The 57,671-nt window shown below is 34.6% G+C and carries 48 protein-coding genes, 4 tRNA genes and 2 pseudogenes (1 of these 54 only partly in view); 17 read left to right on the forward strand and 37 right to left on the reverse strand.

The window, feature by feature from the left end:
• Window positions 1-130 precede the first annotated feature (130 nt).
• The 4 genes from FOT98_RS00805 to FOT98_RS00825 form a co-directional block, all read right to left on the reverse strand.
• Entirely contained in the window at window positions 131-1,330 is a 1,200-nt protein-coding gene (locus tag FOT98_RS00805; protein ID WP_063262386.1) for an MFS transporter, read from the reverse strand.
• 291 nt (window positions 1,331-1,621) lie between these two features.
• Window positions 1,622-2,362, reverse strand: coding sequence for a WecB/TagA/CpsF family glycosyltransferase (locus FOT98_RS00815; protein WP_063262387.1), 741 nt, complete (start codon window positions 2,360-2,362; stop codon window positions 1,622-1,624).
• Between the two features lie 15 nt (window positions 2,363-2,377).
• A complete protein-coding gene (locus FOT98_RS00820) occupies window positions 2,378-3,478 on the reverse strand; it encodes a glycosyltransferase family 4 protein (protein WP_063262388.1) in 1,101 nt (366 codons plus the stop codon).
• 78 nt (window positions 3,479-3,556) lie between these two features.
• Window positions 3,557-4,957, reverse strand: coding sequence for an O-antigen ligase family protein (locus FOT98_RS00825; protein WP_063262389.1), 1,401 nt, complete (start codon window positions 4,955-4,957; stop codon window positions 3,557-3,559).
• Window positions 4,958-5,227: 270 nt separating this feature from the next.
• Here FOT98_RS00825 and FOT98_RS00830 point away from each other — a divergent pair, with 270 nt between their 5' ends.
• From FOT98_RS00830 to FOT98_RS33370, 3 genes and pseudogenes are all read left to right on the forward strand, one after another.
• Entirely contained in the window at window positions 5,228-5,860 is a 633-nt protein-coding gene (locus tag FOT98_RS00830) for a trimeric intracellular cation channel family protein (RefSeq protein WP_000924376.1), read from the forward strand.
• Between the two features lie 250 nt (window positions 5,861-6,110).
• Window positions 6,111-6,488: pseudogene (locus FOT98_RS33365) on the forward strand (protoglobin family protein); the annotation flags it as partial.
• Entirely contained in the window at window positions 6,486-7,292 is an 807-nt protein-coding gene (locus FOT98_RS33370) for a methyl-accepting chemotaxis protein (RefSeq protein WP_372466404.1), read from the forward strand. The pseudogene FOT98_RS33365 and the gene FOT98_RS33370, both read left to right, overlap by 3 nt.
• A gap of 93 nt (window positions 7,293-7,385) precedes the next feature.
• Here the strand turns inward: FOT98_RS33370 and FOT98_RS00840 are convergent, their stop codons facing one another.
• Complete coding sequence (locus tag FOT98_RS00840) at window positions 7,386-8,699, reverse strand: ArnT family glycosyltransferase (protein ID WP_063262391.1); 1,314 nt, start codon at window positions 8,697-8,699, stop codon at window positions 7,386-7,388.
• Between the two features lie 313 nt (window positions 8,700-9,012).
• On the opposite strand from FOT98_RS00840, the gene FOT98_RS00845 reads away from it, so the two are divergent.
• The 5 genes from FOT98_RS00845 (at window position 9,013) to FOT98_RS00865 (ending at window position 15,595) form a co-directional block, all read left to right on the forward strand.
• On the forward strand, window positions 9,013-9,525 hold the full coding sequence (locus FOT98_RS00845; RefSeq protein ID WP_000412134.1) for an acyl-CoA thioesterase: 513 nt from the start codon (window positions 9,013-9,015) through the stop codon (window positions 9,523-9,525).
• Window positions 9,526-9,702: 177 nt separating this feature from the next.
• Window positions 9,703-10,683, forward strand: coding sequence for a glycosyltransferase family 2 protein (locus FOT98_RS00850; RefSeq protein ID WP_063262392.1), 981 nt, complete (start codon window positions 9,703-9,705; stop codon window positions 10,681-10,683).
• A 93-nt stretch (window positions 10,684-10,776) separates the two neighbouring features.
• Window positions 10,777-12,198 carry a flippase gene (locus FOT98_RS00855; protein WP_061680092.1) on the forward strand — a complete coding sequence of 474 codons (1,422 nt, stop codon included), beginning with the start codon at window positions 10,777-10,779 and terminating at the stop codon, window positions 12,196-12,198.
• 295 nt (window positions 12,199-12,493) lie between these two features.
• A complete protein-coding gene (locus FOT98_RS00860; RefSeq protein ID WP_000055399.1) occupies window positions 12,494-14,047 on the forward strand; it encodes an ABC-F family ATP-binding cassette domain-containing protein in 1,554 nt (517 codons plus the stop codon).
• A gap of 90 nt (window positions 14,048-14,137) precedes the next feature.
• Window positions 14,138-15,595 carry an ArnT family glycosyltransferase gene (locus FOT98_RS00865; RefSeq protein ID WP_063262393.1) on the forward strand — a complete coding sequence of 486 codons (1,458 nt, stop codon included), beginning with the start codon at window positions 14,138-14,140 and terminating at the stop codon, window positions 15,593-15,595.
• Between the two features lie 46 nt (window positions 15,596-15,641).
• On the opposite strand, the gene FOT98_RS00870 is transcribed toward FOT98_RS00865, so the two are convergent.
• Window positions 15,642-17,102, reverse strand: a complete 1,461-nt coding sequence (locus FOT98_RS00870) for a glycosyltransferase family 39 protein (RefSeq protein ID WP_063262394.1) — start codon at window positions 17,100-17,102, stop codon at window positions 15,642-15,644.
• Window positions 17,103-17,466: 364 nt separating this feature from the next.
• Here FOT98_RS00870 and FOT98_RS00875 point away from each other — a divergent pair, with 364 nt between their 5' ends.
• Both FOT98_RS00875 and FOT98_RS00880 read left to right on the forward strand, forming a co-directional pair.
• On the forward strand, window positions 17,467-17,850 hold the full coding sequence (locus FOT98_RS00875) for a GtrA family protein (RefSeq protein ID WP_061680095.1): 384 nt from the start codon (window positions 17,467-17,469) through the stop codon (window positions 17,848-17,850).
• Window positions 17,851-17,886: 36 nt separating this feature from the next.
• Window positions 17,887-18,858, forward strand: a complete 972-nt coding sequence (locus FOT98_RS00880; RefSeq protein WP_063262395.1) for a glycosyltransferase family 2 protein — start codon at window positions 17,887-17,889, stop codon at window positions 18,856-18,858.
• 30 nt (window positions 18,859-18,888) lie between these two features.
• Here the strand turns inward: FOT98_RS00880 and FOT98_RS00885 are convergent, their stop codons facing one another.
• On the reverse strand, window positions 18,889-19,761 hold the full coding sequence (locus FOT98_RS00885) for a TetR/AcrR family transcriptional regulator (RefSeq protein WP_063262396.1): 873 nt from the start codon (window positions 19,759-19,761) through the stop codon (window positions 18,889-18,891).
• Window positions 19,762-19,903: 142 nt separating this feature from the next.
• Here FOT98_RS00885 and FOT98_RS00890 point away from each other — a divergent pair, with 142 nt between their 5' ends.
• Window positions 19,904-23,020: an efflux RND transporter permease subunit gene (locus tag FOT98_RS00890; RefSeq protein WP_063262397.1), complete on the forward strand. Its 3,117-nt coding sequence runs from the start codon at window positions 19,904-19,906 to the stop codon at window positions 23,018-23,020.
• A 28-nt stretch (window positions 23,021-23,048) separates the two neighbouring features.
• Here the strand turns inward: FOT98_RS00890 and msrB are convergent, their stop codons facing one another.
• The 7 genes and pseudogenes from msrB to lytS all read right to left on the reverse strand — a co-directional run bounded on the left by msrB (window position 23,049) and on the right by lytS (window position 29,257).
• Window positions 23,049-23,501: a peptide-methionine (R)-S-oxide reductase MsrB gene (gene msrB / locus FOT98_RS33375; protein ID WP_374702069.1), complete on the reverse strand. Its 453-nt coding sequence runs from the start codon at window positions 23,499-23,501 to the stop codon at window positions 23,049-23,051.
• Between the two features lie 45 nt (window positions 23,502-23,546).
• Window positions 23,547-24,014: pseudogene (msrA, locus tag FOT98_RS33380) on the reverse strand (peptide-methionine (S)-S-oxide reductase MsrA); the annotation flags it as partial.
• A 101-nt stretch (window positions 24,015-24,115) separates the two neighbouring features.
• Entirely contained in the window at window positions 24,116-25,150 is a 1,035-nt protein-coding gene (locus FOT98_RS00900; protein ID WP_063262399.1) for an AI-2E family transporter, read from the reverse strand.
• A gap of 327 nt (window positions 25,151-25,477) precedes the next feature.
• On the reverse strand, window positions 25,478-26,170 hold the full coding sequence (gene lrgB, locus FOT98_RS00905) for an antiholin-like protein LrgB (RefSeq protein WP_000168869.1): 693 nt from the start codon (window positions 26,168-26,170) through the stop codon (window positions 25,478-25,480).
• A gap of 34 nt (window positions 26,171-26,204) precedes the next feature.
• Complete coding sequence (lrgA, locus tag FOT98_RS00910) at window positions 26,205-26,636, reverse strand: antiholin-like murein hydrolase modulator LrgA (protein WP_000104908.1); 432 nt, start codon at window positions 26,634-26,636, stop codon at window positions 26,205-26,207.
• Window positions 26,637-26,769: 133 nt separating this feature from the next.
• Entirely contained in the window at window positions 26,770-27,510 is a 741-nt protein-coding gene (locus FOT98_RS00915; protein WP_063262400.1) for a LytR/AlgR family response regulator transcription factor, read from the reverse strand.
• Window positions 27,488-29,257, reverse strand: a complete 1,770-nt coding sequence (lytS, locus tag FOT98_RS00920) for a two-component system sensor histidine kinase LytS (protein WP_063262401.1) — start codon at window positions 29,255-29,257, stop codon at window positions 27,488-27,490. Before lytS ends, FOT98_RS00915 begins: the two co-directional genes overlap by 23 nt.
• Before the next feature lie 328 nt (window positions 29,258-29,585).
• Here lytS and FOT98_RS00925 point away from each other — a divergent pair, with 328 nt between their 5' ends.
• Window positions 29,586-30,884, forward strand: coding sequence for an MFS transporter (locus FOT98_RS00925; protein WP_063262402.1), 1,299 nt, complete (start codon window positions 29,586-29,588; stop codon window positions 30,882-30,884).
• 96 nt (window positions 30,885-30,980) lie between these two features.
• On the opposite strand, the gene FOT98_RS00930 is transcribed toward FOT98_RS00925, so the two are convergent.
• Together FOT98_RS00930 and FOT98_RS00935 are read right to left on the reverse strand one after the other, a co-directional pair.
• A complete protein-coding gene (locus FOT98_RS00930; protein WP_061680103.1) occupies window positions 30,981-32,549 on the reverse strand; it encodes a BCCT family transporter in 1,569 nt (522 codons plus the stop codon).
• Window positions 32,550-32,910: 361 nt separating this feature from the next.
• A complete protein-coding gene (locus tag FOT98_RS00935; protein ID WP_061680104.1) occupies window positions 32,911-33,981 on the reverse strand; it encodes a nitric oxide synthase oxygenase in 1,071 nt (356 codons plus the stop codon).
• A gap of 215 nt (window positions 33,982-34,196) precedes the next feature.
• Here FOT98_RS00935 and sodA point away from each other — a divergent pair, with 215 nt between their 5' ends.
• Window positions 34,197-34,823, forward strand: coding sequence for a superoxide dismutase [Mn] (gene sodA / locus FOT98_RS00945; RefSeq protein ID WP_063262403.1), 627 nt, complete (start codon window positions 34,197-34,199; stop codon window positions 34,821-34,823).
• Window positions 34,824-34,911: 88 nt separating this feature from the next.
• Here the strand turns inward: sodA and FOT98_RS00950 are convergent, their stop codons facing one another.
• Both FOT98_RS00950 and FOT98_RS00955 read right to left on the reverse strand, forming a co-directional pair.
• Entirely contained in the window at window positions 34,912-35,793 is an 882-nt protein-coding gene (locus tag FOT98_RS00950) for an NAD-dependent epimerase/dehydratase family protein (RefSeq protein WP_080467752.1), read from the reverse strand.
• Between the two features lie 105 nt (window positions 35,794-35,898).
• Window positions 35,899-36,489 (reverse strand): AmiS/UreI family transporter, encoded by a 591-nt coding sequence (locus FOT98_RS00955; RefSeq protein ID WP_063262405.1) that lies wholly within the window; start codon window positions 36,487-36,489, stop codon window positions 35,899-35,901.
• Window positions 36,490-36,914: 425 nt separating this feature from the next.
• On the opposite strand from FOT98_RS00955, the gene FOT98_RS00960 reads away from it, so the two are divergent.
• Entirely contained in the window at window positions 36,915-37,316 is a 402-nt protein-coding gene (locus FOT98_RS00960) for a hypothetical protein (protein ID WP_063262406.1), read from the forward strand.
• 123 nt (window positions 37,317-37,439) lie between these two features.
• On the opposite strand, the gene galE is transcribed toward FOT98_RS00960, so the two are convergent.
• Both galE and trhA read right to left on the reverse strand, forming a co-directional pair.
• Window positions 37,440-38,456 carry a UDP-glucose 4-epimerase GalE gene (galE, locus tag FOT98_RS00965; protein WP_063262407.1) on the reverse strand — a complete coding sequence of 339 codons (1,017 nt, stop codon included), beginning with the start codon at window positions 38,454-38,456 and terminating at the stop codon, window positions 37,440-37,442.
• A 221-nt stretch (window positions 38,457-38,677) separates the two neighbouring features.
• Window positions 38,678-39,325, reverse strand: a complete 648-nt coding sequence (gene trhA / locus FOT98_RS00970) for a PAQR family membrane homeostasis protein TrhA (RefSeq protein WP_063262408.1) — start codon at window positions 39,323-39,325, stop codon at window positions 38,678-38,680.
• A 164-nt stretch (window positions 39,326-39,489) separates the two neighbouring features.
• On the opposite strand from trhA, the gene FOT98_RS00975 reads away from it, so the two are divergent.
• Window positions 39,490-40,050, forward strand: coding sequence for a DUF1836 domain-containing protein (locus tag FOT98_RS00975; protein WP_061680111.1), 561 nt, complete (start codon window positions 39,490-39,492; stop codon window positions 40,048-40,050).
• A 176-nt stretch (window positions 40,051-40,226) separates the two neighbouring features.
• Here FOT98_RS00975 and FOT98_RS00980 read toward each other — a convergent pair whose 3' ends face one another.
• The 3 genes from FOT98_RS00980 to FOT98_RS00990 form a co-directional block, all read right to left on the reverse strand.
• Entirely contained in the window at window positions 40,227-41,465 is a 1,239-nt protein-coding gene (locus FOT98_RS00980; protein WP_063262409.1) for a hypothetical protein, read from the reverse strand.
• A 244-nt stretch (window positions 41,466-41,709) separates the two neighbouring features.
• A complete protein-coding gene (dbpA, locus tag FOT98_RS00985) occupies window positions 41,710-43,155 on the reverse strand; it encodes an ATP-dependent RNA helicase DbpA (RefSeq protein ID WP_063262410.1) in 1,446 nt (481 codons plus the stop codon).
• A 188-nt stretch (window positions 43,156-43,343) separates the two neighbouring features.
• Window positions 43,344-44,375 (reverse strand): acyltransferase, encoded by a 1,032-nt coding sequence (locus FOT98_RS00990; RefSeq protein ID WP_063262411.1) that lies wholly within the window; start codon window positions 44,373-44,375, stop codon window positions 43,344-43,346.
• Between the two features lie 241 nt (window positions 44,376-44,616).
• Here FOT98_RS00990 and guaC point away from each other — a divergent pair, with 241 nt between their 5' ends.
• Complete coding sequence (gene guaC / locus FOT98_RS00995; RefSeq protein WP_000432444.1) at window positions 44,617-45,600, forward strand: GMP reductase; 984 nt, start codon at window positions 44,617-44,619, stop codon at window positions 45,598-45,600.
• A 137-nt stretch (window positions 45,601-45,737) separates the two neighbouring features.
• On the forward strand, window positions 45,738-47,555 hold the full coding sequence (pepF, locus tag FOT98_RS01000) for an oligoendopeptidase F (RefSeq protein ID WP_063262412.1): 1,818 nt from the start codon (window positions 45,738-45,740) through the stop codon (window positions 47,553-47,555).
• A gap of 37 nt (window positions 47,556-47,592) precedes the next feature.
• Here pepF and FOT98_RS01005 read toward each other — a convergent pair whose 3' ends face one another.
• The 14 genes from FOT98_RS01005 to FOT98_RS01070 form a co-directional block, all read right to left on the reverse strand.
• Complete coding sequence (locus FOT98_RS01005; protein WP_000713629.1) at window positions 47,593-48,471, reverse strand: radical SAM/SPASM domain-containing protein; 879 nt, start codon at window positions 48,469-48,471, stop codon at window positions 47,593-47,595.
• A 142-nt stretch (window positions 48,472-48,613) separates the two neighbouring features.
• A complete protein-coding gene (rlmH, locus tag FOT98_RS01010; protein ID WP_001027003.1) occupies window positions 48,614-49,093 on the reverse strand; it encodes a 23S rRNA (pseudouridine(1915)-N(3))-methyltransferase RlmH in 480 nt (159 codons plus the stop codon).
• Window positions 49,094-49,152: 59 nt separating this feature from the next.
• Window positions 49,153-49,338, reverse strand: a complete 186-nt coding sequence (locus FOT98_RS01015) for a CxxH/CxxC protein (RefSeq protein WP_001052827.1) — start codon at window positions 49,336-49,338, stop codon at window positions 49,153-49,155.
• 53 nt (window positions 49,339-49,391) lie between these two features.
• A complete protein-coding gene (locus tag FOT98_RS01020; protein ID WP_063262413.1) occupies window positions 49,392-50,567 on the reverse strand; it encodes a S1C family serine protease in 1,176 nt (391 codons plus the stop codon).
• 63 nt (window positions 50,568-50,630) lie between these two features.
• A complete protein-coding gene (locus FOT98_RS01025) occupies window positions 50,631-51,425 on the reverse strand; it encodes an MBL fold metallo-hydrolase (protein WP_000522836.1) in 795 nt (264 codons plus the stop codon).
• The gene (locus FOT98_RS01030; RefSeq protein ID WP_063262414.1) at window positions 51,409-52,251 is read right to left on the reverse strand and encodes a two-component system regulatory protein YycI; all 843 of its coding nucleotides are present in this window, start codon (window positions 52,249-52,251) and stop codon (window positions 51,409-51,411) included. Before FOT98_RS01030 ends, FOT98_RS01025 begins: the two co-directional genes overlap by 17 nt.
• Complete coding sequence (locus tag FOT98_RS01035; RefSeq protein WP_061680120.1) at window positions 52,232-53,548, reverse strand: YycH family regulatory protein; 1,317 nt, start codon at window positions 53,546-53,548, stop codon at window positions 52,232-52,234. Before FOT98_RS01035 ends, FOT98_RS01030 begins: the two co-directional genes overlap by 20 nt.
• A complete protein-coding gene (gene walK, locus FOT98_RS01040) occupies window positions 53,545-55,386 on the reverse strand; it encodes a cell wall metabolism sensor histidine kinase WalK (RefSeq protein WP_061680121.1) in 1,842 nt (613 codons plus the stop codon). Before walK ends, FOT98_RS01035 begins: the two co-directional genes overlap by 4 nt.
• Before the next feature lie 3 nt (window positions 55,387-55,389).
• Window positions 55,390-56,097, reverse strand: a complete 708-nt coding sequence (walR, locus tag FOT98_RS01045; protein ID WP_000971865.1) for a cell wall metabolism DNA-binding response regulator WalR — start codon at window positions 56,095-56,097, stop codon at window positions 55,390-55,392.
• Window positions 56,098-56,531: 434 nt separating this feature from the next.
• Window positions 56,532-56,604 (reverse strand) — tRNA-Phe (locus FOT98_RS01050).
• Between the two features lie 41 nt (window positions 56,605-56,645).
• A tRNA-Asp gene (locus tag FOT98_RS01055) sits at window positions 56,646-56,721 on the reverse strand.
• 21 nt (window positions 56,722-56,742) lie between these two features.
• A tRNA-Glu gene (locus FOT98_RS01060) sits at window positions 56,743-56,814 on the reverse strand.
• A 13-nt stretch (window positions 56,815-56,827) separates the two neighbouring features.
• Window positions 56,828-56,903: transfer RNA gene (locus FOT98_RS01065), tRNA-Lys, on the reverse strand.
• A 142-nt stretch (window positions 56,904-57,045) separates the two neighbouring features.
• Window positions 57,046-57,671 carry the 3' end of an adenylosuccinate synthase gene (locus FOT98_RS01070; protein WP_000100234.1) on the reverse strand. 664 nt of this gene lie beyond the right edge of the window, so only the last 626 of its 1,290 coding nucleotides appear in the window; its start codon lies off the right edge, out of view; its stop codon occupies window positions 57,046-57,048.

Here is a 57,671-nt window from a genome sequence, read left to right on the forward strand (position 1 = left end):
ACCACGACGGTTCCCCCCTGCCCTTTTATTCCATTATTTGTAGGTAGTAAAACTCACTGAATGCGAAATTTTACTGCCTCAAAAAGACAATTGGTGCTGGCTAATAATCAGTGAGAGATAGCCCCTCATCTTATACTAATTCTCGTTGCTTCGTTTCTTGCCCAAGTACAATTACAGCAACTACACCAATTAAAATTGATCCACAGAAAATCGTAAATATTAGTGATAATGAAGCCTGTGAAGCAACTAAATATCCTACTAATAGCGGCCCAAGAATACCACCAATACGACCGAATGCTGCTGCCATCCCTGCACCTGTACCACGAATAGCTGTTGGATACTGTTCCGGTGTATAAGCATATAAGGCACCCCAAGCACCTAAATTAAAGAAGGATAGTAACATCCCTGCTACGATCAATACTGTTAATGACTCCGCCACTCCAAACAAGTAAGCACTACACGCTGTACCGATCAAATACGTAACTAAAACAAACTTACGACCAAGCCGTTCAATAAACCAAGCCGCTGTGAAATATCCCGGCAATTGAGCTAACGTCATAATAAGTACGTACTGGAAACTTTTTATTAAACTAAATCCTTTTAATACCATTACACTAGGTAACCAAAGGAACATCCCATAATAGGAAAAGACAACAGAAAACCATAGAATCCATAACATAATTGTTGCCCTACGATATTCTCCAGACCAAACTGACTTTATATTTTCAATAACGGATGGTCTTTTTTCAACCTTTTGGAATCTCGGTGAATCCGGTAAATTCCATCTTAAATATAAAGCATATAGTGCCGGAACCGCGCTCAACACCATTGCAACTTCCCAACCATATTTCGGAATTACAAAATACGAGATAAGAGCTGCAATTAGCCATCCACCCGCCCAAAAGCTTTCTAATAGCACAACTATTTTGCCACGTTCATGTGCCTCAACACTCTCTGATACTAATGTAGAAGCAACTGGAAGCTCTCCACCAAGCCCCATACCAATTAAAAATCGTAACACAAGGAACATTGCAAGTGTCGTCGTTAAAGCAGTTAAACCACTACCGATAGAAAATAGTAATAATGTAATAATAAAGACTGATTTCCGCCCTATTTTATCTGATAGTATTCCAAAAACGAGCGCTCCGACTGCCATACCAATTGAATTAATGCTGCCTATCCAGCCCATTTCTTGCGTACTTAATCTCCAATCTTTTTGCAATGCCACCATTACAAATGAAAGCATTCCAACATCCATTGCATCGAATAACCATCCAAGCCCCGCTATTCCAAGTAGCTTTCGCTTCGAAATTTCTTTCACCTTGCCCACAAGAAGTCCTCCTTACACAGCTGTCTTTACACATCATTTTACATGTGTGAATTGTATAAGTAAAATACTTTCGTTCAAAAAATTCTCCTTCATCATTCCCCAAAAGTAAAATACTTATCACACTATTTGAGGGATGTAAGACTTCCACTTCAAAATTTAGCTGAAGCAAAGAGGTTAGATGGAAAATCAACTGCCGTTAAACGCCCAATTGGTGAAGGTTAACAATCAGTGGTGGATGAGTAAAACCCCACTTTATCAAAAATGGACAAATAAAAAAGTAGCGATATTCCGCTACTTTTTCGAACGCATAACTTCTTTTAAAAATTCCGCTAATACTAACTGACGACGCCAGCGTGTTGGATTACTACACAATCTATAAAACCACTCTAAGTTAATCGCTTGAATCCATTTTGGTGCACGTTTTACCTCTCCAGCCCATACATCTAAACTTCCGCCCACTCCAACAGCCATTTTCGTTTCTAAACGATGCTTGTTAGTTTGGATAAAGTTTTCTTGTCTCGGGAAACCCAGTGCGACAAGTAATAGATCTGGTTTTGCTTCTTGAATACGAGAAACGATATTCTCTTCTTCGTCTTGTTTAAAATAACCATCTTGTGTACCCACAATAGATACAGCTGAATACGTCTTCGTTAAATGATCGGCTGCAGCTTGTACAACATGCGGTTTTGCACCAAGTAAGAAAACAGATACCGGTTTATTCTCCTCTGATAACTTTGCAAATAGATTACACATTAAATCAAAACCTGCTACACGTTCCTTTACAGGTGTACCTAACATCCCACTTGCTTTTACAACTCCAATACCATCAGGTGTAATTAAATCTGTATTTAATAATGTTTGATGGAATGCTTCATCCTTTTTTGCACACATAACAATTTCAGGATTTGCTGTTACTACCTGAAAAGTATGAGCGCGCTCCAATTCTAGTTGTCCCTTCAAATATTGGACTGTTTCATCCATTGTCATTGTAGAAAAAGGAACACCTAGAATATCAACCGTTTTTACTTCCATGATTAACTATCCTCTCTATTTCAGTAAAAGTTTTTTATATGCATTATAAGTATCTTCATACAAATTCTTTAGCGAGAAATGAGTAGATGCGTGATTATATAAACGATTTCCCATCGCTTCTAATTCACCATTCAACCATTTTTCATGAGCATCTTCTAATGCGTTTGCTAACGAGTTTGCATCACCAATTGGTACAATCCATCCATACGTATCATCAACTATTAACTTTTTCATATCACCTACATTTGTTGCAATAGATGTTAAACGTTGATTAGCCGCTTCTAGTAAAACAAGGGGGAAGCTTTCGCTATAAGAGGTTAACAAATTAATGTGTGCAGATGCATATAGTTCTTTTGAATCTGTACGGAAACCTAGAAACATCACCTTATCCTCTAAGCCCTTTTGTTTCACCATCTCTTTTAATTCTGCTTCTATAGGCCCATCACCCAGCAAGAGCACCTTAATGTTTGGAATTTTAATTTTTTGTAATGCTTCAAATAAAATATCATGACCTTTGACAGGATGAAGACGTGCTACTTGAACGGCTGTAAATACTCCTTCATCGATGCCAAATTCACTCTTATCATAAGGTTTTGCTGGAGTACTATCATACTCAATTCCATTATAAACCGTACAAATTTTCTCTTCTGGTACACCTAGTTTTATTATGTTTCTCTTAAAGTTTTCCGTAATTGCAAAGAATAAATCTACCTTCCTGAAAGAACGTAAATTTAACTTCGTAAATACCCATCCTTTTAATCCCCTCTTCATAAAATCCAAAGTTGGATCACTGTGGACAGTCATTATCCATTTCGCTTTTATACCTTTTTTCAAGAGGGAGAGATAGAAATTTGCTCGTGCGCCATGTGTATGCACAATGTCAAATTGATTTTCATTAATAAATGCCTTTATTTTTGAAAGAATTGATAGGTCGTACCGAGATGATTGGGTAAAAACATGCACTTGAATACCAAGGTTTCTCGCCTCTCTAGCAATTGCACCTTCTTCAAATACCATTAATTCCACTTCTTCCTTTGAAAATTGAGATAAAAGTGAAATAATATGTGTTTTCCCCCCACCTTCTTCTGCACCAGCATTCATATGCAACACTTTCATTTCTTACATCCCCCATTTTTTTCTTTTTATTTACTATAACAAAATAAAAGCTAACATATGCTAGCTTTTATTTTTCTATCATTCAATTTCCAAGTCAACGATTAAATATGCCATGATTAATACTAAGAAGAAACTCACTCCAGGTGACATTAAAATATGACCAGCTATAAATGAGATACCTAATCCAAGAAGTATTGCTGCAATCACCATTGCATATTTCACGGTGAATATTTGTTTAAATTTAGTAAATATACATGCAATAAATCTAATGCCAAAGTATAGGAATGGAATTACAAATAAAATGAACCCTATAATTCCGAAAGAATAGAACCAATCGTGAAAGTCACGTTCAATTAATTTCGGCTCTGCTTTATAGTTACCAGCATAACCCATACCTAATAATTTTTGAGACATTGGGGCTTCTTTATAGAAATCTTTATACATTTGTTCAAATAATTGACGCCCACTAAAAATAATAGCTTGTGTTTCTTCTTTTTTCTCTGCAACTTTTTCTTTTTCTTTTTCTTTCACTTTTTCTTTTTCTGTAACAGGAGGTTTATGCTCTTTAGCTTCCTCTTTCTTTTTCTCTTCCTTTTTCGCTGTCTGTTGGTCTTCAATTAATTGAACATGAATCCCCATATTTTTTAGAAATGGTGAAAAAGGTGTATATGCCATGATTCCTACAAAAACAGTCATTGCAATAAAACCATTTAATAAGTATATATTTTTCTTTCCTTTTTTACCTTGTATAAAAGCTTGAATAAAGCACATAACAACTGCAATAGCCATTGTTGCATAGATTGCTCCTATACCAACCTTCGTACCAACTGCAAATAATGAAAAAACAACTAAAATAGAAGGAATCCAATAGTATATTTTGCTCATACTTTTTGTTTTTTCAATTGAATATAAAATAACAATCGGACACATGATGGCTAAAATAGATCCTAACTCATTACCTGCATAAAACCAACCGCGTGATCCTAATTTTAACCATTCATAATTATTGTAATCTGTTCCAGTTGCAATCGAAGCTACCATTACTATTCCAATAATTAATGATGCATACGTAATATAGTCACGCATTTTTGAATGACCTTTTTCTTTTAAGGACTTAAATACAAATACATAACAAGTAAGCATAACAAACGGATATAAAGCTTTTGCTATAAATTTAATTTCCTCTGAAAGTACCATAGGATCTTTTGTAAGCTTATTATTTACCAATCCAATGGTGAAGACTATTCCTACTAAGATTATATACAATATATATTTTATATTTCCTTGTTTCTTCGTTTGAATTAAAATATATATCCCACTTAGGAACATAACGAATAAGCGTGTAATAACTCCAATGGTCGTATCAATTTTTAAAACCATGATACAGAATGCCGTGAGCAAGTCTAAAATTGGTTGCAACAAAATAAAGATTAATAGAAAATTTTCAAATTTATTACCTTTACTATTTTCGCTTAACATCTAGAACCTCCATAACTATTACCTAATTTCAATCTATACTGTTAATATTTTTTCTTATCTCAAATATTTATTATAACATATATTTTTTAATTAAACGTCTCACATTTCTCCCCAATCTTACCTTATAGAAAAAAGCATATTTGCATTTTCAAGCGCTTTCTTTCCTCATTTTTTCTTTTTTTCTACATGTAAAGAAAATGCATTGTTATTTACATAACTTTAGTGTATATTTTTTCTCTGGAACATCTTTAGGAGGAAGGGATTACAGCAATGTTATTAATCGATATATTTACGTTTCTTGGCATTATCGCCGCTGCTATTTCTGGTACATTAGTTGGTTTAAAAAAAGATTTAGATTTATTCGGTGTCCTTTGTTTAGCTGTAGCCACTGCGCTCGGCGGCGGTATTATTCGTGATATTATGATCGGTAACCTGCCTCCTGTCGCATTTGTTAAACCCATTTACTTTTTCGTAAGTGTATTATCAGCATTATTTACTTGTATGTTTTTTGAGCGTATCAATAAACTGCAAGTCGTTATTATGCTTTCTGATGCTGTTGGCTTAGGTGTTTTTACTGCTATTGGTGCAAATGCGGCAATGTCACATCATGTTGACGCCTCATTTTTAGTTGTTTCAATGGGAGTCATTACAGGTATTGGAGGCGGTATTTTGCGTGATATTTGCGCTCAAGATATCCCCTACGTATTCCGAAAAGAGATTTACGCAATCGCTTCTATTTTAGGAGCAATTAGTTTCCTAATCACATATGCAATGGGGGCACACGTATTAGCTTTCTATGTCTGTTTATTAGTAACATTCATTATTCGTGTTGTCACTGTAATATATAATGTACATTTCCCAGTTTTCTTTAAAACACATGCTAAAATTAATAAAGGCCATTAAGAGAATTCTGCATAGAATTCTCTTAATTTATATACTATTCTACACACTAATATAGAGTAATTGTATATAAAAATATATAATTATATTAGAACCGAAAAATGAAAACGCTTTATACACAGGGGGGAAAACGATGCTTGGGGTTTTTAAAAAACATACAAATAAAACAAACGCCAGTATACTTGAATTAAGTAAGGATCAAAAAATCACTTTTAACGTGCCTACTAATTCTGAACTGCAGATTCAAATGGATATGCTACATATTTCAAAAGAAGATTTACAAATCGTAAAGGTACTACAGCCCTTTATTTATGAAGAAATTGATTGGATTACGGAAAAATTCTATGCCAATATTACAAAACAACCTAATTTAATTACTATTATTGAACGTTATAGCTCTATTCCAAAACTAAAGCAAACTTTAAAAACGCATATAAAAGAATTATTCAGCGGAGATATGCATGAAGATTTTATTGACCAACGCGTTAGAATTGCAAAAAGGCATGTACAAATTGGGTTACATAGAAAGTGGTATACAGCTGCTTATCAAGAATTATTCCGCTCTATCATGAAGATTTTAAAAACGAAAATCACAACAATTGATGATTTTTCTTATTCTATAAACGTAATAAATAAATTATTTACTCTTGAACAAGAACTCGTTATTGCAGCTTATGAATCTGAATATGAAAGAATGCAAAAAGAACTTGAAAAAGAAAAAGAAATAACAGCTATGACCATTACACATATTGCAACAGAATTAGCATCTGTATCTGAAAAAACGAGCGCTTCTATTCAACAGTTAACCGCTAAATCTGAAACGATTGTAGAAATTGCCAAAACAGGTACATCATTAGCTACAACATCGGAAGAAAAAGCGAATAAAGGGAAAGAACAATTAAATCAGCAAAATAAACGAATGGAATACATTCAAACAAACATGGAAACGATTATTACAGATACTCATGAACTTCTCGATATTTCTAACAAAATTAACGAAATTATAGATATTGTAAAATCAATTGCAGAGCAAACAAATTTACTCGCACTAAATGCTGCGATTGAATCTGCGCGTGCTGGCGAATTTGGTAAAGGTTTTTCTGTTGTAGCTGGAGAAATTCGCAAGTTATCAGAGCAAACGAAAGAATCCATATTCAACGTTACAAAGCTCGTTGAAAAAACAAATGAACAAATTATTCGTGTCTCTTCGTCAGTGAAACAGATTAGCTCCCTCGTATCTGAAGGAACGGATAGTATGTCTGCAACAGATCAATACTTCCAAGAGATTGTAAAAGACATGTCTAACTCGAAAGAACAGAATAAAAAAATTGAAAATGAGCTAGAAACCATTTCACAAGTAATGAAAGGAATTCAAGACGATTCCTCAAAAATGGCTCTAACAGCTGATAGTTTACAACTAGAACTGAATCGATAGGGTGAAGCTTATGTCAGTAGAGGTTCTTTATCTCTGCTGACTCTTATTCCTCATCTTCCATTCATACAAAAAAGAATCCAAACTGGATTCTTTTTATTTTCTGAAGAATATTTTTTGACAATACACATAACTCATATAAACACCAAAGCTTTGTAAAATAAACAAAGCTGGCACCATAAGGTTGTAATATGCCATATCTATTTGGAAGAGCCTTAACAATACGTATCCGCTAATTAACAAAACGAACAACATATACCCTTCGTTTTGTTGTTTCTTAATAAGAAAGTGTAATAAAGCTATAGACATAAATAACGTTACCGCTATATATATAAGCTTCTCACATTTAAATAAAATAGAATGTATTCCCTCACCTGAAAATTGATTAATTACTGGCTTTAAAAGTTTAAATCTTTCTTCTTCAATCTCTTTTAGCTTTTGATCGATATGCTCTGTTACGCTTTGGTTCTTTGTTATTTTTTCCTCATTTTTACTTTTTCCAATTAAAACAGATTGTACATACGTCTCATTTGAAATTGTATATTGTGACATTCCCATCGTTTGAATTCCATAACTCACACCAAAATGAGCACTATAAAATAGAATAAGTATCCCTATCATCTTTAATAATACTTTTTGCCTCATTGCTGATTGAAAGAGTTCAATTAACAACACATATACAGCAATAAAAATAGGAAGAAATAATCCCATTGGGAAAATCATATTACTGCATGCAAATAAAATTGCTGAAAGTACCCACATATAAGGATGATCTAAACCTTTATATAAAAGTATGTAGCAAGCCAAATAAAATAAAAATATTGCGAGCGATTCTGATGTTAATAAGGAACTCATAAATATATTCGGAATATATAAAGCGTAAAATACAGAAGCAATACGGCCGCATTCTTCTCCAAAAATCATTGCTGCAATACGATAAATGAAAAATGCAGTCCCTGTGCAAAATAAAATATTGAATAACTGCAATGCAAATACTGTATCACCAAATACACGAATAATAATTGATTCATAAATAATAAAAGGTAACTGCGCTACGTTCTCTACGTTATTACCAATTGCAATCTGCTTTGCAGACTCAAACATAGCTTTCATATCACCAATTATCGGAACGTCTACAAATAGAACCATACTAAGTCTCACAATTATAGATGTACTTATAAGGAAAACAAGAAATTGTTTATCTGTAAAACGATACTGTAAAATCGATGCCACTAACAGCATGAGAATAACAAAAATAACCAATACGATTGTTACACTTGTTGTACTGTCGCCAAAAAATTGTTTACTTGTTTCAAACGCTGACCAACAACTATAAACAAAAAATGCGAGCATCGCACCAATCATTATTTTACTGAAAAAAGACGAAAAATTTGTTTGTATATGATTCATATGTCTATTGCACCTCTATTTCCATTCATAACAAAACGATTCTATCATGAATAGGTACACAGCTGATAGGGAATTTCTATGACAAATACAGGGTCCTAATTTTTTCACTTGCAATGTAAGCGAATCCTCTTTTACACTACACTTTATATAGTAATAAATTTTCTTTCAGTTACATGAATACAAATACAGAAGTTTTGCTAACCCTCTTCTGGAATTCTTTACTTCGTTAAATATCTATAGATTTTTAATACTTTTGTACTCCACTTACAATACATGTCATTCTGATTGAAAACAGAAAATAGGGGCTGACCATATGGAAAAGAAATTCATGCGAGAATCCAAAGCAATTAAAACAACACGTGTTTTTCCGAATGATTTAAATAATCATCAAACACTTTTCGGGGGGAAATTATTAGCAGAAATTGATAGTATCGCTTCAATTGCAGCTGCAAGACATAGCCGTAAACATTGTGTAACGGCATCTATCGATTCTGTTGATTTCTTAACTCCCATTCACCAAGCGGATTCTGTTTGTTACGAAGCATTCGTATGTTATACAGGAAAATCTTCAATGGAAGTGTTCGTAAAAGTAATTGCAGAGAATTTATTAGCAGGCGAGCGTAGAATAGCTGCAACATGTTTCATCACATTCGTTGCATTAAAAGATGGAAAACCTTCATCTGTTCCACAAGTACTACCGGAAACGGAAGAAGAACATTGGCTACACACAACTGGTTCTGAGCGTGCAGAAAATAGAAAAAAAGGACGCTTAAAGAGCAAAGAAATGGCTGAAGTATTAACATTGAGTAAACCTTGGAATATGTAATAATTGATTTACCTTCCTTTTTACAAATCAAAAAGGAAGGTTTTTTTATATAAAATACATAGTGTTGATTTACAAAGTTTATATGCGGTAAACTTATACAGATGTTCTTGTAATCTTCTTCCTTGCAAAAGGCCTATATAATCTACAACATAAAAAATTTGAGGAGATAATAATTATATGATGGAACAAACTCAACTCGTTTCCGTTATTGTCCCGCTGTATAATGCGGAAAAATACATTGAAGAGACGATGGAATCAATACTGAATCAAACATATAAAAATATTGAAATTGTAATTGTTGATGATGGAAGTAAAGATCAATCATCTTCTATCGTTAAAAATTTCAAGAAAAAATACCCTGAACAAATACAATATATTTTACAAGAAAATCAAGGCGTTTCCGTTGCTCGTAATACAGGAATTGAAAATGCAAATGGAGAATATATTTCTTTTCTTGATAGTGATGATTTATGGCATTCAACAAAAATTGAAAAGCAAATCGAAAGCATGCACAAAAACAATATGAACGCCTGCTATTGTGGATTTATGAACTTTTACGAGGAAACTGGTGAAAAAGTTGAAAACACGACAAACTTTGTAAAAGGGAATATGACAAAGGCTTTCTTAACACATCAAGTTTTTGCCCAAACAAGTACTTGGATTTTCAAAAAATCAATCGTGATGAATCATAATATTCGTTTTACACCAGGATGTAGTTGGGGAGAAGACTTAGAATTTCTTTTTAAATTAATGAGTGTAACAAATGTATGTTATGTGGATGAATATTTAACGTATTATCGAATCCTATCTGGAGGAAGTCTTTCTTCAAATTATAAAGATTATGAATTAAAAACAACAAAAGAATTAGAAGTATTTAATCGAATGAAAGACTGGATTCATCATAAATCAAAAGACTTAATCACAAATGATTCTACAGAATTGATTGAGATCCTTGAAACTTACCTATTCCCATATACAGTCATTAACAATGCTTGTATATATATTAAAGGACACCCTAAACTAGATAAATCCAAGGTTCAGTTAATTAAAAGCGATATAAAGAAATATTGTCGCAAAATCTATTCGAAAAATGGAAAACGAAGTAAGAAGTTATATGCTATGCTTTGGTTTGTACGCATCAAATTTTTATTTTCTTAAATAAAAGTATATGCTTTTAAACATTTTTGCCGTAAACAAATTAAATTTACAAATAGGACAAGTATGTCCTGACGAATAGAAAGGTCTTTTTCCATGAAAACAAACAAAATCCTTAAAAACGCCTCCTACCTCTTTGTAGGAAATATTACAGTTAGATTTGTACTTGCTATTGCGACAATCCTCTTTGCAAGATATGTTTCACCAGATGAGTATGGGATGTTTACAATTGCATTAGCAGTTTCCGCTGTCATTTGTTATTTTACAGATGCAGGCTTGACACATACGTTTATGCGTGAAGGAACAAGGAGCGGTGCTAACATTAGTGTATTAATAAGTAGTTATTTACGTATTCGTTTCGTATTAGCTGTCGTAATTTCTGTACTCTTCGCTATTTTTGCTCAGTTCTTCTATACGGATGCCTACTTACGTGCCATGGTATATTGGGTCGTACTACCCACGATGTTTGGAGCAACTTTACAAGGCGTTGGAATGGCTTATTTCCAAGTAACAGAACGTATGCAATTTACAGCAATTATTTCTGTACTGCAAGGCATAACAGCTGCTGCTGCGCTTCTAATAGGAATGTCATTTAAATGGTCACTTATGATGGTCGCTGCTATGTACGGGATATCCAGCCTTGTAACAGGAATTATCGCTTTCTTAATGGTACTCCGCCATACAAAAGTTCATAAAGGCTGGGACAAAGGAATTTTAGATCAACTGCTTATTTTCACAATCAATGGCATTATTATTATGCTTTTACCGCAGTTAGGTCCTATTATATTAGAAAAAGTTTCAACACATGAGCAAGTTGGATTCTTTGGGGCTGCCTATAAAATACCTGCCGTACTTTATCAAATACCTGGTGTAATTGCAGCAGCCTTTTATCCAAAATTATTTGCTTTCGGAAATGAAAAGAATATTGATGAGCACAAAAAACTATCTCAGTTCGAATTAAAACTTATGTCATTCTTAGGAATGGGAATTTCTATCCCATTTATTGCCGATCCAAGTTTTTGGATTGTAACTTTATTAGGTGAAGAATATGCACCAGCTGGTGATGCACTTGCAATTTTAGCCTTTATGGTCATTCTACAATCTATCAACTATCCACTTGCTGATAACTTAACAACAATTGGCCAACAGTGGAAGCGTGCGACAATAATGGGAATTGGATTGGCTGTTGGCATCATAAGTTACATTATCTTAGGTAGCAAATTTGGAGTGATGGGAGCTTCTATAGCAGCTATCCTTACTGAAGTTACTTTATTAATTGGATTTACTTTATTTGTCCGTAAAGGTTTCGAGCTATTATTTAAAGGAATTATATTTAATAGTCTCGCATTTATAATTAGTTACGTTCTATACCGTACAATATTAATTAGCTTACCACCACTAGTAGCTTTAACGCTTACTGGTATATTGTATGGCATTATCGGCCTTGCCATTGATCCACAAATACGCGCGTTACTTTTAGGGTTTGTAAATAAAAAGCTCGGCAAGAACATAGCATAAAGTGAAGCTTTAATCAGTGGCAGTTTCACTTTCCGTTAGTGCGGGATAAAAGTCGCTTTCTTTCTCGAATTTATGAGAAAGAAAGCGACTTTTTATTTACTATTATTACTCCTATATACAATTGTTTCTTTTAATCCCTCATATATATGGAGTTTTAGACTGAATGCCTACATATACCTCCAGAATAATACAAAAAATTCATTTTCAAAAATATACATTTTTGAAATGATAGCATTATATCAAAGAATTTAGTATCATGATTCAAGACACTATTTAGAAATGAACGGAGGACATTATGAGCTTATTAACTGTTGAAAAATTAGGTCATACATTTGGTGATCGTACATTATTTAAAGATGTATCTATGCGCTTACTCGCAGGAGAACATGTTGGATTAGTTGGAGCAAACGGTGTTGGTAAATCAACATTTATGAATATAATTACTGGTCAGCTTATCCATGACGAAGGTCGTGTAGAATGGACACCTGGTACAAATTACGGTTACTTAGACCAACATACTATTTTAACACCTGGTCGCACGATCCGTGATGTATTAGCAGATGCGTTTTTACCTTTATTTGAAAAAGAAAAAGCTTTAAATGAAGTTACAGAAAAAATGGGAACTGCCACACCGGAAGAATTAGAGGAACTTCTTGAGCAAATGGCAGAAATTCAAGATGCCCTTGAAGCAGGTGGCTTCTATTTATTAGATATGAAAATTGAAGAAGCAGCACGTGGTCTTGGAATCGACGCAATTGGCCTAGATCGTGATGTTGCGGCGTTAAGTGGTGGACAACGTACAAAAGTATTACTTGCAAAGTTACTACTTGAACAACCAGAAGTATTACTATTAGATGAACCTACCAACTATTTAGACGTTGAACATATTCATTGGTTAACAAATTATTTAAAAGAATATCCACATGCATTCCTATTAATTTCCCATGATACGGAATTTATGAATAAATGTGTCGATGTTATTTTCCATCTAGAGTTTACAAAAATGACGCGTTATACAGCGACATATGAAAAATTCCTAGAACTAGCGGAAATTAATAAAAATCAGCATATTAATGCTTACGAAAAACAAAAAGAGTTTATTAAAAAACAAGAAGATTTTATTGCGAAAAATAAGGCTCGTTACTCAACGACAGGTCGTGCAAAGAGTCGTCAAAAACAACTCGATCGTATGGAACGTATCGATCGTCCTGAAACAGCAATTAAACCTGAATTCTCATTTAAAGAAAGTCGTGCAAGTAGTCGATTCGTCTTTGAAGGAGAAAATGTAGAGATTGGATATACACATCCATTATTACCGAAATTAACAATGACAATTGAACGCGGTGAAAAAATTGCAATTGTTGGATGTAATGGTGTCGGTAAGTCAACACTATTAAAAACGATTTTAGGTAAAATTAAACCATTAAGCGGAAAAACAAGTCTTGGTGACTTCTTAAACCCATCCTACTTCGAGCAAGAAGTAAAAGCTGATAATGTAACACCAATTGATGATGTTTGGAATACATTCCCTAGCTTAGACCAACATCAAGTACGTGCAATGTTAGCGAAATGCGGTTTAAAAAACGAACATATCTCTCGTCCACTGAATCAATTAAGCGGTGGCGAACAAGCAAAAGTTCGTTTATGTAAACTAATGGGCGAAGAAAGTAACTGGCTACTCTTTGATGAGCCAACAAACCACCTTGATGTTACAGCAAAAGATGAGCTGAAAAAAGCGATGAAAGCATACAAAGGAACAATTCTTCTTGTATGTCACGAACCAGACTTTTATGAAGATTGGATAACAAAAACTTGGGATGTAGAAAAATGGGCCCAAGAAAATTCTTAATCACCTGAAATCATCCTTTTACACACTAAGTGTGTAAAAGGATTTCCCCTTAAAATAGCAATAAAATTCAATAAGGAGTTTTTAATTATAATGCAAAGTCCATTTTTTCTAAAACTCAATACATTTTGTGTAAAGTCCTTGTTAGTACTATGTCTCATTATTTCTGCAGCTATTACATGGCAATCCGTATACATAGTTAGAGGACAATCCCAAACTCGTTTACTTATTATAGTCCCAGTTATTATTCTAATTGGCCTTCTATTTTTATTAATCGGCTATATTTCCAACAAATATATGTCAAAACTAATATTCACTATTTTACTTATCATTTTAGCTTTCTCTATTCGATTCATCTGGGTTCTTAATATCCAAACTCCTGTCGAATCAGATTTTGCTATGATGTACAATGGAGCCGTGCAAGCAACTAAAGGTGATTTTAGTTTTGCCCAAAGCACATATTATACTTCATGGGTTTACCAACTTGGATTTACAATGTACCAAGCCTTTATTATTAATTTATTTGGTGAAGGAACCTTCCTTCTAAAGCTCTTAAACGTATTATATTGTACAGGAACAACATTACTCGTTTACAAAATAACTTCTCACATATTTAATGAGTGGTCCGGACGTGTGGCTGGTTTACTATATGCAATATATATCCCAAGCATCGTATTAAGCTCAGTTCTAACAAATCAACATCTGGCTACATTCTTATTTTATCTTGGGTTTTATCTATTAATTACAAAAGGCTTAAGCCATAAATATATGTGGATTTTTATAGGGATTTCGCTTTCTTTAGGTGATATCATGCGCCCGCTTGGTGCTATCATCCTAATTGCAGTAACTATTTATGTCTTTTTACAAGGTATATTAGGGAAATCAAAACAAGATATTTTCACTTCCATTAAAAAACTTTGTGGAATTTTCGTCGTATTTTACCTTGTACATTACATTATAAGTTATTCATTTATATCTGCCGGAATTACACAATATCCACTATCTAACCGTGACCCTCTCTGGAAATTCACAGTAGGGTTTAACCATGAAACAAAGGGTGGCTATTCTGCAGCAGATGCAGAATATATTATGTCCCTTGAAATCGGTGAAGAACGTAAAGCTGCTGAAAAGAAGCTGATTCAAGAGCGACTGGCTGATCCACAAAAAGTTTTATCTTTATTTGGTGATAAGTTCACACTCATGTGGGCAGATTACGACTCCGCTCCATTATGGAGTTTACTGGCACTAGGGGACACAGATAATGATATGATTGCTTTGAAAGATGACCTTACGAAGTATGAAAAGTATATGTACATTACAGCTATGCTTTTTAGCACATTAGCGCTTCTTTATCTCATATTGACTAAGCAAAATAACACGCATTATACACTATTTTTATTACTGATAATTGGTTACGTCACTGTTCATTTCTTAATCGAATACCAAACAAGGTACCGATACTTCATCATTCCTAGCTTTACAATTCTTCAAAGCTACGGTCTATATTTATGCTATCGATTTATATCGAACAGAAAGACCTCGAAAGTATAAATGAAAATAAAATAGAAAAAGGCATGAGCCCGGTGCAATACCGAACTCATGCCTTTTTATTTATATCTATATTTTCTTTTTTATTGTAAGCGTAATTTATACCAAAGGCAGACAAAATTATCATAGGTATTGTAGCCGAATAATGATATCGTGATGCCACTTCTACTAATAACTGTGCCATTGTTAATCCTATTGTATATAAACAAATCATAAATAAGATAGATTTAGTTTTATTTTTTATCATTATTAATACACCTAATATTGAAGTCACAATTAAGAAGTAATAAAAAATATTAGATGCCACGGTATATCTTACTACATTATCTAGTACAGGCTCGGCGTAAGAAACTGCCGCACTATCCTCACTTAAAAAAACAAAGAATTTATCCGAAAATAATTTCATAAAATCGATATTGTCGTTTAGTATTCTGTTTTTCGCCTCTTCTAGCATTTTTTGTTGAGAATCCTCAGCAGTCCACCCTGGTTTATTATTATACTCAAACAACAATTCTGCATCTGGCATATTCCATTTTCCAGATGCAGCCTGATTGAATCCTACATAAACATTATAGCCTGGTGCTGATGCTATCTCTTCACCTAAACGTAATGTTATATACTGATTGCTCGCCGTGGAAAAAATAACATACCCAATAACGATAACCCCTACATATACTACTTTATGTAATAATATTTTTTTATTTCCTATGTGCTTCGTGTTAATAATAAATAACCATATTACTAGTGCTATAATTGGAACAGCTGCAATCGGTCGTACCATATTCATTAAGGCAAATAGTGCCGCTAATAAAATCGAATACACAAGTAATTTTTTTATACTTATATTGTGAATCCTCTCATGAACACTTATCATAACTGTCCAAATTAATAATAGTATTGTACAATACAACGGCTCTGACAATGCAAACATGTTATAAATCGTTTGCGAAGGCAATACTATCCATAAAATACTAGCTGTTATTGCTGTTCTAACTCCACCAATTTTTCTAGCTATAACATATATTAATCCCATTGATATTGTAGTTAAAACAACATTTACGATAGGCGCTACCATATGACTAGCTCCAAATATCTTTAAGAAAACACTTAAAAATGAGGCGTAACCAAAAATATGCGGAAATAATGCAATATAATTGTTATCAATAACAAATTCTTTACTCAATGCTTCTGCAGTATAATAAAATGTAGCATAATCAACTAATGGCTGAATTTTGTATGTAAGAACCCACATTAATTTAACTGCTAAGCAAATAATTACTAACACAAAAAAGCATTTTTTCTCATTTAATTTTTCTAAATATAAAGAACCTTTTCTAAGTACATAAAACCCAATTGTACATAAAAATACAACCCCAGTTACTATCATTGTGTAATTATATTTTTGCGTATCCGAAAAATAATCCACAACTAATATTGAGGCAAAAAAGACATATATCATGTATACTGCACGTGTAGAAAGGGTCGATAACCCTTCTAAAAATAATTTCAATACAATCTACTCCTTTAAACATTGGTACAAAAATACCGTTATATACTGTATAAAACTGAGGAACTTTATCATCTTAATAAATGTTCAAGTATCCCCGATAATAACGTGCAAACCACATTACACATCACTATACATGAATCAGGTTGATATTTCCATATTCAATTCTTTATATTTAGTCAATTGAATAAATCATTATAAATACATATATATCCGATCATACGTTTAAATTACAAAAACATTAGATTTACTCAATTTCATTAACGTTTCAATATAAACTATGCTATAATTGATAGTTGTTATGTATGAATAATCTTTCTGCATTTCCTATTTTATTTATATATTTTATAAAGATGAGGATACTATTATGGAGAAACTCTTAAAGTTTGGTTTAGTAGGAATCTTTAATACGCTCATTACAATTATTAGCTTTTGGATATTATTAAAATTTGGGATGAACTACCTTATTGCGAATACCATTGCCTATTTAATTGGTGTTGCCAATAGCTACTATTGGAATAAAAACTGGGTGTTTAAACCTAATAATAAAAGCACGTCAATGTTCTTTAAATTTCTAACTGTAAATTTAATTGTATTGGCTTTTAATACATTATGTTTATTTATATTAGTAGATAAACTTACCTTAAATGCGTTAATTGCACAGATTTTCGCAATTGGTGTCGGAATGGTTATCAATTTTGTCCTTAATAAAATTTGGACATTCAACCAAACAGAGAAGGCTACTAATTAAACTTAAACAACTTATTAAAACTACGGAGGATACAACATGCAAAAATTAATTTCGGTTGTAGTTCCTATGTACTTCGAGGAAGAAGTAGCACAGGAGTGTTATAACCGTTTAAAGTCTGTTATGCTTCAAAATGATATTAATTACGAATTTGTCTTCGTAAACGATGGTAGTACAGACCGTACAATGGAAATCTTGTCTGAGATTGCAGCAAATGACTACCGTACAAAAATCGTCAATTTCGCACGTAACTTTGGACATCAGGTAGCCGTTACAGCCGGTATTGCTGCTGCAAAAGGTGACGCTATTGTAATTATCGATGCAGACTTACAAGATCCACCTGAAGTTATTCCTGAACTTATTGCAAAATGGGAAGAAGGATATGAAGTTGTTTATGCGAAACGTAAACAACGTAAAGGTGAAACTTGGTTTAAACTTTTAACAGCTAAATATTTCTATAAATTCTTAAACTACATGTCTGATATCGATATCCCAAAAGATACTGGTGATTTCCGAATCATCGATCGTAAAGTAGCTGATGTTTTCAATCAAATGACTGAGCGCAATCGTTTCATTCGTGGGATGATGTCTTGGGTTGGCTTCCGCCAAACGTATGTTGAATATGAACGCGATGAGCGCTTTGCTGGTGAAACAAAATATCCATTGAAGAAAATGATTAAATTTGCATCTGACGGCATTATTGCGTTTTCAACAAAACCGTTACGTATCGTTATGACTTTAGGCTTATTATCAGTTCTCGTTTCAATAATTGTCTTACTATATACAATTACTGTGAAAATTATTGGCTCTGGTACGCAAACAGGTTGGGCATCTATTATGGTTGCTATTACATTCTTTAGCGGTATTCAGTTACTTGGCCTTGGAATCGTTGGCCAATATATTGCTCGTATTTACGACGAAAGCAAAAATCGTCCGATTTATATTGTGAAAGAAACAATCAATATCGAGCAAGAAGAGACTACACAAACAAAAGAAAAAGTGAATGCATAATAAAAAAGGTAACAATGAAAACTATCATTGTTACCTTTTTATATTGTAATACCCCATAAGCCTCAAACGAAATTCTTTTAAATTTGGATATATCTCTAAATTAGATAACATCCCTTGAATGACCGGAATTCTTGGATTTTGCAATCTCATTTCCGCCTCCAAAACATCTAATGTAACAAGTAATTCCTCATCTTCTAATTGATCTGCTAATGTGCGTTTAAAAACGATAATTTCTTTTAAAAAGTGTTCCTTAACCTGCTCTTTAATAAGCTCTGATTTGCAAAGGAATTCTCCCAGCTTTTCTTCATGTAACACAGGTTCTTCCGAAGATTCTACCAATCCATCTACTAAATCATCTACTCTTTTCAAAATAAAAGCAGAAACATAAGATAAGTCAATTTCTGGTGCTTGTAAAATGATTAGTTCTAAGTATCCACGGCATATGCCTTCTACCATAATGACTAAATCTAATAAATAAGGCATAACCTTTTCACCATAAATAGACAGTAAACTATTCCGATAGAATGCATGCGACTCTAACTTCATCCGCATCATAAACTCTTCCACTTCTTTATTAAAAGGAATAGCATTTTCCCTTGCATGCATAATAATAAATTCTTTATGCTTTTGTATATCATTAAATTGGCAATGCAATTGTTTTGCAAATTTTTCACGCGGCAATAACGATTCTTTTTCAATATCCATCATTTTATTTTGAATCTTGTCATAGTAATATCGAAGTGTTGCTAATAAAAGCTCCTCTTTCGATTTAAAGTATAAATAGAAAGCTCCCTTAGATATGCCACAAGCGGTCACAATTTCCTGTACTGATGTCGCATTTACACCCTTAGTCGCAAATAACTTCATAGCCATTTCTATAATTAAACGCTCTTTTTCTTTCATATCATGTCTCTCCTAAATTTAATCTCGCATCTTATTATGAATTTATTATACCATCCCTTTTCATTGACGGCTGACCAATCAGTCAGTTATATTATGTATTAGACTGACCAGTTGGTCAATACAATACAAAGGGAGCGCAAACATGAACAAAATCATTAATTTCTCGTTAAAAAATAAGTTCGCAGTTTGGCTACTAACCATTATTGTTACCATTGCAGGTATTTATTCTGGGCTGAACATGAAGCTGGAAACAATTCCTGATATTACAACACCGATTGTAACAGTAACCACGGTTTATCCTGGTGCTACACCAGAAGAAGTAGCTGACAAAGTTTCAAAACCGATGGAAGAGCAACTGCAAAATTTAAGTGGTGTAAACGTTGTTAGTTCATCATCTTTTCAAAACGCATCTTCTATTCAGGTAGAATATGATTTTGATAAAAATATGGAAAAGGCTGAAACAGAAATTAAAGAAGCTCTCGCAAATGTGAAACTGCCAGAAGGTGTAAAAGACCCGAAAGTTTCACGTGTAAACTTTAATGCCTTTCCAGTTATTTCATTAAGCGTAGCAAGTAAAAATGAATCTTTAGCTACCTTGACTGAAAATGTAGAGAAGAATGTGGTGCCAGGATTAAAAGGACTTGATGGTGTTGCATCTGTTCAAATTTCAGGTCAACAAGTAGATGAAGTTCAACTTGTCTTCAAGAAAGATAAGATGAAAGAATTAGGTTTAAGTGAAGATACTGTAAAAAATGTAATTAAAGGATCGGACGTATCTTTGCCACTTGGCTTATATACATTTAAAGACACAGAAAAATCAGTTGTTGTAGATGGAAATATTACAACAATTAAAGCATTAAAAGAATTAAAGATCCCGGCTATACCTTCATCACCGAGCGGTCAAGGTAGTGCAAACGCTGGAGCCGGTGCACAAACGTCGCAAATGAATCCAGCCGCTATGAACGGAATTCCGACAGTTACATTAGACGAAATCGCTGACATTAAAGAAGTCGGAAAAGCAGAGTCAATTTCTCGAACAAACGGAAAAGAAGCAATAGGAATTCAAATTGTAAAAGCTGCTGACGCGAATACAGTTGATGTTGTCAATGCAGTGAAAGATAAAGTAAAAGAACTTGAAAAAAAATATAAAGACTTAGAGATTATTTCAACATTCGACCAAGGTGCACCGATTGAAAAATCAGTAGAAACAATGCTGAGCAAAGCCATTTTTGGTGCTATCTTTGCGATTGTTATTATTATGCTGTTCCTACGAAATATCCGAACAACATTAATCTCTGTCGTTTCCATACCACTTTCTTTATTAATTGCTGTATTAGTCATAAAGCAAATGGATATTACGCTTAACATTATGACGCTTGGAGCAATGACAGTCGCTATTGGACGCGTTGTTGATGACTCCATTGTTGTTATTGAAAATATTTACCGACGAATGTCCTTATCAGAAGAGAAACTGCGCGGAAAAGATTTAATTCGTGAAGCTACGAAGGAAATGTTCATTCCAATTATGTCTTCTACCATTGTAACAATTGCTGTATTCTTACCGCTTGGACTAGTAAAAGGTATGATTGGTGAAATGTTCTTACCATTTGCCTTAACTATCGTCTTCGCTTTATTAGCATCGTTACTAGTAGCAGTTACGATCGTGCCGATGTTAGCTCACTCTTTATTTAAGAAAGAGAGCATGAGGGAAAAAGAAGTACATCATGAAGAAAAACCAAGTAAATTAGCAAACGGGTATAAACGCATACTTGCATGGGCTTTAAATCATAAAATCATTACATCAAGTATCGCTGTCCTTCTATTAGTTGGTAGTCTTGCACTTGTTCCAGTTATCGGTGTAAGTTTCTTACCATCTGAAGAAGAAAAAATGATCATTGCAACGTACAACCCTGAACCAGGGCAAACGTTAGAAGATGTTGAAAAAATTGCAACGAAAGCTGAGAAGCACTTCCAAGATAATAAAGACGTCAAAACAATTCAATTCTCATTAGGTGGAGAAAACCCAATGAGTCCTGGTCAATCCAACCAGGCAATGTTCTTCGTGCAATATGATAACGACACGAAAAACTTCGAAAAAGAAAAAGAACAAGTCGTTAAAGATTTACAGAAGATGTCTGGAAAAGGCGAATGGAAAAACCAAGATTTCGGAGCAAGTGGCGGTAGTAATGAAATTAAACTATACGTTTACGGAGATAGCTCGGAAGACATTAAGCCTGTCGTAAAAGATATTCAAAATATCATGAAGAAAAATAAAGACTTAAAAGATATAGACTCTAGTATTGCTAAAACGTACGCAGAGTACACTTTAGTCGCAGATCAGGAAAAACTAAGTAAAATGGGTCTAACGGCTGCGCAAATTGGAATGGGACTTTCTAATCAACATGATCGCCCTGTTCTGACAACAATTAAAAAAGACGGTAAAGATGTCAATGTATATGTAGAAGCTGAAAAACAAAATTATGAAACAATCGATGACTTAACAAATCGAAAACTTACAACACCACTTGGTAATGAAGTGGCTGTGAAGGATGTAATGACTGTAAAAGAAGGGGAAACTTCGAATACAGTGAAACACCGCGATGGCCGTGTTTATGCGGAAGTAAGTGCAAAACTAACATCTGATGACGTTTCAAAAGCATCTGCCGCTGTTCAAAAAGAAGTAGATAAAATGGATCTTCCTTCTGGCGTAGATGTTTCTATGGGCGGCGTTTCAAAAGATATTGAAGAATCATTCAAGCAACTTGGCTTAGCGATGTTAGCTGCGATTGCCATTGTATACTTCGTTCTTGTCGTTACATTTGGCGGTGCCCTTGCACCATTCGCAATTTTATTCTCGCTACCATTTACAATTATCGGAGCTCTTGTCGCCTTATTAATCTCTGGCGAGACATTAAGCGTATCTGCAATGATCGGGGCCCTTATGTTAATTGGTATCGTTGTAACAAACGCTATCGTGCTTATCGACCGCGTTATTCATAAAGAAAATGAAGGTCTATCAACACGTGAAGCTTTATTAGAGGCTGGTGCAACACGCCTTCGTCCGATTTTAATGACTGCCATTGCAACAATCGGGGCCCTTATCCCACTTGCATTAGGATTTGAAGGTAGCGGCTTAATTTCTAAAGGACTTGGTGTAACAGTAATTGGTGGATTAACAAGTTCAACGTTATTAACACTTCTTATTGTTCCAATCGTTTATGAAGTATTAAGCAAGTTCAAAAAGAAAAAAGCAAAATAACAAAAAAATAACCTCGCAAACTGCGAGGTTATTTTTTATTTCCGAATAAGATTAGGAAATCACCATATCCTTCTTTCTCTAATTCCTCTTTTGGAATAAATCGAAGGGCTGCGGAATTAATACAGTAACGAAGTCCATTCGGTCCTGGACCGTCTGGAAATACATGCCCAAGATGTGAATCTCCTTCCTTACTTCTCACTTCTGTGCGCGTCATATTATGACTCACATCCATTTTTTCTTTCACACTAGCTGACATAACTGGCTTCGTAAAACTAGGCCATCCACACCCGCTATCAAACTTATCTAAAGAAGTAAATAACGGTTCTCCTGAAACGATGTCTACATAAAGACCTTCTTCTTTATGGTTCCAATACTCATTTCGAAATGGTGGCTCAGTTCCATTTTCCTGCGTTACATAAAACTGCATCTCATTTAGTTTTTCTTTTAAATGATCATTATTTTTTGGCCAATGTTGTTTAATAAACGCATCTCGTCCTGAGCCCTTACGGTATAACTCATAGCGGAATGTATTTTTCTTATGATATCCTTGGTGATATTCCTCAGCCGGATAAAACGTAGTAGCTGGTAATATTTTTGTCGCAATCGGCTTTGAAAAGCGTCCGCTCATTGCAAGCTCTTCTTTTGAAGCTTTTGCTTTTTTATGTTGTTCTTCATTCTGATAAAAAATCACTGTTTCGTAAGACTGTCCGCGGTCGTGGAATTGCCCACCTATATCAGTCGGATCAATTTGTCTCCAGTATATATTTAATAACTCCTCATACGGCATTTTATTTGCATCAAATGTAATTTGTACTGCCTCATAATGTCCCGTCGTCTCTGAACATACTTCTTTATACGTTGGATTCTCTTTATGACCACCCGTATAGCCAGAAACAACCTGTATAATCCCTTCCATCTCTTCAAATGGCGAAACCATACACCAGAAGCATCCTCCAGCAAATGTAGCTTGCTCTACCTTTTCATTTACAGCCATTCTTTCACCCCTATTCTATGTTCTTCTTACAGTATGGCATAAGGAACATCATGTTATAAAAGAAAAAGCACCGAACATCGATGCTTTTTCTTTACTTCACTTTATTTTGTTCCAACATCCTTCTCCATTTCATCACTTGTCACATCTAAGACATCTAATAAGAAAATGAAGATTGGAATACCGATAATTAATCCCCATACACCTAAGAAGTGTTCTGAGAAGATTAATACCATAAACGTATAGAAAATTGGTAAGTTTGTTTTTTGTGACATAAACTTCGGATTTAGCACGTAACTTTCAAGCGCATGAATGACTGTTACGATAACTAAAATATAAACAACGTACATAATACCGCCGATATTGTAAGCAATCATACAAAGCGGGAATAACGAAATGATAACCCCAGCTACTGGAATTAAGCCGAGTAAGAAGATCATTAACGCTAAACCTAATAATTGCGGGAATCCTAATATCCATAGTGCAATCACGGATAAAACACAGTTAACAACTGCAATTAAAAATTGTGCTTCGATTACTTTTCCGAATGAACGTGCAAATTTCTTACCGAAGTACTCAATTTCAGTATAGAAAATTGCCAGTCGGCTTTCTTTAAATTTTGCAGTAAAAGCAACGATACGAGCTTTTTCCAATAAGAAAAATAAACTTAAAATTAAAGAAAGTAACACTTGAAGACCAAATTTCCCAACATTCGTAATTGATTTATACAAAATGTCGACGCCTTGTCCTACATATTTTGAAAGTTCCATATGATTGACAGCATTAACTGCATACTTAATTAATTCACTATCTGGTGGGTTTCTTAAAAATACGTTAAATTGATAAATCAATTGTGAAATTTGTATCGTTAATACTGGTAAATATTTAAATAGCGTAATAGCAATTCCACCAATTAACATGACATATAGAAATGCTATAATAATTTTTCGATTAATGGGCATGAAATGATCTAATTTACGAGAAATAAACTTTTGGAATCGATCCATTAAATACGTGAGAATAAACGTAATTAAAATTAAATTCAACATACTTTGCAGCCCGTATAACACGAGAGCAAGTATTACTAATACGAGTAACCTCTGAAATCCTTTGCTTTGAAACAGGTTTTTTATTTGCATAATCGACGAGTACTCTCTCCTGTCCTATAAAGTAAAACGTTAATAAGTAGATTTTTTCTCTCTTCTCTACCTTTAATTATTTATTCATATGAAGATCTTTATAAGCTTATTATATATCTCCCTTAGTAGATCCTATAGTAGCTTACTTCTTATTTTACAATACAATGACCTAATTCAAAACGTATTCTACACAGTATTAATGAAGATTTAAGGAAACTTACATTTTATTTAAATAGGTCTTACCACTACTGTAACATAAAAAGCAAGCTATCAGTAGAAATCTGTCCTACAAATAGCTTGCTTTTCTCATTTTTTAAGTAAGTTTTCCTAGCCGATGAATGGCATAAACATCGGTATGACAACTACAGTTACAACCCCAACTACTGTTACAGCAATACTTGCCATAGCTGCCTCTACTTCACCCATTTCAATTCCTACTGCCACTCCTAATGCGTGACCTGCTGTTCCAAGTGCTAAACCTTTTGCAATTGGATGTTTTACTCTAAATGTTTTTAAGAATAACGCTCCTAATGCGTATACGATAACTGCGTTAAAAATAACTGCAAACGATGTAATTGCTGGTATGCCACCAATACTTTCAGAGATTGGTAACGCAATTGCTGTTGTTGCTGCTTGTGGTAACATTGAATTCATTACTGCTGTATCTAGACCAATTGCTTTGGCAACAATGAACACGACAATTACTGAGCAAATGGATCCAACTACGATAGCCGATAAAATTTGCCACCAATATTTTTTCAGCTTGTCCACTTGTTTATATAATGGAATTGCAAACGCGATTGTTGCTGGTTCTAAGAAGAAGCTAATCATTTTTCCGCCAGTATTATATTCTTCAAAAGTAAAATTACCTACTTTTAGAAAGACAATCCCTAACACCATCGCTACAAATAATGGTGTGAATAAGAAGAAGCCTTTTGAATGCTTAAATAATAATGTTCCGATTCCGTATGCGATTAATGAAACGACGATTCCGAAATATGGAGTCATTGTGCTTGCCATGTTCATTCCCTCCTAACAATATATACTAAATTAGTTATGCAACTTTTCCGTGCTTGCGCCCTTTATTTACTACTTTCAATTCTTTCGTATCTTCTATTTCTTTATCATCTTTTCCTAAGATAAATTGTGCAAATAATCCTGTTACAGCAAGTAAAATAATTGTTGCTACAACAATTACAGTTAAAATTTGTACAAAATATTGTCCCATTACACCGAGAGAATTAATAACTGAAATACCTGATGGGACGAAAAGGAATCCGATAATACCTGTTAAAGCTGTTCCAAGTGATTCAACTTGTTCCAATTTAATAACTTTTAAACATAATAGGCTAAATAAAATAACTAATCCGATCACCGATGAAGGCATCGGAATTGGTAAATGTGTTGCAATAATATTAGAAACTAACATAATAGCTGAAAATATGAATGCTTGTGATAAGAAACTATATACTTTTTTCGTACTCATTTTGGCCACCTCTTTCGATTTGGTACCTTAATTGTATAAGATACAAACAAAACTGTAAGCGTTTACACAACAGAACGTCAAATATACAAAATTAATTACAGAAATAGGCAGATGAAATACAAAAAGCTACTTCTTAAATACGAAGCAGCTTTTTGAGTTCTTTTGCATATGTACGGCTAACAGGTACTTTTGATCCTTCTTTCATAATTAAATTATATGTAGAATTGAACCATGGTTGTATTTCTGTAATATGATTAATATTTGCAATAAAACTGCGATGAACACGCATGAAACTTGCCTGCGGCAACTTCTTTTCCAAAATGACAAGTGTATCATGTGTTACATATGTTTCTCTCATCGTTTTTACTGTCACTTTTCCGTCCACAAGTCCTACATATATAATATCTTCAATATTCACAAGTACAATCGATTCTTCAATTGGTAATGCTAATTTATGCATCTCGGTCGTTACGTCTACACCCTTTACTTCTTGTTTTGTTTCTAATTTTATTTGTTTTTGCTTTTTATATTTCTTTAATGTCTGTATGATACGTTCTTCATCGAAAGGCTTTAAAATGTAATCTAACGCATCTACTTCAAATGCTTGCAACGCATATTGATCATAGGCCGTAGCAAACACAATTGCAGGTGGATTTTTCATCTTCTTTAATATATTTGCGATTTCAAATCCGTTATCATCAGATAGCTGAATATCTAGGAACACAATATCTGGTTTATTTTGCATTAGCTCTTCTAATGCATCCTCTACACAATCCGCCTCACCAATTATCTCTACTTCTTTCGTTTGCTCTAATAGATATTTCAATTCATCACGCGCTAACATTTCATCATCAACTACTAATACTTTTAACACTCCGTTTTTCCTCCCCTACTTTTTTCGGAATTACAAAGAGGAACTTTGTCCCTCGCTCTAATTCACTTTCAATTTGAAGCATTGTCTCTTTCCCAAATAGCCCGATAAGTCGTTCATTAATATTATATAAAGCTGTTCCAGTCCCTTTCTTTGATGGAACTACCATTTTTCCTAATTGTCCTAGACGCTCACTCTCAATTCCTTGTCCATTATCTTGGACTTCAAAATGCACCATCCCCTCTTTTTCAAACACATGTACTTCAACTTCGCACACCGGCTGCTTTTTCGGAAAAGCATGGCGCAATGCATTTTCAACTAATAGCTGCAGTACAAATGGTGGAACTAAGGTCGTCTTTAACTCTTCCTCAATGTACATCTTCACTTCATACTTATTCGGAAACCTCGCTTGTTCTAACGATAAGTATGCATGTACATGATTTAACTCTTGTTCTAATGGAATAAGCAATTGGCGTGCCCCTTGCAAATTACAACGAAAATACACGCTAAGCTGCAATAATAATTTTCTCGCTTTTTCTACATCTGTTCGGCATAAAGCCGATACAGTATTAATTGCATTAAATAAAAAATGCGGATTGATTTGTGCTTGTAACGCTTTTATTTCGGCATCTTGCAATAACTTACTTTGTAACTCCGCTTCACCTAACTCAAGCTGTGTAGAGAATATTTTCGCTAGCCCTTCCGCTAGCTCTTCTTCCACACGACTTAATTGATTAGAGTTTTTAAAATAAAGCTTTAATGTTCCTATCGTATTCCCATGTGAAGTTAGTGGAATAACAACTGCCGCTTGTAATGGACACCCTTCATGTTGACAATTAATAACCTCACGCGATTTCGCTTTCATTATTTTTCCTGTGTTCAACACTTCTTTCGATAAACCCGTTATTAAACTATGTGAAGGAATATGGTGATCTGATGCTAATCCAACGTGAGCTAATATTTTCTCTGTATCTGTTAAGGATACCGCATCTGTTCCCGTAAAGCGGTGAATAATTTGTGCCACATGTTTACAAGAATCCTCTGTTAATCCTCTGCGAAAATACGGCAATGTTTTGTCAGCAATTCGTAATACTTTATGCGTTTGTAAAGCTTTCGCATTTTCTTCCTGGCGCAAAATAGCTTGTATCATAGAAAGTAAAATAAAACTTCCGAAACTATTTACAAGGATCATTGGTATCGCAATTGTTTTCACGATACTAATTCCATCCTCTACGATTAATAGGATCATAATCATTTCTAAAGAAACGATAAACACGCTTAAAACTGCCGAAAACTTAGGCGTAATTGCACGATTATATTTTTTGAAAATGTATCCAATATAACCCGTTATAACACCTGCTAAAATTGACGAGATTGCACAACTTAGCGCTGTTGTCCCGCCAAGCATATAACGGTGAATACCAGCAATCGATCCTACTCCAATTCCGACGATAGGCCCACCAAGCAATCCACTAATTCCAACACCCATAATACGTGTATTCGCAATTGTACTAGATGACGAAACACCTTGTAGCCAATTTTCTTTCATAATTGTATTCCCGGCAATTTCAATTCCTGTGTAATTGCTTACAATTGTAAACACTGAAAAAATACAAATAAGCTTAAGCTTATCTACATACCCATCTTGTCTATGAAGAAGGCGCCTGAACGTTTTAATATGAGAAAGTAAAAATCCTAAAATAACAATAAGCCCGACACGTTCAATCATCATAAGTACTAAATTTAGCATCTGTGATTCATTCCTTTTTATATGAGTTAGTTTTATTATGGGAAAATAATGAAGTAGGCGTCAAGAAGAATGAAATATCTTTTGAAACATTTTACACATAACAATTCACTCTTTATTTGACAATCTAATAGAAGAGTGCTAAAAATAAGGTAATATAATACAGTCCTTTAACCCAACCCCGTGAGGTTGAGAAGGAAGTCGGAATATACTATACGTATGGTCTTTTTTAGGGATACGTATGCTTTTTTGGCCTTCTCATCATATCAGGTGAGAAGGCCTTTTGTTATTCTTCCATAGCGACTGTAGAAGAAAATAAGGAGGAGTAATGATGAACGTTACTACTGATGTACAATCAACAACAGAGGAGACGAAAGAAAAAAGATATAAAACATTGTTTGGTTCTGCGCTAGGATATGCAGCAGAAGGTTTAGATATGTTGCTCTTATCTTTCGTACTCGTCTACATTTTAAAAGAATTTCATTTAAGCCCAGTTGAAGGTGGAAACTTAACATTAGCTACCACAATAGGAATGTTAATTGGGTCTTATTTATTTGGATTTATCGCTGATTTATTTGGTCGTATCCGTACGATGGCCTTCACAATCTTACTATTCTCACTCGCAACAGCACTTATTTATTTCGCAACAGATTATTGGCAATTATTAATTCTTCGTTTTTTAGTTGGAATGGGAGTTGGTGGTGAATTCGGGATTGGGATGGCCATCGTAACTGAAACATGGTCTAAAGAAATGCGCGCTAAGGCAACATCCGTTGTTGCACTTGGATGGCAATTTGGCGTACTAGTCGCTTCACTCCTTCCAGCATTTATCGTCCCGCATTTCGGATGGAGAGCTGTTTTCTTATTTGGGCTCATTCCCGCTCTACTAGCTGTCTATGTACGCAAAAGTTTAAGTGAACCGAAAATATGGGAACAAAAACAAAGATACAAAAAAAAATTGTTACAAAAAGAAGCTGAAGGTAATTTAACAACTACCGAGGCAGAACAACTAAAGCAAATGAAAAAGTTCCCACTTCGAAAGTTATTTGCCAATAAAAAAGTAACGATAACAACAATCGGTCTTATTATTATGTCATTCATCCAAAACTTCGGATATTATGGAATTTTCACATGGATGCCAACTATTTTGGCAAATAAATATAACTACACGTTAGCAAAAGCGAGCGGTTGGATGTTCATCTCTACGATCGGCATGCTAATTGGAATTGCAACTTTCGGTATTCTAGCCGATAAAATTGGCCGCCGTAAAACTTTTACAATCTATTATGTCGGTGGTACTATATACTGTCTCATTTACTTCTTCTTATTCACAGACTCAACATTATTGTTATGGGGAAGTGCATTGCTTGGATTCTTTGCAAATGGCATGATGGGAGGATTCGGAGCAGTTTTAGCTGAAAACTATCCTGCTGAAGCTCGCTCGACAGCAGAGAACTTTATTTTCGGTACAGGACGTGGGTTAGCTGGATTTGGACCTGTTATTATTGGCTTACTTGCTGCAGGTGGCAATTTAATGGGAGCACTATCTCTCATCTTCATTATCTATCCAATCGGTTTAGTTACAATGCTATTATGTGTCCCAGAGACGAAAGATAAAGTATTAGAATAGATTGAAACTGTATCCTTCAAGAAAGGTAGTTGGATAAATAAGAAAGAGGAAGTATCTCAAATGAGATGCTTCCTCTTTTTATATAAATACAATTATTTATTTTGATTTACTAGCTTTTTGAAACAAGAAGGAAGTTTTCTCTTCTTCTTTTACAATACCTTGCTTTAAAGCTAATTCCCCTGCAACTTTAGGCGCTAGCCATAGCATTGGGAATAACAGAATGGATACTGGGACAGCTGTTACTACGATGAATGATTGCAATGCATTAATACTTCCCTCACCCATGTATAAAAGAATCGCTGCAACTGTTCCCATAATAAGCGACCAAAACACTCGCAAACTAATTCTAGGATCTCCATCTCCAGTCACTGCCATTGAAATCGAATAAGCCATTGAATCTCCTGTTGTCACTACAAATAAGATTGTTAATAAAAGAAATGCAGGTCCAATGATATGAGAGAGTGGCAGTTGCTCTGTAATAGCAATCATAGCCGCTGGCATACCAGATTCACTTAATGCGGTCGAAATAGAACCAGGATTCATTAACTCGTAAAATACACCTGATCCCCCCAAAATCGTAAACCAAAACGTTGTAATAATAGGTGCAATAATTCCAATTGCAACGATGATTTCTCGGATTGTTCTTCCTCTTGAAATACGGCTCACTAAAATTGCCATCATCGGTCCGTATCCAATAAACCATCCCCAGAAAAAGATTGTCCATGATCCTAACCAAGTTGTATCACCACGATATGTGCTCATTGGAATAAATTCATTTATATAAAATCCAAATGAAGAAACAAATGAATCAATAATAAATCCACCTGGTCCAAACAGTAATACGAATGCCATTAATAAAACTGCTAGCCTAACATTTAAATTACTTATAATTTGAATCCCTTTATCAATTCCCGTTACCGCAGATATAGTAGAAACGGCTACTACACAAACAATAATGGCTAATTGAGTAGTAAACACATCAGGAATGTTAAACAATGCTTGTAATCCATAACTTGCTTGTAGTCCTAAAAATCCGATTGGACCAATCGTCCCTGCAGCTACCGCAATAATGGCAAATACGTCAATCATTGTTCCAAGCCAACTCTTTCGCAATTTCTCCCCAAAAATAGGATATAAAAGCGTTCGAGGTTTTAACGGCATACCTTTATGATAGTGTCCGTACATCATAACTACCGCACTAATTGTACCTAAAATCGTCCAAGCGAGGAAACCCCAGTGCATATAACTTTGTGCTAAAGCAGGCATGACTGCTTCTTGCGTTCCAGCAGTTATACCTTCATGTATTGGTGGCACCGTCATCAAGTGGTACATCGGCTCTGCGGCTGCCCAAAAAACGCCACCTCCGGCAAGTAATGTAGACATAATAATAGCGAGCCATTTTGTCGTACTAATCTCAGGTTTTTCTAGCCCCCCAAGTTTAACTCTTCCATATTTTGAAAACGCCATACACATTGCCACAATAAACGTACCAATTAATAAAACCTGCCAAAAGGCACCAAAATATTTAATCGAAGCTGCAAAACTTCTATTAATGACTCCCTCTACATAACTTTTATTTAAAATAACTGCAATTACAAATAATAAAAGTGAGCCACCACTAATAAGAAATACAGGCCAATCTGTTTTTCGACTCTTCATTCTCATTTACACTTCCTCCTTCCTCAGCAATCTAAAAAAACAACTTTATTATGTTTTACTGTTTACAACCAAAACATAACGATTATATAAGCATAATAATTCATCGATTTTCTACACACTTATGTTGTCCCTAAAAATATGCTAAATCCCTTATTTAAAAGAAAATTTCTATTCCTATTACATAAAAAAGCAAAACAAAAGACCTTATATTTCTATAAGGTCTTCGAAACAGAAATTTGATTATAACATAAGGAACTCCTTGGTTCAAAAAGCCCCTTCCAAAAATAACCGATAGTAAAGGCTTCCATTTGCTACGTAACAGTAATTAAAAAAAATTATATTTTACATAAAAAAACTATACTAAATATCATTTATGAAAGAAATTCGGCTTCAAAATTTCATTCGGATACGGTTTATGATAAATATGAGTGGTAGCTGGCGAAAGCGGTGGAATAAGCCACACCCAATTGCCAGTGACAACCCTTCCACATGCTGCTTCTTGCTTCTCAAATTGTTGAAACTGTTGTGCAGCTGTATGGTGATCCACAATACTAACTCCTTGTTTTTTGAAGGAATGTAATACAGCAATATTCAACTCAATGAGTGCCTTATCTTTCCATAACGTACCGTTTCTCGATGTATCTAACTCCATCATCTCCGCAACTGCCGGAAGTAAATTATAGCGATCATGATCCGCTAAATTACGAGCCCCAATTTCCGTACCCATATACCATCCATTGAACGGAGCGGCTGTATAGGAAATACCGCCAATTTCTAAGCGCATATCTGAAATCATTGGAACCCCATACCATTTTGCTCCTAAAGATGAGATTGGGTACTCTGGATGTTCAATTGGTACTTCTTTCACTTCTCTTTTAGGAATTTCTTTATATACAGGTTCTTTTCCATCGACAGAAAATACAAGTGGCAATACATCGAAATTCGTACCTTCCCCCTGCCAGCCAAGTTCCTGACAAAAATCCGTAAACGCAGTGGAATGAGAGTCACCGATCACTCCCATTTCTGTTTTATATCCTGCATACCGAATCAATTGGTGATTATAAATTCGTATATTATTTCCTTCACCTTGATATTGCTTAAAAATCGTAATTGTCGGTTTCACTTTCCCATCGTTCGTTGCATATTTAATATGATGAATTAATGCATTATATACACCTTCTTCATCACTTACTTCACGTGCATCTAATATGTGCATCTTACTCCAAAATAGTCTTCCGATACATCGATTACTATTGCGCCATGCCATTCGTGATCCATGAACAAGTTCTTCAAATGTATGCTCATACGTCCCCGTCTTCTCTATCTCAACTCGAATTTCTTTCACACGTTCTTCTATGAATTGCTCTTTATTAAGCTCTTTATAGCAAATCGTAATAAACTGACTCGCTTCCTCTATTAATTGTTTCGTTTTACTCATAAACGATCTCCTTCTATTTCAACAAAACGTTCTACTTTACAGTATAAGCAAAAAGAATAAGAGTCACAAATGAAAGTGGAAGTGTTACTTTTATTGTAATATTTTTCAGAAAATTAAAGACATTACTATTGACTTACATAAAAAATAGGTGTATTTTTGACTCAGGTAAAGTTTTTTTACCTAGACCAACTTTTAAAAAGAAAGGAGGTAATGTTATGTCTTCATTTCAATTGCCAAAGCTTTCATATGACTATGATGAACTAGAGCCATATATCGATAGCAATACGCTTTCCATTCATCATGGAAAGCACCATGCGACATACGTAAACAATTTAAATGCTACTTTAGAAAACTATACGGAATTACATAATAAGTCTTTAGAAGAGTTACTATGTAATTTAGACGTTTTACCAAAGGAAATTGTTACAGCTGTAAGAAATAACGGTGGTGGTCACTATTGTCATAGTCTTTTTTGGGAAGTAATGAGCCCACGAGGTGGCGGTGAGCCTAATGGAGACGTTGCAAAAGTCATTGATTATTATTTCAATACCTTTGACAACTTAAAAGATCAACTTTCCAAAGCAGCTATTAGTCGTTTTGGAAGTGGCTATGGATGGCTTGTCCTGGATGGTGAAGAACTTTCCGTTATGAGTACACCAAATCAAGATACACCTTTGCAAGAAGGTAAGATTCCATTACTCGTCATCGATGTATGGGAACACGCCTATTATTTAAAGTATCAAAATCGGCGCCCAGAATTTGTTACCAATTGGTGGCATACAGTGAACTGGGACCAGGTAAATGAAAAGTATTTACAAGCAATTCAATCACAAAAACATTAGTCGTGCGTATAAGGTAAGTTTGGTAATGTAAAATTAGTATTGTCGAAATCCTCCAGAATCCCCCGGATTGCCACCGGGGGATTTATGATTATTTCATTGCATGTATGTAATAACGTAATACTTGTTCTATGTCTATTTTCAACTCTCGGAACGGGAATCCTAATTTACTAGCTTTTCCATTATGTAATGTACAATTAATCACTTCATTATAAGGTGCTACATTATCTCCTTCTTCTTGAACGAGTGCTTTTATTCCCGTATTTTCTTCTATGAAATGAATAACTTCGCCAGTAGAAACTACCCCGTTGCTACAAGCATTAATTGGCCCTTCTATATCCTTCATCCCGCACCAAGCTAAAAATTCTCCTGCTTCTTTCTCATGTATAAATGACAACTCTCCATCTAAATGCTTCACCGCGACAGGCTCTTGCTTCACAATATGCTCAACGTAAAATTGTAACCTTTTCGTATAATCGTTTTCTCCAATAACAACTGGAAAACGTACTGCAACAACTGGAAATGTTGCTTGTTCGAATACAGCAGCTTCAGCTAATCGCTTGCCTTCACCATAATTAAAATCCTTCCTATCCCCATACGTAATAGCATACTCATACGGATTAAAGTTCTCTTCTAACAAGCTTATTGCTGGCTCGTAAACAGCCATTGAAGATGTCATAACGTATTTCTTCGTTTTTCCTCTTAACACTTCACATACCATCTTCGCTGCATTTGAGCTATAGCATAAATTATCGTATACGATATCATAACTTTTATCTTCTAGACGCTCTGCTAATTGCTTTTCATCTTCTCTATCTACAATAAGTCTTTTTACTGTACTTCCAAAAGGGTCTTCTGTAATCCCTCTCGTCGCAATCGTCACATCATGTCCATCTTGCAAAAGTGCTTCTACCAAATGTTTACCAAAAAATCTTGTTCCCCCTAGTACCAATACTTTTTTCAACTTCATCATCCCCATTTTGATAAAATGTAAAATACTACCTCCCTATTATAAATGCTCATATATAAAAAGCACGTAATTCGTTTAACGATTCCATGCTTTTCTACAGAAAATATATTAACGTACTCGGTATTTATAAATACAATAACAGAAGTATAAAATAGAAATTACGGATACATAAACCCATAGATCATATACAAATCCCTCGCCCCATACTCCCATAAAATAAAAGAGTGAAGGCAACGTCAATGTTACCCATGACTGTACGAAGGCAATTCTTCCAAGATATTGATTGATATTCTTTTTTTGTGTATTTAATACAAAGAATAAATACCAAAGTAATGCCCACATAAACCACGTTAATGCATTCACAACATCGTGGAATTGAACAAATGAAACAACCATATAGAATAAAGCAATAATTGCTACCCACATACAAAACCAGCCTAGACCGCTACTATCCATTCCTTTTATAAAGGTAACACCTACATATAAATAGGTTAATCCAAATAAGAAAGTAGCTGCATATGAATACACTGTCCAATTGCTTTGGTCAGAAATCATGATCAAATAGAACGGAATAATAATTTGTAGTGCACCTACAAATAAATTAAAAACACCCGCACTTTTCATCTCTGCTTTTCCTAATATAACAAGACTATTTAAAAATAAAGCTGCACCCGAAAGTAATAATCCTACATATCCCATATATATTCGTGTGAAAATCTTTCCCTTTCACACCTTTAACCTCCCCGCACTATAAAGTGATACCTATATTATTTTTCTTCCTATTTAAAACTACACACATAATTTTACATCCGAATAAGTCAGACTTCCTACCTTAAAAAACAATAAAAAAATCCCTTCAATACATACCATACAGTAATCATGTCAATCAAAATGCATCGCGTTATAAAAACGCTTTCAATAATGCGTGACTCAATTAAAAGCTAATAGGATTATTTGATTATAAACGTACTTTAACAATGATACAAGTACTAGAATACTCTTCCATATTACATTTTTTATTTCTATAAAAAATTGATAGAATGATGCATCCTCCCTATCTCCTTCTATTAATAGTTCGCATAGAATATCGTACAACCATATTAATTTAGAAAGGTTTGATATTTATGTCCCCTCATTGTTCAAAGCCATCCGTTCTTCATTCCACAGGTGTATTAACAAGAGAACCTGCAACGGTCTCAGCAGTAATAAACATTGTAAATTTAGATGCATATGGCACACAATATGTAAATATAGAAGTGTGGGATTGGTCTAACTATTCTAATCCGGTAAAATTACCTGTATTAATTGGTGAAGATATACCAGTAGAATTCCCATATCTTTTAAAAGGCAACAACCTAGCAGTATTTTATGCTGATATAGGTGAATCTAGTGATTTGTATGAAATTTGTATTTCTTACCCTACCCAATCCAATATTATTGCAAATTGTTTTGGACGAAGCTTGCCACCTTATACAAGCCAAGAAGGTAATACTGTGTATCATAAACAACTTGTCCGCATTTATTAAGGGGTTTTCTTTTATGGAAGCAGTTGCTATTTAAACGCCATGGTCAGTAATATGTTCTCTTTACTAAAGTGAACATATTACTGATTTCAAACAATATAATAGGGGAATACCTTGCTAACTATCCTAAATCATTTGATAGCCGTTTTTATTATTTACCTGCCATCTCCAAGAATCTACACACATCTCTTCTAACCCATATTCCGCTTCCCATCCTAATTCCCGTTTCGCTTTAGATACATCAGCAAAACATATTGCTACATCACCAGGACGACGCCCTATTACTTTATAAGGTATTTTCTTACCTGAAACCTTCTCAAAAGCCTTTACCATCTCCAATACACTATATCCTTTACCTGTGCCAAGATTGTATGCCTCGATTCCTTTCGTCTCAAGTACTTTCTCAAGTGCCTTTACATGTCCTTTTGCAAGATCAACAACGTGAATATAATCACGGACACCTGTCCCGTCTTTCGTTGGATAATCATTTCCGAATATATTTAGCTCTTTTAACTTACCTACCGCCACCTGCGTTACATATGGCATTAAATTATTCGGAACTCCATTTGGGTCTTCTCCAATACGACCACTTTTATGTGCTCCAAATGGATTAAAATAACGAAGTAACGCAATACTCCATTCATCATCAGCTTTTGCTACATCACGCATAATTTGCTCAATCATTAATTTTGTTTGTCCATATGGATTTGTCACACTCAGCGGAAATTCTTCTGTAATTGGTGATGTTTTTGGAATTCCATATACAGTTGCAGATGAACTAAAAATAAATTTTTTAACATTATGTTTCTGCATCACATCACATAGTATGATCGTACTTATTATATTATTATAATAATATGTAAGAGGAATTGTAGTTGATTCCCCCACCGCTTTAAATCCAGCAAAATGTATAACCGCTTCAATGTTATTTCTCAAAAAAATCTCATTCATTTTTTCACGATTTAAAACACTTTCTTTATAAAATTCGAATTGTTTTCCTGTTATCTCTTTTACTCGGTTTAAAGACTCGATTGAACTATTTGAAAGATTATCTACGACTATAATTTTATAATTACTATTTAATAATTCTATACACGTATGACTACCAATATATCCTGCTCCACCCGTTATAAGTATCGCCATATATATAGTCCCCCACTAATTATTAATTATAAAATTTTATAACCTCAATACATATCTATCCTATCACAAAATAGACTGATAATTTAAAAAATATTTTTAATTATTATTCATAAAAAAGAGTTGCATAACCTTTACATTATGCAACTCTTTAACATACATATGTGTCTATATCTTTATTTATTAATCAAGAAAAATAAAAATTACTCAGAAATTTCATCTTGTTAAATTACGTAATAATATACACTTAAAAAGTGGGCAAGGCTTCCCAATAACACGAACACGTGAAAAATTTCATGATGCCCCATATGTTTAAACTCTAACCATTTTGGCTTTGTTCCATAAATAAATCCACCAATCGTATAAAAAATGCCCCCAAGCACTAGAAGCACGATACCTCCTGCACTTAAGTTAGCAGCTAACGGTGCAAAGAACAGAACAATTAACCAGCCCATTGTAATATAAATTGCTGTTGATAACCATCTCGGACAACTAAACCAAAACATTTTAAAAACAATACCACAAACGGCTGTTGCATACACTAAACAAAATAATAATAAACCGTTTGCGGAATGTAATGTAATTAAACAAAATGGTGCATATGTACCTGCAATCAATATAAAAATCATAGAATGATCAAGCTTCCGAAAGAAATAAATAACACGCTCACTGGCTACAACACTATGATATACAGCTGATGCTGTATACAGAACCATCATTCCGATGCCAAACAAAATAACAGCTGTAATTGCCGCAAAAGATGGCGTCTTAATAGAAACTTTTACAAGCATAGCTAATAATGCAACAAATGATAATACAGCTCCTCCTAAATGGGTAAAAGCATTAACCGGTTCTCTTATATATGCATTCATATAAACACCCCTCATATAATTACATGTAGTTTTGATAACTACATGTAATTATATACACATTAACCTTATAGGTCAACATTTACAATTCATTTGTTTCGTAATACCATATTTAAAGATAAACTAAACATTATGCTCCACTAAGTTATAAAAGCGAGGGGTTCTACGTGGAAAATATAAACAAATTACTTGAAGCATTACATTTAGAAAAAAATATTACGCTTGAGGATATTCCAAATGTCGACTTGTATGTAGACCAGGTTGTCCAACTATTTGAAAATACTTATGCGGATACAACAAGAACCGATGATGAAAAAGTATTAACAAAAACAATGATTAACAATTACGCAAAAGGTAAACTATTTATTCCAATCAAAAATAAAAAATACTCAAAAGATCATATGATTTTAATTAGCTTAATTTATCAATTAAAAGGGGCCCTTTCCATTAATGACATAAAAAGCTCCTTAAAAAATATAAATGAATCCTTATTAAGCGAGGATTCATTCGAATTAAATACGCTATATAAAGATTACCTTTCTCTTACCGAAAACAACGTCGAAAGCTTTACACAAGACGTAAATAACCGTGTTTCAGAAGTAAGTGAAATTTCTTCTTTAGAAGATCCGAACCTAGAGAAGTTTTTATTACTAACATCATTTGTGTCGATGAGTAATATGTATAGGCGCTTAGCTGAGAAGTTGATTGATGATTTAGAAGAAGCCTAATAATTATAAAGTGAAACTTTAATCAGTGGGGGGTCTTACTGCCCATTAAAGCGGGATAAAAATGAACTTCCACTATCCGATATGATTGTATTATTTTCTATTTAGATTTTACTCTTTCAAAAAAAAAGTACATTTTGCATACTGGCAAAATGTACTTTTTTCTAACATTATAATTTTTATTGTTTCTTTATTAGCAATTCAAAGCGATCACAATACTCTTTTACTAATAATTTACACATAGCATAAAAAATAAAAACATTAATAGTAACGATAAACATTCCCATATTCGTATTAAAGCCCGCATACAAGACCATTACTATATTTAAAAAGATTGTTAACGTTAATCCTAAAGCTATTCCTGTCCATTTCATTTCATATAGCAGTAAAAAGAGTACAAATACTAACGCTGGGAAAGCATATCTCTCATGTATTTGCGTAGGTAACATAAAGAACGCAAAACTTATAAAAGTCGCGGCTTTCAGTAGAACTGCCGTATTCATATGACGATGGAAAAAGACATATAAGCAAGTTAATGCCGCTGCAATAGACAAGAGTATTAACCCAACTGTTTTCAATGTAATATGTGGTACAACTTGAATCGTATCCACCATATTAGGATCCGTACCAATCGCATAATACCAAATATTCATAGCAAATACAGTTACCGTTGGGAAAGTACCCACCGCATTTAAATATGCTTGTGTTAACATAGTAATAAATGTTCCATGGGCTGCGAAATAAAGACCGAATAGTAATAACGGGATACAGAACCCTATTATAAATTTAATTAATTGCTTACCTTCCCTTTTTTCAAAAATGACTTTTAGGAAATACATAGCAAATACAGGCGCAATTACAATTGATTGAAATTTAGCTAGTAACGCTATAGCGTAAATAGCACCAGACCAAGTTGGCTTAGACATTAGTAATAAAATAGAACTAACCATCAATATACTATGTAGCATATCTACTTGACCCCAAATAGTCCCATCCACTATAATCGCTGGGCTAAATGCAAAAAATGTTACTAATGCTGCTCTCACAATCGAATTGTCTATCCTTTTAGAAACTATAGCAAAAATGATTATGGCTACTACTTCAAATGCAATGGATGGGACTCGAATTAAAACACCCGCGGCTTCCACATATGTATTAAAAAACGACAATACCCCTCCATAAATACCTAAAAGAGCTAAGAAAAATGGCGGATAGTTTACTAAATCTCCATGTGCATACACATCACCTAGTCCATATTTACCTACTGTATTCATCCAATCCACAAAAAATAGTTGATCTCGTTCATATCCTTCTAAATAAAATGCTAAATATAAACGGAATAACAGAGATGCAACAACTACTACAACCAAATAGAAATGAAGCCATTTTAAACTCCACCTATCTTGAGTAAAATTCATTAAACAAAACACCGTCCTTACTTTTTATAGCTTAAAACAATTGAATTAAAAATCGAATTGCTTATATAAAAACATCTCCCTAAACGAATTAACAAATTCCCATTCAATGGTATAAAAAATCAAATGAATATACTAACATACAAAAAAACCATCGTCAATCACGTATTAGTTGAGGTCCATTCAAATTATCCGCTCTATAAATAAGCCTCAAAAAAATATCCACCTTTAAAGTGGATATTTTCATTTATTTAATTGCCTCATGAACTTTTAATTGTTTACCTTTTATCGTTGTATTTCTCATAACCTTTAAAACAAGCGGTCCTTTTCCGTTTAATATTTCAACATATGAAACATTATCTTGTATGGTAATAATACCTATATCATTAGCAGAAACACCTTGAATTTTAGCAATTGTCCCAACGAAATCTACGGCTCTAATTTTCTTTTTCTTTCCACCATTAAAGTACAATTTCATAATTCCTTTGTTTAGATCTGCATTTTTATCTTTCTTTATAATTGGTTTAGCATATATCTTTTCTTCAAATACTGCTTTCCCTTTCATAACTTCTTCTTTTGAAGGTCCCAGTTTCTTTGGAATTTCAAATCCGATATATTCCTCAATCTCTTCTAAAAATCTATTTTCATAAGGCGTTATAAATGTAATAGCTTTTCCACTATTACCAGCTCGTCCCGTTCTTCCCGTACGGTGTACATAGCTTTCTTTTTCTAATGGAATATCGTAATTAATAACATGTGTAATATTATCAATATCAATTCCTCTTGCAGCTACATCAGTTGCTACTAAATAACGGAACTTTCCTTTTCTAAAATCATCCATAACTTCAAAACGATCTTCTTGTACCATACCACCGTGTATTTTGTCACAAGGATAATTAACTCGTTTTAGCTGTCTATATACATGATCTACGTTTTCTTGTGTACGACAAAAAATGATACAACTGTCTGGATTTTCAATCATAGTTACATCCTTAAGAAGTGAAAGCTTCTCTTCTTCCCTTACTTCAAAAAGGGTATGTTCAATTTTTTCTGTTGTAATCCCAGCTGCTTTAATTTCAATATGAGTTGGCGCATTCATATATGTACGGGATAACTTTTCAACATCTTCCGGTAAGGTTGCTGAAAATAGCATTGTCATTCTTTTTGTAGGTAATTCATCAATAATTGCCTCTACTTGATCGATAAAGCCCATATTTAGCATTTCATCTGCTTCATCAATCACTAAATACTTCAATCGCTCTAAAGACAGAGTCCCTTTTTCAATATGATCCAACACACGTCCTGGAGTCCCTACTACAATATGCGTCTTTTGCTTTAACTCTAATTTTTGACGCGCAAATGGAGATTTACCATAAATTGCAGCAGCTTTAATTCTTTTGAATCGCCCTATATTCGTAATATCTTCTTTCACTTGAACAGCAAGTTCCCTCGTTGGTGTTAAAACTAATGCTTGTGGTTTATTCTCTTCCCACTCTACCATTTCACAAAGTGGTATCCCGAACGAAGCCGTTTTTCCACTTCCCGTTTGCGACTTTACAACAAGATCCTTCTTTTGCAATGCAACTGGAATAACTTCTCCTTGTACTTCTGTTGGATGCTCATATCCTAAACCAGTAAGTGCTCGTCTTACTTCTTTACTTAATGCATAATTGCTAAAGCTTTTTTTACTCATATATTAACCTCATTTGATTTTATATTTAACTTATTCTGTTCTTCATGCCTCACTTTAGACTATAGTAAGATACTATATTAATCCACTGTTTTTAATTCGTTTATATCTAAATTTATTTAAAGATAATTTTAAAATAGTAAAGGGCAGCCTTAATTATAAGTCTGCCCTATCTATACCATATTCATTTTTTACGGAACCAATTTTTTCACAACTGGTATTCTTTGCAATACTAAAGTGATTATCAGACTAAGAACAATTGTAATCGTTACATTAATAGGTATTGCCAATATTGCATGTACACGTTCATTTACTTTAGGGAAAACCATGTACAACAAGTTATTTAATAAGAAGAAGTGAAGAATATAGATTCCAAGGCTTGCTTGATTTATAAAACGGAATAACAATGGCAATTCTCTTTCTGATTTTTGGAAAGCGTATTTGAAAAATACAAATAATCCAATCGCCATCAGCACAACGCCTGGCGCAAAATATCCGTACCAAAACTGCTCTAACTGTCCATTTGCTTTTACCGTATAGTAATAAGTAATAAAGAATGTACTAATAAATCCTACAAGTCCTCCAATGTAAGAAATACTTCTCCACTTTTTTGAAATATTAAAATTAGATAAATAGTAGCCCAGTAGGAAATACCCTACATAATTTGTAACGTAAAATAATTCAATATTAAAATTGATAGGATAATAATATTTAACTAAATTGACTATAACAGACGCATATAACCATAAAATTAAAAAGTATTCTATCTCTCTTTTTTTAGCGTTCTTCACAAAAATTTTCAGTAGAGGTGTAATTAAATATATCCCTACAATCATGTATAAGAACCATAAATGTCCCCCTATAGTATCCGTTAAAAAGTGCTTTATCCCTTGCTTTAAAGATGCCGGGAAATATCCTGCATATGCTCCATATGCATAAAATATAGCACTCCAAGCTACAAAAGGTATAATCACTTTACTTGCACGCTTCTGTAAAAATTCCCCGACTGAAATATCTTTTGTCCCCTTTAACAATAAGGCTCCACTAATCATTACGAAAATTGGAACACTCGCACGTGAAATCGATTCAAATAGATTACCAGCCATCCAGCGTGAAACATTATTTGCATCTAAAACCGCAACATAACCAGCAGAAACGTGAATTGTAACAACCGCGATTGTCGCTAATACTCGCAACCAGTCCACATACATTAATCGCTTCATTAAAATCTCTCCCAAATTTATATATTTAATTTTTTTCTTTGCCACACATAATTTTATATCAGAAAATTCCGTATTAAAACATTTTTCCGACAATAAAACCTATAATTTACTTAAATAAACTTAATTTTTAAATACAAACATGAAAACCTTTGACTTATGAGTGAAAATAATGTAAATTATCCTTTGGACGAACATTTTTTAAAAAACTAAATAAAATATTCGTATTTTAGGGGTGTAAATGATGGAAAACGTATTCGACTATGAAGATATTCAATTAATTCCTGCAAAATGTATTGTGAACAGCCGCTCTGAATGTGATACAACTGTCACTTTAGGTAAACATAAATTTAAATTACCTGTCGTACCTGCAAATATGCAAACGATTATTGATGAAAGAATCGCGACTTATTTAGCTGAAAACAATTACTTCTATATCATGCATCGTTTCCAACCAGAGAAACGTATCTCATTCATTAGGGATATGCAATCACGTGGATTAATCGCTTCTATCAGCGTTGGTGTAAAAGAGGACGAGTATGAATTCGTACAACAATTAGCTGCTGAGCAACTTACACCTGAATACATTACGATTGATATCGCACACGGACATTCTAATGCTGTAATCAACATGATCCAGCATATTAAAAAGCATTTACCAGAAAGCTTCGTTATCGCTGGAAATGTTGGAACTCCAGAAGCGGTAAGAGAATTAGAAAACGCTGGTGCTGACGCAACAAAAGTCGGTATTGGACCTGGTAAAGTTTGTATTACTAAAATTAAAACAGGCTTTGGAACTGGCGGTTGGCAACTAGCTGCACTTCGCTGGTGTGCAAAAGCTGCAAGTAAGCCAATTATCGCTGACGGTGGTATTCGTACACACGGCGACGTAGCTAAATCTATTCGATTTGGGGCGACTATGGTTATGATCGGTTCTCTATTCGCTGGTCATGAAGAGTCTCCAGGGGAAACAATCGAAAAAGACGGCAAACTTTATAAAGAGTACTTCGGTTCAGCCTCTGAATTCCAAAAAGGCGAGAAGAAAAACGTTGAAGGTAAGAAAATGTTCGTTGAGCATAAAGGTTCTTTAGAAGACACTTTGATCGAAATGGAACAAGATCTTCAATCTTCTATCTCTTACGCTGGTGGAACAAAATTAGACTCAATTCGTACTGTAGATTATGTAGTAGTGAAAAACTCTATTTTCAACGGCGATAAAGTATATTAATTTTTAAATTTAACTCGAAGGACAAGCATTTTTATGCTTGTCCTTCTTTTATATATATAGAAATGCTAAATATTTTTATTTTACTGAATTTTCTAGTATCATGTTTTTAGATACTTATAATAAGGGGGATACAATAAATGAAAAATATAATTGAGAAACGCCATATTCGCGCGGAAGTCCCTACTGAACTAACATGGGACCTCTCTGATTTATACGAATCTGATAAAGAGTGGGAAACTGCATTACGTGTATTAACAGATGATATAAAAAAACTTGATGCGTTTAAAGGACAATTACACACTAGCTCCACTACCTTATTACATGGTCTACTTTTAGAAGAAGAGCTTTTAATGAAGTTAACAAAACTATACTCCTACGCAAATTTAAAAGAATCTACTGACCGTACAAATCCAGTTGTTCAAGCGAACTCTTCCAAAATTGCTGCTTTATGGACGAAAGTACATACTGCATTATCCTTTATCCATAATGAAATCCTCTCATTCGACGAAGGCACAATTGAGAAATATTTAGCTGAAGAAACAAAACTTGAACCTTTCCGTAAATCATTACTAGACATCCTACAAAAAAGGCCGCACACGCTCTCTCCTGAAACAGAAGAAGCTCTTGCTGCACTTGGCGAAGTACATAGTTCTCCATACAAAATTTACGGTATGACTAAATTAGCCGATATGGATTTTACCTCCATACAAGACGAACAAGGAAACGAACTCCCTGTATCATTTGCATTATTTGAAAGTAAATATGAGTTTTCTCCAAGCGTAGACATACGTAGAAAAGCGTACTCATCATTTGTTTCCACCTTGAAACGATATAAAAATACAGTGGCAACAACATATGCGACTGAAGTAAAAAAACAAGTAACACTCTCTCGTTTACGCAAATTTGAATCTGTTACTCATATGCTTTTGGAACCTCAAAAAGTTCCACTTAAAATGTATGACAATCAACTTGATATTATATACAAGGAATTAGCACCTCATATGCGCCGTTTGGCAGATTTAAAAAAGAAAGTACTAGGACTCGATCAAATGCTGTTCTGCGACTTACATGCACCTTTAGATCCCGAATTTAATCCAAGCATCACATACGAAGAAGCTGGAAAACTCATTCAAGACTCTTTACAAGTATTGGGCGATGAATATGGTTCCATTATCGAAAAAGGATTTAAAGAGAGATGGGTTGATCTTGCAGATAATGTAGGGAAATCAACAGGGGCATTTTGTTCAAGTCCATATGGTTCTCATCCATACATTTTAATTACATGGCAAAATACGATGCGTGGATGCTTCACATTAGCCCATGAATTTGGGCATGCTGGTCATTTTTATTTAGCAAATAAAAACCAGCGTATTATGAATGTACGTCCATCTATGTACTTTGTCGAAGCACCATCTACGATGAACGAATTACTATTAGCCCAGCATTTATTAGCGACGACTGACGATAAGAGAATGCGCAGATGGGTGATTCTGCAACTACTCGGCACATATTATCATAACTTTGTTACTCACTTACTTGAGGGAGAATATCAAAGAAGAGTATACACGCTAGCAGAAGAAGGAGGAGCACTTACAGCTACAACCTTAACTGAAATAAAAACAAATGTACTTTCGACATTCTGGGGAAATTCTGTAGAAATTGACGAAGGCGCTGGCTTAACTTGGATGCGTCAACCTCATTATTATATGGGCTTATATTCTTACACCTATTCTGCAGGCCTCACTGCATCTACTGCGGTAGCTCAAATGATTAAAGAGGAAGGACAACCCGCCGTTGATCGCTGGTTAGATGTACTTCGCGCTGGTGGTACGATGAAACCACTTGAATTAATGAAACATGCCGGAGTCGATATGTCAAAACCAGACGCAATCCGTAAAGCCGTTTCTTACATCGGCTCCTTAATTGATGAATTAGAACGCTCTTATCAAGAATAAAAAATAAGCCCTCGCTTGATGAGGGCTTGTGTCATATTTATTTCCCAAATCTTTTACGGTATCCACATTTCCTGCATAGCTCTTCGACTGCAACTCTTTTCGAAAATCCATCGACAATGTTTGTTGCTCTTTCACCTTCTATAATGTTAGAAAATGAGTCATTATTAATATTCCCAAGGTTAATAATCCCCTCACCATCTAAACAGCAAGGAATAACTGTCCCGTTTGCTAAAATACCAGCTTGATTTCGAAGACCATGACAGAATCCTTTTCCATCATCCTCTTCTTCATGTAATGCCGGCCACTGGAATTCATAGTCTTGATTAATAAAGACACGTTCCGCAATTTTTATACCTTTTCCTGGTGTAAGCTTCTCTTCGATTTGATAAGATAGACCAAACTCATTTTCAATAATGGATAATAAATCTCTATTTTTCTGGATTTCAGCATTCGTTTTATTATCCTGAGTTAAATTCCATAATCGTAGTGAAACAATTAAATCCGATTGACTTGTCGCCTCTCTAATAAAGGAAAGTATACTTCTTACATAACCCTCTTTATCTTGCGAACCTGGATGTCCATCAAAACTGTGTAATGAAAAATTCATTTGTCTTAACGCAGGTTTATTTAACAGTCTATGCCTTCTCTTATTAATTAACGTTCCGTTCGTTGTAATATTAACTTTAAACCCCTTTTCATGGCTTAAATCTAACAATTGATCTATTTTTGGATGGAGCAATGGCTCACCCTTCACGTGCAAATAAATGTAGTCTGTGTGAGGTTTAATTTGGTCTAATCTTTTCGCAAAATCCTCCACAGAAATGAACTGCTTCTGCCTTTCCGTCGGCGGACAAAAGCTGCACGCAAGATTACATACACTCGTAATCTCCAAGTAAAACTTTTTAAACTTCTTCACCTTTAATTCCTCACTTCTATGACTACTTATACTTTTTTCCTCTTCATATTACATCACACTTTTTTAGAAATAGAAACATACTTATTTTAGGAAATATATAAAACGGCCACATCTGTAGCCGTTTGAAGGTATTATTATACAACTATTTATGATACGGTTCACCACGATTAATACGAAACGCCCTATACACTTGCTCAAGCAATACTAATCGCATTAATTGGTGTGGTAATGTCATCTTTGAAAAAGAAAGAGATTCGTTTGAACGCTTCATTACTTCTGAACTTAGTCCAAGTGATCCACCAATCACGAATGCAACTTTACTCTTTCCATATGTAGCAAGACGATCTAAGCTTACTGCAAATTCTTCTGATGATTTTTGCTTTCCTTCTATCGCTAACGCAATGACGTGCGTATCGTCAGAAATTTTATCCAGTATACGTATACCTTCTTTTTCTTTTACAATTAACATTTCTGCTTCACTTAAATTTTCTGGTGCCTTTTCATCTGGCAATTCAATTACTTCTACTTTTGCGTATGCAGATAATCGTTTTAAGTATTCTGCTATACCTTGTTTTAAATATTTTTCTTTTAATTTCCCAATTGAAATAATCGAGATATTCACACGTATTCCCCACCTTACAAACATGTTATCCACATAACTTATCCACATATCCACAAATGTTACCCACATATTGTGTGAGAATCTGTGTTCGATACAACATATGTCGCCTCGTTTTGACAAAATTCACATGTTTTTTTCTCTTTTTCCGAGTTATCCACATTGTTAATAACGGGCGCAACTTCACACTCATCCACAATAATATCTAAAGCTAATTCCACATGTTCTAAACAACAAGGTAAATTCATATTCTTCACCTCACTTTTCTACAATAGAAAACAGGAGGTAGGCCCTCCTGTTTTTAATACTTTTGAACGCCTAGTTTAACCGTTGTTGTTGCTCGTTTTGTACCACGATAAAACGTAAGAGTCATTTTATCATTAATTTTTTTATCATATAAGGCCGTACGGAATCCGATAATATCGCGAACCGGTTTTCCATCTACTGCTACAATCACATCGTGTTCTCGTAAACCAGCATCTACACCTGGCGAAGGACTTTTCACATCTAAAATGCAAACTCCCTCTGTTACATTGCCCGGTAAATGCAATGTTTTTGACCAATGATAGTTTGGAATCTCATTTAACGATCTAAGTTCAATTCCAACATATGGTCTCCTTACTTTTCCGTACTTCTCTAATTCATTCATAATTGGAACAGCCCTAGTAACTGGAATAGCTAGTCCAATTCCTTCTACTTCTTTTGCTGCAATTTTCATTGAGTTAATGCCAATTAATTGACCTGCCGCATTTACAAGTGCACCACCACTATTACCTGGATTAATTGCTGCATCTGTTTGCAATACTTCTACTTGCCAATCGTAATGTCCATCTTGATCCAAGTCTACAGGAACAATACGTTCCTTAGCCGAAATAATGCCTTGTGTAACGGTTCCAGAAAATTGTAGCCCGAGTGGGTTTCCAATCGCAATGACTGGTTCCCCTCTACGAACAGTATTAGAATCGCCAATCTCAATTACTTTTTTCACATGCTTTGCATCTATTTCTAGTACAGCCAAATCTGTGACTACATCCGTTCCTAATACTTTTCCCGGAACCTTCTTACCATCACTTAAACTTACTTCAATGCGATTTGCTCCAGCAACAACATGATTATTCGTTACAATATAAGCTTGGCCATCTGCTTTTTTATAAATTACACCTGATCCTGTACCAGCTTCTGAATCTGCCTCTGAAAAATTATCTCGTTGAATATTAATAACGCCAACAACAGCTTCAGACGCACGATCAACAGCATCAACAAAACTAATCTGTTTAATTCCTTGAGCTTCGGCCATATTACTTCCACTTGCTTCAGCTTGCGGAAGCGCGCCCGCATCATTCGCAAATAAAGGAGCTCCAAATGCAAATAACGAAGCTCCTACAATTGTTCCTGCTATGCTAGAAATAACAATACCTTTATGCTTCTTTTTTCTTGCACGTTTCATACGATAATTTTCTTCATCAATAAAGGACATATTTGTTCACCTATCTTCCTGAAAACAACTATATTCACCTTTATTGTTTACTAAAATGAAGAATTATACGTATTGAATTTTTGTAGGCATTTTCGGATCTGTATCATGAATTTCGAAGGCTTCTCCCACTCCAAATCCTTTTTCCTCTAATACTTGTGATACTGACATACGTGCTAGTTCTTTCATGTTATTATCTAAACTTAAATGGGCTAAATAAATATGTTTTGTCTCATCTGTAATTACATCCGCCATCGCTAATGCAGCATCTTCATTACAAACGTGCCCCACATCACTTAAAATACGTCGCTTAATACTCCATGGATAACGTCCCATACGAAGCATTTCCACGTCATGATTACTTTCAAACACGAAAGCATTCGCACCCTTAATAACACCTTTCATACGGTCACTCACGTATCCCGTATCCGTAATAAGGGCTAACTTTCTATTATTGTTATGAAAAGCATAAAACATCGGCTCTGCCGCATCATGAGAAACCCCAAATGACTCGACCTCAATATCACCGAATGTTTTCACATCCCCAACTGAGAAAATAAACTTTTGCTCAGTTGGGATATTTCCAATTAAATGTTCCATTGCATTCCATGTTTTCTCATTTGCATAAACAGGTAAATCATATTTACGTGCCAATACACCTAACCCTTTAATATGGTCACTATGTTCATGTGTTACAAGAATACCTGATACATCATTTATATTTAGTTCTGCCTGTTTAAATAAAGCCTCTGTTGCTTTACCACTTAAACCTGCATCGACAAGTAATTTTTTTTCATCTGTTCCTACATATAGCATATTCCCTGTACTTCCACTTGCAAGTACGCTAAAATGCAACCCCATTCTTTCTCACTCCAGTATGTTCATCAACCACTTGATTTTCCCTTTCCCCTAATTCCATAACTTGTCCTTCAATTGCATTTACAAAGAAGTCCTGCTTCTGCTCCGTTTTTAAATTCCACGTCGGAGCAAGTACTTGGTTATTAGAAGTAGCTGCGGTAAGGGTGGCATAACCAATTTGTGCTTCTTTTACATGTGTATTCCCATGAACTTTATTTTTTAAATACAGATTCTCTAAAGCCGTTTGAGCAGTAATAATTTCTTGCTGTTTCGTTTTTTCACTTTCGCCCATTTCTTTTAAATCAGTTAGCATCGTCTGTGTGTACGAAACAAGTTCATTTTTTTCATTTAATTCCACAACAATCATTGCCTGATCGTTATAGAAAATAGGCTTATCTTTATACTTTTGGAAGAAGTAGATTTTAGAGTCTTTCATCGCCCCATACTCATACTTTTGTCCATCCAATACATAGTTCTTCAAAAAATCACTATACTTATCTTTGGATAATGATTTTGTATTCAAAAAGGGCTCTTTTAGCTTACTTTCTATCTTGTACATATTTTGTATATGCGCTGTTTGATTTTTTAAAGACTGTACATCTTCTTCTTTAAATGCCTTGTTTTCCGCCCTAATAAATGACTCTTTTTTCGGTTCTTTAGGGAAATTACCCATAGTAATTTTGTTTGCTTTTAATTCTTGATCTATCTTTGTTTCTGCAATAAGCTCCAATTGATTACTATCTTGCTTTTGAATGAATTGAAAAATGAGAAAGAGGTCCAAAACAAAAAAGGTCACAATAAATATGGTTTTAATCCGATCCCAATCCATTTAGTCCTCCCTCACTCCACTCATATATTTTTTGTTTGCCAGCTTCATCTTCAACAAACTTTACATACCAAATTGGCTGTAGCCTAGCTACTTGCCCATCTAGTGATAATTTGTATCCAATACCAACGTCTTTAATGAATCGTTTATCTACCGCGGCATTATTTTCTAAGGATGCCATTACAACGTGACCTGATGGAAGAGTAACCTTCTGTTCTATGCCTTTCGTATTTAAAGACAACAACGGTCTTTCATATTCCATTACTTCTTCTGATCCCCATACTTGTCTCAGTTCAGCTAATCCATCTGTATTGAATACGGAGTATCCATCTTCGTGTAAACGGAATACGGTCTGTCCTTTATTCATATAGTCCAAACGATATGAATCCAAACTCCCACTGTGACCATTTACAAAATCAAAGCTTTTTTGTAAAAGCATTAAATTATCTGTCGTTTTCTCACTTGAAACAGAAGAATTTTTATACTTTAACATATGCTGATCGTTTTCAATCTCCATGGATCTAATACCATCTGTAAATGTTTCTTTTGATTTCTCAGTAATAGGGCTTAAATAACGTGGGTCACTAAAAAGGGCATTCTTAAATGTATCCACCGCTAAATTAGATGAAATATATGTTATATTACTTAATTCTGTCGTTCCATCTGGTAAAAATAGCTTTTTCATATCATTAATTTGATAGTCAAAATAAGGTTTTGCCGATACTATAAATTGATTTTGTGCATTTACAATATCTTTTAAATACACACCACTTAATTTTGCTTCATATATTCTAGAGTTATCACCATCAGAAACAAAATTAATTTTAATTTCTTGATCTCTACTTCTAGACGGATCAAGAATAATTCGATTAAAATGTTTAGGTTTATCTATACTTTTTCCTTTCATATTAAACATAGATTTAACTGCATCAAATGGGATGTTGGTAGGAAAAATAAGTTCAATTTTCCCTTCACCATGCACATAAGAAAGGAAATCAGCTTTAGCAATCGATATCTCTTTGAAATCATATAATTCCCCTGCTTCCAAAGGTTTATAGATTGATTCTATATCTCCCTCTCTTTTGCTCCCGTAATGATTTTTATCTTTATGCACGATGATAGAAGTAGGACGGACAACATCAGCGATTTTAGTTTGAGTAGTTCCTTCATTACCCTGCACAAATTTTGCGTTTTGCATAGACGTGGAATCTGGCACATACGTCCATAAGTTAAAAGTAAGAAATAGACTAATTACAACTAAATTAATTAAAACTATCGTTTTAACATTTTCCATACTCATTCCCAATCGTCCTCTTCATCCGCTGCCATTGGCAATGTGAAGTAAATAGTTGTCCCTTTTCCTTCCTCACTCTTCGCCCAAATCGAGCCACCATGTGCCTCAATCATTTCTTTCGCAATTGCTAATCCAAGTCCTGTACCACCCATTTGTCTTGAACGTGCTTTATCTACGCGATAAAAACGTTCAAAGATTTTATCGACGTTTTCTTTTGGAATACCCATTCCTTGGTCACTTACACTAATCTCTAATAATTCCCCGCGATCACGTAAGCGATATGTTACTGTTCCACCTTCTGGTGAATACTTTAATGCATTCGAAATAATGTTATACAATACTTGCGTAATTTTATCCGTATCCATATCAATAAATCGGGATTTCTTAGAGAAAGATCGTTTGAAACTTACGTTTTGCTCTTTAGACATTTCAAAACGATCAATAATGTTATTAAAGAAGTCAGTAAAGTCGACCCATTCTTTCATTAAACGATGCTCTGTACTATCGAGTTTAGAAAGTTGCAATAACGCATTTACAAGTCTAATCATTCTTTCTGTTTCTTCTTGTGTAACTGTTAAAAATTGCGGTGCAATATTCGGATCTTGCCACGCACCATCCGTAAGTGCCTCTAAGTAACTGCGCATCGTTGTTAATGGCGTTCTTAATTCATGGGAAACGTTTGCTACAAACTCACGGCGTTCCCTTTCTATACGCTCCTGCTCAGTTACGTCATATAATACGGCTATTAAACCATTTGCTTTCCCTGTCTCTTTTTGAATAACAGAGAAACTAGCACGTAAAATATATGGTTCATTTCTCGTACTAAAATCTAATAATACAGAATCAGGCTCTTCGTATAAATGATCAAGCGTAAATTCTTCTTGTATCCCTAATACTTCTAAAACAGATTGATCGAGCGCCGTTTCACGCGAAACATTTAGCATCTTTTCCGCAGGATCATTTAATAAAATAATGTCCCCTTTTCGGTCAGTAGCAATTACTCCATCTGTCATATGTGATAAAACGGATGATAATTTACGTCTTTCACTTTCCGTTGAAGAACGAGCTTGTTGTAATTTTTTTGATAAATTATTGAAAGATAATGCTAATTGTCCAATTTCATCATGGCTATGCACTTTTACTTTTCTTGAATAGTTCCCTTTTGCCATTTCAATCGCTTGTCTTCGCATATCTGAGATTGGTCTCGTAATCGTTTGAGCTAACAAAATTCCAAGTACAGCTGTTACGAGTAATGCAATAACGGTTCCAGTCGCAAAAATTTGATTAATATCCTTCATCTGTTTATAAACATCTTCCATAGATGCAACAATGTAAATAACACCAAGTGCATCTTTGCCGTTATCATCTAGAATAGGAGTAATCATAACTTGTACACGATGGCCTGTACGACCATCCTTCTCAATTTTCACTTCTGGCTTTTTCTGTACCAATACCCGCTGAACAGCTATATCAGTTGATGTTCTATTTACCTTGTTTTGCTTTGACTCATCTGAAATAGCAAGTAACTTTCTATTCGAATCAAATACTCTTACTTCTTGGATATCTTTCTTTCGATCAGAGGCAAATTTTCGAATTGAAGTTTTAATCGTTTCATCTGTTGATTCTGTTTCTGCTTTTGTATGACTTTTTTTAAACTCTTGTTTCAAGTTATACGCTAATAAGTTCGTTTGCTGCGTTAAAGAATCTCTAAAGCCCTGTACAAGACTCTTTTCTAATTCCCTTACGAAATATACCCCAATAACTTGCATAGCTATTAATATTAATAGCATATATATGAGTACAAATTTTAAATGAATAGATTGAAAAAAACCGACTTTCTTCATATACTATTCCTGCTCTGGGTCACGCAAGTAATACCCTACTCCACGTCTAGTTACAATTAAAGTAGGATGACTCGGATTATCTTCAATTTTTTCACGTAAACGACGTACTGTTACATCCACTGTACGTACATCTCCAAAATAGTCATAACCCCAAACCGTTTGCAATAAATGTTCGCGAGTCATAACTTGACCTAAATGTTTTGCTAAATAATGCAGTAGCTCAAATTCACGATGCGTAAGTTCAATATTTTCCTCACGTTTCGTTACACTATACGCATTTGGATTGATAACAATTGGTCCAATAACCATTTCCGTATTTTCTTCTTTTTCTGCAGCACCACCTTGTTGATGGCGGCGTAAATTCGCCTTCACACGAGCAAGTAATTCCCTCGTACTAAATGGCTTCGTTACATAATCATCTGCACCAAGCTCAAGCCCTAATACTTTATCAATTTCAGAATCCTTTGCTGTAAGCATAATAATCGGCATTTCTGAGCTTTTACGTATTTCACGACAAACCTCTAAGCCATCCTTACCTGGTAGCATAATATCTAATAAAACCATATCTGGCTGCTCTTCATTCGCTTTTTCAATCGCTTCATCACCGTCATGCGCCATTACAATTTCAAAACCTTCTTTTTCTAGGTTGAACTTCAAAATATCCGCAATCGGCTTTTCATCATCAACTACTAAAATTTTCTTTCCCATCATCGTCTATTTCCTCCTTATAAAGTGAAACTTTAATCAGTGGGTGTTTTCTTCATCATCCACTGATTATTAGCCCTCACTAATCGGGCTTTTACGGGAAGTTGATCCCACACCTAACTTCTTTGCTTTCGTTGAATTTTAAGGTGGGGGCTTACTGCCCGGTAAATAGCGGGTAAAAATATGGTCAATATCCCTAAACACATTGATGTCTACATAGTATGTCCCTATATGACCGCATCTTTTGCTTAAGTACTTTCTCCTCTATTCTCACAGACTCATGTATGATCCACTTTTACACGGAATCCTATACGATCTATAGAAAAACCTCTAGCTTCAACTGCTAGAGGCTCCTCATTCTATTTTAAAATAACTACTCAATTTTGTAAAATTACACAAATAAAAAGGATATTAAGTGGGCCCACTTAATATCCTGAGAGTGGCTCGGGACGGAATCGAACCGCCGACACGAGGATTTTCAGTCCTCTGCTCTACCGACTGAGCTACCGAGCCAAAACTATATATAAAACCACTAATGGTGGTATAAACAAAAGTGGCGGTCCCGACCGGGGTCGAACCGGCGATCTCCTGCGTGACAGGCAGGCATGTTAACCACTACACCACGGGACCAAAAATGAACATAAAAAAACATGACCCGTACGGGATTCGAACCCGTGTTACCGCCGTGAAAGGGCGGTGTCTTAACCACTTGACCAACGGGCCACGAAAAATAAAATGGTGAGCCATGAAGGATTCGAACCTTCGACCCTCTGATTAAAAGTCAGATGCTCTACCAACTGAGCTAATGGCTCATACTCACCAACGTCATATTTTCGTGACGACAAGATGTATCATAACATGTTTTATTTGTTTTTTGCAATACCTTTTTTTATTTTTTTTATAAAAGATAAGAAAAAACTCATGCGGACATGAGTTTTTTCTCAAAAATATCAATTAAGCTTCGTATACGTTACGAACGATATTTGTTTGGTTACGATCTGGTCCAACTGAGAACATAGATAATTGAATTCCTGTTAACTCAGAAACACGTTCTACGTATTTTCGTGCATTTTCAGGAAGCTCGTCTAATGATTTTACACCAGTAATATCTTCTGTCCAACCTGAAAGCTCTTCGTATACAGGCTCACATTTCGCTAAAATGTTTAAGTTTGCTGGAACTTCATCGATAACTTCGCCATTGTATTTGTAAGCAACACAAATTTTAAGAGTCGGAATACCTGTTAGAACGTCGATAGAATTTAATGATAGATCTGTTAAACCACTAACACGACGTGCATGTCTTACAACAACGCTATCGAACCAACCTACACGGCGTGGACGACCAGTTGTCGTTCCATACTCACGACCAACTTCACGAATTTGATGACCAATTTCATCATTAAGCTCAGTAGGGAACGGACCATCACCTACGCGGCTTGTATATGCTTTACATACACCTACAACGCGAGTAACTTTCGCAGGACCAACTCCAGTTCCAACTGTTACACCACCAGCAATCGGGTTAGACGATGTAACGAACGGGTACGTACCGTGGTCGATATCAAGCATAACACCTTGTG

It is taken from the genome of Bacillus sp. HY001 (assembly GCF_007558965.1).
Taxonomy (GTDB): Bacteria; Bacillota; Bacilli; order Bacillales; family Bacillaceae_G; genus Bacillus_A; species Bacillus_A mobilis.

Excerpts from the sequence above, each read along its gene's own strand:
- FOT98_RS00815 (WP_063262387.1), bottom strand. The coding sequence starts at position 2,362 with ATGGAAGTAAAAACGGTTGATATTCTAGGTGTTCCTTTTTCTACAATG.
- FOT98_RS00820 (WP_063262388.1), bottom strand. The coding sequence starts at position 3,478 with ATGAAAGTGTTGCATATGAATGCTGGTGCAGAAGAAGGTGGGGGGAAA.
- FOT98_RS00825 (WP_063262389.1), bottom strand. The coding sequence starts at position 4,957 with ATGTTAAGCGAAAATAGTAAAGGTAATAAATTTGAAAATTTTCTATTA.
- FOT98_RS00830 (WP_000924376.1), top strand. The coding sequence starts at position 5,228 with ATGTTATTAATCGATATATTTACGTTTCTTGGCATTATCGCCGCTGCT.
- FOT98_RS00840 (WP_063262391.1), bottom strand. The coding sequence starts at position 8,699 with ATGAATCATATACAAACAAATTTTTCGTCTTTTTTCAGTAAAATAATG.
- FOT98_RS00845 (WP_000412134.1), top strand. The coding sequence starts at position 9,013 with ATGGAAAAGAAATTCATGCGAGAATCCAAAGCAATTAAAACAACACGT.
- FOT98_RS00850 (WP_063262392.1), top strand. The coding sequence starts at position 9,703 with ATGATGGAACAAACTCAACTCGTTTCCGTTATTGTCCCGCTGTATAAT.
- FOT98_RS00855 (WP_061680092.1), top strand. The coding sequence starts at position 10,777 with ATGAAAACAAACAAAATCCTTAAAAACGCCTCCTACCTCTTTGTAGGA.
- FOT98_RS00860 (WP_000055399.1), top strand. The coding sequence starts at position 12,494 with ATGAGCTTATTAACTGTTGAAAAATTAGGTCATACATTTGGTGATCGT.
- FOT98_RS00865 (WP_063262393.1), top strand. The coding sequence starts at position 14,138 with ATGCAAAGTCCATTTTTTCTAAAACTCAATACATTTTGTGTAAAGTCC.
- FOT98_RS00875 (WP_061680095.1), top strand. The coding sequence starts at position 17,467 with ATGGAGAAACTCTTAAAGTTTGGTTTAGTAGGAATCTTTAATACGCTC.
- FOT98_RS00880 (WP_063262395.1), top strand. The coding sequence starts at position 17,887 with ATGCAAAAATTAATTTCGGTTGTAGTTCCTATGTACTTCGAGGAAGAA.
- FOT98_RS00885 (WP_063262396.1), bottom strand. The coding sequence starts at position 19,761 with ATGAAAGAAAAAGAGCGTTTAATTATAGAAATGGCTATGAAGTTATTT.
- FOT98_RS00890 (WP_063262397.1), top strand. The coding sequence starts at position 19,904 with ATGAACAAAATCATTAATTTCTCGTTAAAAAATAAGTTCGCAGTTTGG.
- FOT98_RS00900 (WP_063262399.1), bottom strand. The coding sequence starts at position 25,150 with ATGCAAATAAAAAACCTGTTTCAAAGCAAAGGATTTCAGAGGTTACTC.
- lrgB (WP_000168869.1), bottom strand. The coding sequence starts at position 26,170 with ATGGCAAGCACAATGACTCCATATTTCGGAATCGTCGTTTCATTAATC.
- lrgA (WP_000104908.1), bottom strand. The coding sequence starts at position 26,636 with ATGAGTACGAAAAAAGTATATAGTTTCTTATCACAAGCATTCATATTT.
- lytS (WP_063262401.1), bottom strand. The coding sequence starts at position 29,257 with ATGCTAAATTTAGTACTTATGATGATTGAACGTGTCGGGCTTATTGTT.
- FOT98_RS00925 (WP_063262402.1), top strand. The coding sequence starts at position 29,586 with ATGAACGTTACTACTGATGTACAATCAACAACAGAGGAGACGAAAGAA.
- FOT98_RS00930 (WP_061680103.1), bottom strand. The coding sequence starts at position 32,549 with ATGAGAATGAAGAGTCGAAAAACAGATTGGCCTGTATTTCTTATTAGT.
- FOT98_RS00935 (WP_061680104.1), bottom strand. The coding sequence starts at position 33,981 with ATGAGTAAAACGAAACAATTAATAGAGGAAGCGAGTCAGTTTATTACG.
- sodA (WP_063262403.1), top strand. The coding sequence starts at position 34,197 with ATGTCTTCATTTCAATTGCCAAAGCTTTCATATGACTATGATGAACTA.
- FOT98_RS00950 (WP_080467752.1), bottom strand. The coding sequence starts at position 35,793 with ATGATGAAGTTGAAAAAAGTATTGGTACTAGGGGGAACAAGATTTTTT.
- FOT98_RS00955 (WP_063262405.1), bottom strand. The coding sequence starts at position 36,489 with ATGGGATATGTAGGATTATTACTTTCGGGTGCAGCTTTATTTTTAAAT.
- FOT98_RS00960 (WP_063262406.1), top strand. The coding sequence starts at position 36,915 with ATGTCCCCTCATTGTTCAAAGCCATCCGTTCTTCATTCCACAGGTGTA.
- galE (WP_063262407.1), bottom strand. The coding sequence starts at position 38,456 with ATGGCGATACTTATAACGGGTGGAGCAGGATATATTGGTAGTCATACG.
- trhA (WP_063262408.1), bottom strand. The coding sequence starts at position 39,325 with ATGAATGCATATATAAGAGAACCGGTTAATGCTTTTACCCATTTAGGA.
- FOT98_RS00980 (WP_063262409.1), bottom strand. The coding sequence starts at position 41,465 with ATGAATTTTACTCAAGATAGGTGGAGTTTAAAATGGCTTCATTTCTAT.
- dbpA (WP_063262410.1), bottom strand. The coding sequence starts at position 43,155 with ATGAGTAAAAAAAGCTTTAGCAATTATGCATTAAGTAAAGAAGTAAGA.
- FOT98_RS00990 (WP_063262411.1), bottom strand. The coding sequence starts at position 44,375 with ATGAAGCGATTAATGTATGTGGACTGGTTGCGAGTATTAGCGACAATC.
- guaC (WP_000432444.1), top strand. The coding sequence starts at position 44,617 with ATGGAAAACGTATTCGACTATGAAGATATTCAATTAATTCCTGCAAAA.
- pepF (WP_063262412.1), top strand. The coding sequence starts at position 45,738 with ATGAAAAATATAATTGAGAAACGCCATATTCGCGCGGAAGTCCCTACT.
- FOT98_RS01015 (WP_001052827.1), bottom strand. The coding sequence starts at position 49,338 with ATGAATTTACCTTGTTGTTTAGAACATGTGGAATTAGCTTTAGATATT.
- FOT98_RS01020 (WP_063262413.1), bottom strand. The coding sequence starts at position 50,567 with ATGTCCTTTATTGATGAAGAAAATTATCGTATGAAACGTGCAAGAAAA.
- FOT98_RS01025 (WP_000522836.1), bottom strand. The coding sequence starts at position 51,425 with ATGGGGTTGCATTTTAGCGTACTTGCAAGTGGAAGTACAGGGAATATG.
- FOT98_RS01030 (WP_063262414.1), bottom strand. The coding sequence starts at position 52,251 with ATGGATTGGGATCGGATTAAAACCATATTTATTGTGACCTTTTTTGTT.
- FOT98_RS01035 (WP_061680120.1), bottom strand. The coding sequence starts at position 53,548 with ATGAGTATGGAAAATGTTAAAACGATAGTTTTAATTAATTTAGTTGTA.
- walK (WP_061680121.1), bottom strand. The coding sequence starts at position 55,386 with ATGAAGAAAGTCGGTTTTTTTCAATCTATTCATTTAAAATTTGTACTC.
- walR (WP_000971865.1), bottom strand. The coding sequence starts at position 56,097 with ATGATGGGAAAGAAAATTTTAGTAGTTGATGATGAAAAGCCGATTGCG.